This window comes from Actinoplanes sp. NPDC049668 (assembly GCF_044465445.1).
Classification (GTDB): domain Bacteria; phylum Actinomycetota; class Actinomycetes; order Mycobacteriales; family Micromonosporaceae; genus Actinoplanes.
Genome location: NZ_JBITLR010000003.1, coordinates 57672 through 112160 on the forward strand (window position 1 = coordinate 57672; position 54489 = coordinate 112160).

Here is a 54489-nt window from a genome sequence, read left to right on the forward strand (position 1 = left end):
GGGCGCCAGCACGCGTACGCGGTCGGGCGGGCGACCGCCCCGCTGGTGCGCTGGCTCGGCCGCGCGCTGAACCCGCTCGCGTCGCTGCTGATCCTGATCGGTAACGCGGTGACGCCCGGCAAGGGCTTCCCCGAGGGGCCGTTCGGCAGCCAGGTGGAGCTGCGGGAGCTCGTCGACCTGGCCGAGCAGCGCGGCGTCGTGGAGCACGGCGAGCGCGAAATGATCCACTCGGTCTTCGCGCTCGGCGACACCATCGCCCGCGAGGTGATGGTGCCGCGCACCGAGATGGTGTGGATAGAGGCGGCCAAGACGCTGCAGCAGGCGCTCTACCTCTTCCTGCGTTCCGGCTTCTCCCGCATCCCGGTGATCGGCGAGAGCGTCGACGACGTGCTGGGCGTGCTCTACCTCAAGGACGTGGTGCGCAGCACCCAGAACGGCGACCCGGCGGCCTCGGCCTCCCCGGTCGCCGAGCTGATGCGCCCGGCGACCTTCGTGCCGGAGTCCAAGCCGGTCGACGACCTGCTGTCGGAGATGCAGGCGGCGCGCACCCACCTGGTCATCGTCGTCGACGAGTACGGCGGAACGGCCGGGCTGGTCACCATCGAGGACATCCTCGAGGAGATCGTCGGCGAGATCACCGACGAGTACGACGTCGAGCACCCGCCCATCGAACATCTCGAGGACGGGTCGGTGCGGGTGACCGCGCGGCTGCCGATCGAGGACCTCGGCGACCTGTTCGGCGTCGAGCTGCCGGCCGACGAGGTCGAGACGGTCGGCGGCCTGCTCGCGCAGACGCTCGGCCGGGTGCCGATCCCGGGGGCGTCGGTCGACGTGTGCGGCCTGCACCTGATCGCGGAGGGCACGGTCGGCCGCCGCAACCGGATCGACTCGGTGCTGGTGCGCCGCGGCGGTCCGGACAACAGTGACAAAGAAGCGAAAGCCCCCGAGAACGAGGAAAGACAGCACGCCGATGCCTGACCAGACCATCCCCGCCGGATCCGCCGTCAACCCCGCCGAGGGCGAGCTCAGCGCCGAGGACGCGAAGCTGGTCACCCTGGCCCGCGGCGCCCGCGCCCGGGTGGGCGCGGCCGAGGGCGCATCCGTACGCGACCAGGACGGCCGCACCTACGCGGCCGCGAGCGTCGCCCTGCCCAGCCTGTCGATCACGGCCCTGCAGCTCGCGGTCGCCTCGGCGGTGGCGGCGGGCGCGACGACGTTGGAGGCGGCCGCGGTGGTGACCGAGGCGCCGACGCTCGACGGCGCCGGGCAGGCGGCGGTCCGGGACCTGGCCATGGACGCGCCGATCCACGTGGCGGCCCCGACCGGCGCCCTGCTGGGCACGGTGACGGCGTGACGCCGGAGAAGCGCGAGGGGCGTCCGGCGCGGGCGCAGGCCGCGGGCCGCGGCGGCGACGCCCGGCCGAAGAAGGTCGGCAAGGACGGCGAGGCTCGGCCGAAGAGGGTCGGCAAGGACGGCGAGGCGCGGCCGGTTCGCCAGGGCACGGGGCGCGGCGACGCCCGGCCGAAGAGGGTCGGCAAGGACGGTGAGGCGCGGCCGGTCCGGTCCGGGCGTGACCAGGGTGCGGGGCGGGGCGGGGACGCCCGGTCGGAGCGGCCTGGGCGTGCGCAGGGTGCCGGCGGCGAGGCTCGGCCGGTGCGGGCCGGCGAGGCCGCGGCGGGGGAGCGGCGGCCGACGGCCGGCGAGCGTAACGAGCTGCGGCGCCAGGAGCGCCGGGCCGCGCGCCGCGAGCAGGTTGACGCGGCCGCGGGCGGCGCGGCAGCTGGTGGCGCGGGCCGGGGCGGCGCGGCGAAGCCCGCGGCCGCGGGCCGGTCCGGTGGTCCGGCCGCGGGCCGGTCCGGTGGCGGGAAACCGCGCGCGGCCGGCGCCCGGACGCCGGGCGGGAGTGGCTCACCCCGGGGGGAGCTGAGCCAGGGGCCACGGGCTTCCGACGGTGCGCCGAGCGCGCGTACGGAAGAGAGAAAGAAGCACCGGCACAAGGCCGCAAGCCGGGCCGAGACCGTCGATACCACCTACCGTGCCGGATTTGCGTGTTTTGTCGGACGGCCCAACGCCGGCAAATCCACCCTGACGAATGCGATCATCGGTCAGAAGATCGCTATTACGTCGAACAAGCCGCAGACCACCCGGCACATCATCCGCGGCATTCTGCACCAGGAGCACGCACAGCTCGTCCTGGTCGACACCCCCGGCCTGCACCGGCCGAAGACGCTGCTCGGCGAGCGCCTCAACGACCTGGTCCGGGAGACCTGGAGCGAGGTCGACGTCATCGGGGTCTGCTTCCCCGCGGACGAGCCCGTCGGCGCCGGTGACCGGTTCATCTCGTCCGAGATCGCCGAGCTCAAGGCCACCGTCATCGCCGTCGTGACCAAGGTGGACCTGGTCGATCCGGCGACGCTGGCGAAGCGGCTGATCGACGTCAGCAAGCTCTACGACTTCGCCGACATCGTGCCGGTCAGCGCCGTCTCCGGGCACCAGGTGGAGACGCTGGTCGACGTGATCGTCAAGCGCCTGCCCGAGTCGCCGCCGCTCTATCCGGACGACGTGCTCACCGAGGAGCCCGAGCAGGTGCTCATCGGCGAGCTGGTCCGCGAGGCCGCGCTCGAGGGCGTGCGGGAGGAGCTGCCGCACTCGATCGCCGTCCTGGTCGAGGAGATGATCGTCGAGGGCCGGACCACCAAGATCTACGCCAACCTCTTCGTCGAGCGGGACAGCCAGAAGTCGATCGTGATCGGCACCAGGGGCGCCCGGCTCAAGGACGTCGGCACCCGGGCGCGGGCCGAGATCGAGAAGCTGCTCGGCCGCAAGGTCTACCTGGACTTGCACGTCCGGATCGCCAAGGAATGGCAGCGGGATCCCAAGCAGCTCCGAAAGTTGGGATTTTAATCCATATTGTGTGTCATCTCACGCTGTGACCGTTTGGTTTGCTTTGTCGAGGTTATTTCGATAGCCCTTTAGGCTATGCGGAATCGGTATCTGGACCTGCTGCGGGCGATCGCGATCGCCCGGGTGGTCGTGTACCACTCGACCGGCTGGGTCGCGCTCACCATCGCCTTCCCCGCGATGACGGTGATGTTCGCGCTGGCCGGCTCGCTGATGGCCGCCTCGATCGACCGCTGCGGGCCGCTCGCCGTCGAGCGCCGCCTGCGCCGGCTGCTGCCCTCGCTCTGGGCCATGTCGGCGATCGCCGTGCCCGCGATGCTGTTCACCGGGCTGGCCTGGGACTGGAAGGTCCTCTACTGGGCCTTCCCGATCCAGGACCCGCCCGCGAACGGCTGGGGCTCGATGGCGCTGAGCGCCACCTGGTACCTGCGCGACTTCCTCTGGTTCGTGCTGCTGTCGCCGCTCGCCCTGCCGGTCTTCCGCCGCTTCCCGAAGCTGACCGTCGCGGTGCCCTACACCGCGCTGGCCGTCATCACGTTCGCCGGGCTGACGCCGCACGCGATCGTGCGCGACATGGCCCTCTACGGCGGCGCGTGGCTGCTCGGCTTCGCGCACCACGACGGCATGCTGCGCCGGATACCGCGACGGCGCCTGGTCGGCCTCGCGGCGGGGCTGGCCACGCTCGGCGCGGCCTGGGTCGCCACCCATCCCGGGCCGCGCGGGTACGACCTCAACGACATCCCGCTGGGCAACGCGCTGTGGTCCGCCGCGTTCGTGCTGATCGTGCTCGGCTTCGCGCCGGCCGCGACCGCGGCGCGCCCCCGGCGGCTGGTCACGATCCTCAACGCCCGGGCGCTGACGATCTACCTCTGGCACGTACCGATCATCGTGGCCGTCACCAAGATCGGGGAGGCGCACGGCCTGCCGGTGCGCGGCGCGGTCGGCATCGGCTGGCGGTTCGTGGTGATCGTCGCGCTCGTCAGCCTGGCCGTGCTGCTCTTCGGCTGGGTCGAGGACTTCGCCGCCGGGCGCGTGCCGGTGCTCGTGCCGGGCGGGCGTACCCGCCGGCCGGCCGAGGCGCCGGTCTCCCCGGCGATTCCCCCGATCCAGGCGGGCCAACGGGCCGCGGTGGGTGAGACCGTGCGTACATGACGTTCACGGCCGCGCTGGTCCGGCGTACGTATTACGGGCTCAGCCTCGGCAACACCCTGGCCGCCTCGCTCATCTGGGGCGTCAACACGCTGTTCCTGCTCGACGCCGGGCTGAACAATTTCGAGGCGTTCGCCGCGAACGCGTTCTTCACCGCCGGCATGGTGATCTTCGAGGTGCCGACCGGGGTCGTCGCGGACTGGTGGGGCCGCCGGGCGTCCTACCTGCTCGGCACGGTGACGCTCGCACTTACCACGGTGCTGTACCTGTGGCTCTGGAACCTCGACGGGCCGTTCTGGGCCTGGGCGGTGTCGTCCGCCCTGATCGGCCTCGGCTTCACGTTCTTCTCCGGCGCCACCGAGGCCTGGCTGGTCGACGCCCTGCGCGCCACCGGGTACTCCGGCGGCCTCGACGCGGTCTTCGCGCGCGGGCAGGTGTTCACCGGCGCCGGCATGCTGGTCGGCGCGGCCGGCGGCGGCTACCTCGCGCAGTTCGCCGGGCTCGGCGCGCCCTACCTGCTGCGCGCATGCGTGCTGGCGGTGATGTTCGTGGTGGCCGCGCTGCTGATGCGCGACCTCGGATTCACCCGAGCGCGCGGCGCCGGCTTCCGCGGGGAGATCCGCGGCATCGCCGGCGACTCGGTGCGCTTCGGGCTGCGGGTCCGGCCGGTGCGCTGGCTCATGCTCGCCGCGCCCTTCACCGGCGGCGTCACGATCTACGTCTGGTACGCGCTCCAGCCGTACCTGCTCGAGCTGTGGGGCGACGACACCGCGTACGGGATCGTCGGCATGACGGCGGCGCTGCTCGCGGCCGCGCAGATCGTCGGCGGGCTGGTCGCGCCGTTCCTGCGGCGGGTCTTCGTCCGGCGCACCTCGGTGCTGCTGGTCACCCTCGGCCTGAACGTCGTCGTGGTGCTGCTGGTCGGGCTGATCCCGAACTTCTGGGTGGTGCTGGTGCTGGTGGTGCTCTGGGGGCTGGTCGGCGCGTCGGCGCAGCCCGTGCGGCAGGCTTACCTGAACGGCATGATCCCGTCGCGGCAGCGCGCGACCGTCCTGTCCCTCGACTCGCTGATGGCGTCGGTCGGCGGGGTGGTGAGCCAGCCGGTGCTCGGCCGCTCCGCCGACGTCTGGGGCTACCCGTTCTCGTACCTGCTGTCGGCCGGGCTGTCCGCGCTCGCGCTGCCGTTCGTCTGGCTGTCGCGGCGCGAGCGGGACCCGGCCGACTTCCGCTCGGAGCCGGCGCCTACGCCCCCGGGATAGTCGTGATCGTCACGTCGCCGCTGCCGGTCTGCACGTCCAGCAGGATCTTCGCGCTCGGGTCGTCGGTCACGCCGATCAGCTCTTCGTCGCCCGACCCGGTCTGCGCCTTCACCTGGTACTTGCCGTCCGGCACCACCAGCTCCACGTTTCCGCTGCCCGCCCGCGCCGTCACCGGGCCGGCCTCGGCCAGCTCGACCTCGACGTCGCCGGACGAGGCCTGCGCCCGGACCGCCGCGCCGCCCGCGAGCCCGCGCGCCTCGACGTTGCCGGAGCCGGCCACCAGCGTGACCGCGCCGTGCAGGTCGGTGACGGCGATGTCGCCGGAGCCGGACTTGACCGACACCGCGCCGCTCGCCCCGTCGATCTCGACGTTGCCCGAGCCGACGGTGACCTCCGCGGTGCCGACGTCGGTCAGGCTGATGTCGCCGTCGCCGAGCTTGCCGTGCACGCGCACCCCGGCCGGCGCCTGGATCTCGTACGAGACGTTGCAGCGGTCGCCGCAGCGCGTGTCGATGCTCAGCACCGTGCCGTCCAGCCGGTACGAGGCCTGCGGGTCGGCGGAGCCGCCGGTGCGCACGACCCGCTTGATCCGGGTCTCGTTGATCGGGGCCGTCGACACGGTGACGTTCCCGCTGCCGCCGCTCAGGACGATCTCGGAGACCTTCACCTTCTCGGTGTCGTCGTAGGTCAGCCGCGCACCCACCCCGGCGCCGCACCCGGCCAGGGCGGCCGCGGTCGCGGAGATCAGGGCGATGGCGCCGGTGCGCCGGGCGAGAGTCGGGGTCATGCCCCTGACGCTAGGGCGCGCCACCGTACGGGCGCTATCGGTCCTCCCACTGAGGCAGCCCCGAGAAGACCCTGAGATCCGGGTCAGGGTCGGTCGTACCCAGGGGGCAGAATGGCGTCCGTGCCCGCCGGATACCGCCGCCAGCTCTACCGCGACGACGCGGTGGTCCTGCGCGTGCAGAAACTGGGCGAAAGCGACCGGATCATCACCCTGCTGACCCGCCGGCACGGCCGGCTGCGCGCGGTGGCCCGCGGCGTGCGCCGCACGACGTCGCGCTTCGGCGCCCGGCTCGAGCCGTTCGGCCACATCGACCTGCAGCTCGCCGGCTCGCCGGAAGGGCTGGGCAGCGGCCTGCACTCGGTCAGCCAGGTCGAGGCCGTGACGCTCTTCGGCAAGCGGTTCCTCGGCGACTACCCCCGCTACACCGCGGCCAGCGCCATCGCCGAGACCGCCGAGCGGCTCTCCCCGGTCGAGCGGGAGCCGGCCCTGCGGCTGTTCCAGCTCACCCTCGGCGCGATCAAGGCCCTCGCGGCGGGCGAGCACGCGACCAGCCTGGTCCTGGACGCCTACCTGCTGCGCGGGATGAACTTCGCGGGCTGGGCGCCCGCGCTGGCCGAGTGCGCGGTCTGCGGCACGCCCGGGCGGCACGGCGCGTTCTCGGTGCCCGCGGGCGGCTCGGTCTGCCCCGACTGCCGCCCGCCCGGCGCGGCACACCCGGCACCGGCGACGATAGCCCTGATGGCGGCCCTGACCAGCGGCGACTGGGAGGTCGCCGACGCCACCGAGCCACCGGTACGCCGCGAGTGCAGCGGGCTGGTGGCAGCACACCTGCAGTGGCACATGGAGCGCAACCTGCGCGCGCTGCCACTGGTCGATCGACGGGAGAGCACCTCGTGACGCGTCCGCCAACTCCGCACACCTCCGGAGCCCGCCCGCCGGCCCTGCCGGCCGGCGCGATCCCGAAGCACGTCGCGGTCGTGATGGACGGCAACGGCCGCTGGGCCAAGGAGCGCGGCCTGTCCCGCACCAAGGGCCACGAGCAGGGCGAGTATTCGCTCTTCGACACCATCGAGGGCGCGATCGAGCTCGGCATCCCCTACCTCTCGGCGTACGCGTTCTCCACGGAGAACTGGAAGCGTTCGCCGGAGGAGGTCCGCTTCCTGATGGGCTTCAACCGCGACGTGATCCGGCGGCGCCGTGACCAGCTGGTCGACCTGGGCGTCCGGGTGGTGTGGTCGGGCCGCGCGGGCCGGCTGTGGAAGAGCGTGATCTCGGAGCTGCAGACGGCGGAGGAGATGTCGAAGGGCAACTCCAAGCTGACCCTGCAGTTCTGCGTGAACTACGGCGGCCAGGCGGAGATCGCGGACGCGGCGGCGGCGATCGCCCGCGACGTGGTGGCGGGCCGGCTCAAGGCCGACAAGATCAACGAGAAGACGATCGCGCGGTACCTGTACCACCCGGAGATCCCCGAGGTGGACATGTTCCTGCGCCCCTCCGGCGAGGAGCGCACCTCGAACTTCCTGCTCTGGCAGTCGGCGTACGCGGAGCTGGTCTTCCTCGACACGCTCTGGCCGGACTTCGACCGCCGCCACCTCTGGTACGCCTGCGAGCTCTACGCCAAGCGCGACCGCCGCTTCGGCGGGGCGATCCCCAACCCGGTGGCCCCGCCTAGCCTGTGATGACCGCGACCGCGGCGTCCACGTCGGACAGGTCCGGTAGCACGGCGTGCGCGCCGGCCAGCGCCAGCTCGGCCATGCTGGCCGAGCCGGTGGCGACCCCGATGGCCAGCGCGTCGTTGGCCAGCGCCGCCGTCACGTCGTGGGGGGTGTCGCCGATCACCACGGCCCGGAAGCGCTCGCCGTACTTGGCCTCGGCCCGCTGCCGGCACCGCCGCACCAGCGTGGCCCGCACGCTGTCGTCGGTGCCGTAGCCGCCGATCTCCGTATCGAAGTCCGCGGCGAGGCCGAACGCGGCGACCTTGGCGGCGGCCACCTGCGGCACGTTGCCGGTGACCAGCGTCTGCACCACGTCGCCGCGCGCGCCGAGCTCGTCGAGCGCGGCCCGCACGCCCGGCATCAGCGCGCCCTGCTCGGCGAAGAGGTGCCGCGAGACGTGCACCTCCTCGACGTAGCGGGCGAAGAACCGCTCCGGCGTGCAGTCGGTGACGCCGTGCGTGGCGAAGACCTCGGCGCAGATGTCGAGGTCGGTCCGCCCGCCGAAGTTCGGCGTGGCCCGCCACTCGACGCCGGTGACCGCGGTGAACGCGGCACGCCAGGCCTGGGCCGCGACCCCGCCGCCGCGCAGCAACGTGTTGTCGATGTCCCACATGACCAGGCGTCTCACCGCTCCGCCAGCCGGCGCTCGACGTGCTCGACCTTGGCGTGCAGCGCGTCGGTGACGCCGGGCCGGATGTCGGCCTTGAGCGAGACCGACACCCGCGGCGCGTGCGCGGCGACGGCGTCGACCGCCTGCTTGACCACGGCCATCACCTCGTCCCACTCGCCCTCGACGGTGGTGAACATGGCGTCGGTGCGGTTGGGCAGCCCGGAGGCCCGCACGACCCGGACGGCCTCGGCCACCAGGTCACCGACGGACTCGCCCGCGCCGAGCGGGGTGACGGAGAAGGCAACAAGCATGCCCTCATCCTGACAGGGTCGCTCCGCGGCCAAGGCAATGACCAAGCTCACCTTCGGCAGCACGAATCGTTTGTCGTCGAGCGCGAGGTTCGTCGGGAGCTGGCCCGGTAGTGGCCCTGAATCGGCCGCGGAAACCCAGAAACGGCGTTCAGGTACCTCCCTGAACACCTTCCCAGTTTGCGGCGCAATCTGGACCGTGGACCCCTTAATGCGAATTCGCCGCTCTGGTCGGGTGCTGGCTACCGTCGCCGCATGCCTGAACTGACCGAGCCGACCGTTCTCCTGCACGCCGCCTTCCTGGAATGCCGCGACGAATGGGGCCCCGGGCTGCACGAGGACGGCTTCGGCCTGAACGCCGCCGACGACGTGGACTCACCGGAGGGCTTCGCCGGCTGGGTGCGCCGACGCCTCCACCTGACCCACCGGGCCGGGGAACCCTGCCCGGAGGAGAAGCACGGCTCACCGCGCTGGATCGTCGAGGACGGCCGCGTCCTCGGCGGGATCGACCTGCGGCACAGGTTCGACGACGGCATCGGCCACGTCGGCTACGGCGTACGGCCATCGGCGCGCCGTCGCGGCCTGGCCGGCTGGGCGCTGGCCGAGATGCTCGGCGAGGCCCGCGCTCTCGGCCTGGAGCGGGTCCTCATCCCGTGCCTGGCGGACAACGTCGCCTCGGCCCGGACGATCGAACGCAACGGCGGCGTCCTGGAGGGCATCCGCCATCTCGAGCACGTGTCGGTGCGGCGCTATTGGATCGCGCTGAACCGGTGATGGTCCGACCGTCAGCGATAGGCGGCCGCCTGCAGGGTGAACAGCTCCGCGTAGAGACCGTTTCTCGCCATCAGGTCCTGGTGGGTGCCGGCCTCGGCGATGCCGCCGTCCGCCACCATCAGGATCAGGTCGGCCATGCGGACGGTGGAGAAGCGGTGGGACACCAGCACCGTGATGGCGCCCGTGCGCGCGCCGACCTCGCGGGCCGATTGTGCGTAGCGCTCGAAGAGGGCGTGTTCGGTCAGTGGGTCCAGCGCCGCCGTCGGCTCGTCGAGGAGCAGGAGCAGCGGCTCCTCGCGCATCATCGCCCGGCTCAGCGCGACTCGTTGCCATTGGCCGCCGGAGAGCTCCTCGCCGTCCTCATAGGCCTTGCCCAGGTGGGTATCCAGGCCCTGGGGCAGGCGGTCGATAACCAGTTCCGCATCCGCGCGGTGCACCGCCTCGAGGACCGCGCCGGTGTCGCCGGCCCGGTGCAGGTCGCCGACGCCGATGCTCTCCCGGGCCGGCGCGTCGAGCTTGACGAAGTCCTGGAAGCTCGCGGCGATGCGCTCCCGCCACCGGTCCGGATCGATGCGGCGGAGGTCCACGCCGTCTACGGTGATCTCGCCCGAGGTCGGCCGGTAGAAGCGGGACAGGAGCTTGACCAGGGTGGACTTTCCCGCGCCGTTGTCGCCGACGATCGCCACCGTGGTGCCGGCCGGAATGTGCACGGTCACGTCGCGCAGCACGTCGGCTTCGGTGCCCGGGTAGCGGAATGCCACGCGGTCGAAGCGGATCCCCGCACGGAGCGCCGGCGGCACCGGCTGGTCCGCCACGACGGGGTCGGCTGCCAGCTCGGTCTCCCTGCGCAGCCAGCGCACCCGCGCCAGGGCCCGGGCGTTGCGCTGCAGGGCGCCCGCTACCGCGACGACGCCGGCCGCCTGTGCGTTTGTCTGCACGGCGAGGGTGATCACCAGGACCACGTCGCCGACCGAGCGCTCACCCGCGATCGCCGAGCGGACCACGATCACCACCGCGGCGACGTACCCGATAGCGAAGATCATCTGGCCGATCAGCCGCAGGCCCAGCCCGGCCAGCTCGGCCCGGCGTAGCGGAACCTCCTCATCCCGGCGTGCGGCGGTCTGGCGCTGGCGCAGCACCCCCTGCAGCCCGAAGAGGCGGATCTCCTTGGCGGCGGCCGGGCTGACCGCCAGCTCGAGCAGATGCCAGCCGAGCCGCCGGGACTCGGCCGTCGCGAGCTCGGCGCGTTCCAGCCGGGCCTCGCCGATCCTTCCCGCGATCAGCGGCGGCACCGCGAACAGGGGCAACAGCAGCAGCCACGGCTCGACCCCGGCGAGCAGTACGGCGGTCAGCACGATCTGAGCGGAGAGCGTGACAGCGGTGAGCACGCTCTGTACGCCGTTGGCTATCTCCCAGCTCTCCTTGCGCAGCAACTCCATCCGGTCGGCATAGTCCCGCCGCTCGTGCTGATCGACCCCGGCCGTGCCGTGTGCGAGGTCGCCGATCTCCCGCTCGACGCGCAGGTGATGCAGGTCGGCCAGCTCGAAGAAGAAGATGTGGGCGAAGTGCTCCATCGTGAGGCTCAGCAGCGCGACCAGCGCCACCGCGACCGCCGCCCAGACCGCCGCATCGGTGTCCCCGGCGAGGGTCGCGTCGGTGGCCACGGCGAGGAAGACGGCGATGAGTGGCGCGCTCACGTTGCCGAGCAGCATCAGGAAGCCGGAGATCAGCAGCCGTCCCCGGCTCGCCTTCCAGGAGGAGCCGAGCACGCCGGTGATGCCGAGCCACAGGTCACGCATCGGCGGTCTCCTCGACCAGATCGTCGTCGCCGGACGGTTCGTCCTCGGCGAAACGGGCGGCTTGCAGCATGAACAGCTCCGCGTAACGGCCGCCGGCGGCGAGCAGCCCGTCGTGGGTGCCGGTCTCGGTCACCCTGCCGTGCTCCAGGACCGCGATCCGGTCCGCCCGGCGTACGGTGGAGAACCGGTGCGAGATCACCAGGCTGGTCGCCCCGCTGGTCAGGTCGAGGAACCGCTCGAAGAAGGCCACCTCGGCGCGCGCGTCCAGGCTCGCCGTCGGTTCGTCGAGGACGAGCACCCTGGCGCCGCTCTCGACCGCGATCAGCGCCCGCGCGATGGCGATGCGCTGCCACTGGCCGCCCGAGAGTTCGGCACCGTCCGTGTACTGCCGGGACAGCGGGGTGTCGAGCCCGGCGGGAAGCTCTGCCACGAACTCGAGCGCGCCGGCCCGGCGCAGCGCCTCCTCGATGGGCTCGTCGTCTTGCAGGCCGCCGGCGCCGAAGCCGACGTTGTCGCGGACCGGAAGTTCGAAGTGGACGAAGTCCTGGAAGATCGCGGCGACCTTGCGCTGCCAGGCCGCGCCGTCGAAGGTGCGGATGTCGACGCCGTCGGCGGTGATCCGCCCCGACTCGGGCTCGTAGAGGCGGGCGAGCAGCTTGACCAGCGTCGTCTTGCCGGCACCGTTGAGGCCGACGATCGCCAGCGAGGCACCAGCGGGAATGACGAGGTCCAGCCCGTCGAGCACGGGTGGCGCGTCCGGGGCGTACCGGAAGGTCACCCGCTCGAACCGGATCTCCCGGATCGGCAGCTCGGCCGGCGGCGTCTCGCTGCCGCCCGGGTCGGCGGCCGCCAGGGTCAGCTCGCCGAGCCGGGTCAGCGCCTGCTGCGCGTTCATGCCGTACTCGGTCTGCACGTCGGACTCCGCGATGAACGCACCGATCCGGATCGAGGAGAGCGCCGCCTGCATCACGATCATGAACGCGCCGACGCCGAGCACGCCGGTGGCCGACGCCCGCGCCACGGCGGCCAGCACGCCGCCGAGCAGCACGAACGCCGTGAGGGTGTAGAGCACGTACGGCCCGTAGAAGATGCGGCGACGCTGCTGCCAGACCGGCACCGAGCTGGCCATGAACGCGTCCGAGTAGCGCTCGCCCACCCAGCCGAGGAGGCCGAAGACGCGGATCTCCTTGGCCGCGTCGGCGGTGAAGAGCAGATCGCGGAAGTAGAAGCGACGCCGCCGGACCCGCTGGTGCGTCATGAAGATCCGGCCGAAGACGGAGAGGCCGACCCGGTACCCGAACCGGATGACCAGCCCGGCCAGCAGCACGGCCGCGCCGGCCCACCACTCGTACACGACGGCGACGACGACCGCGGCCGCGACGGTCTGCAGATAGCGTGAGAGCAGCGCGATGAAGCCCGCGCAGGCGGCGCCGGGTGTCCAGGCCGTCATGCGCAGCATGTTGACGCCGTCGGCGGCCTGGTCGAGCACCTCCGGATCCTCGAGTACGGCGACACTCGGCCCGGCGAACGAGTCGGCCATCAGCCGGTCGCGGACCCGGTCGTCGAGCCGCCGGCGCAGCACCTCGCCGAGGAACGCCTGCACCGGCAGCAACAGCTGGATGGCGAAGAACAGCGCCGCGGCGGTGATCAGGTGGTCGCGCAGTTGCTGCCAGGCCGACGAGTCGACGCCGCCCTCCACCGCGGCGGGGACGCCGGCGATGACCCCGGCGGTGGCGAGCACGAAGCCGATGGGCAGCAGGCCCGCGATGATCTGCAGGAGGACGGCGCCGCCGACCAGGGCCGGCCCTCCGCCGAGCAGTAACCGGAGGATGGCCCGGCGCTGGTCCCAACGGCCCCGCATCCCGCCGGTGAACTCGCCCCACACCGACCTGCTGACGGCGTCGCCCGCGCTCTGGTCGACCATCACCACCCCCGAGGCATCGATCAGGAGCATTAACCTACCGGTGACCGCCGACGGAAATCGCCCCCGTTTCCACCGGCCAATGTGCGGCGCAGCACGGTGTCGGGGTGTGTCAGGCTCACCCCGATCACCGGCAGGTCGTCGATCATCACCTGGGCAGGACCCAGATCGGGTTGGTGTAGAACCACAGGTCGCCCCAGGGGTCGGCGTCGCCGATCACGTCGAGCTTCGGGCCGGCCGGGTCGATCGCCGCGCCCAGCGGGCCCGGCTGCGTGCGCTTGCCGTCCGTGCCGCGCAGGCGCAGGTAGAACGGCTTGTCCAGGCGGCCGAGCGGGTACGTCACCGACAGCCTCGCCGAGTCGCGCGACACCTCGAAGGACTTGACCACCCGGGTGTCCGGCGCCGTGAAGGCGTCGCGGGACGCCACCGGGCCGGTGACGGTGCCGACGATCACGTCGACGCGGGACAGGACGGGCACGAACTGGGCCCAGTTCGGCCGGTCCTGCAGGTCGATCTCCAGCGTCAGCTCCGTCGCCGTGCCGCGCCGCACGTGCACGACGCCGCCGAGCGGCGTACCGGATGAGCGCCGGCGGTCGCCCGCGACCCGGACCCGCGCGTCGACGGTCTTGACGAGGCGGCCGTGGTCGACCCAGACCCGGCCGGCGCGCAGGCCGTCCATGACCGCCCGGTACGAGAACGAGGTCGCGCCCACGTTGGTGCGCCCGTAGAAGCCCGGCCAGAAGTCGCCCGCGCCGGTGTTGACCGTCGGCGTGTACACCGGGTCGTTGTAGCGGCCGTTGGCCTCGAAGTCGCTGCCCGGGCCGCGCTCCGACTGGTCCAGGTAGTTCACGTGGCTGTCCGAGTTCACCGTCACCCACCATGCCCGGCCCTCGGCGAGCAGGCTGTCCCAGAGGCCGCCGACCGTCGCCGTCATCCAGTCGAAGCCGCCCCAGGTGCGGTACGCCTCCAGCGGGTAGCCCGGGAACGAGGCCGCCGACGGGCTGTTGTCGTAGAGGCCGCGCGCGCCGCCCCGGCCGTTCGGCGCCTTGATGCCGGCGGCCTGGTGGCCGGGCGCGCCCTCCATGCCGATCGCGACGCTCGGGTCGGCGTCGCGCCAGTTGCGGATCTCGTGCGGCGAGTCGATGCCGCGCCGGGCCGGGTGGTTCGCCAGGAACAGCGCGCCGCCGACCTTGCGGTCCCGGACCTGTTCGCCGAGGAACTTGATGCCGGCGATCGCCATGGCCTCGTTCTGTTCCGGCGTGTTGGTCGCCGGCAGCTGCGAGCCGTCGTAGGTCTGCTCGAACCGCTTGAGCACCGCGACCTCGTTGCGGCTCGGCTCCACGAAGACCGTGGCGTGCTCGGCGGCGGGGATGTTCCACTCCAGGCCCTGGAACGTGAGCAGTTCGGGCAGCGCGGAGCGGGTCGCCAGGATGTCCGGGTTGACCTTCTCGACGCCGATCCTGGCGTGCGCGTTGCTGCCGTGGTCGGTGATGACCAGCCAGTCCAGGCCGTACGCGTGGCCGTGCCCGGCCTGGTCGATGACCCGGTACTGGCCGTCGGAGCTGTGCTGGGTGTGAATGTGGTGGTCGCCCGCCAGCCAGCGGAAGCCGCCCTTCGCGGTGCCGCCGCCGGCCGGCCCGTGTGCGTGCGGCAGCCCGGCCGCGGCCGACGGTGTGGCCAGCACCGACGCGGCCGCGCCGGCGCCGAGCAGGCCGGCGCCGCGCAGGAAGCCGCGGCGGGAGACGTCCGACGGCGACAGCTCGCTGTCGGGCACGCTCAGGTCGTGCGCGGCGGGCGTGCCGGCTCCGGCGGCGTCGTGCGGGTGATCGTGGTGGTGGCCGTGACCCATGTCCGTGGCTCCCAAAGATCGACAGGGATGTCCGCGTCAATCTCGTGGCGACGTTCCAACACGGGGTGTCAGCCGGATGACCCCGCGGCGAACATGAGCGCAAGTCGCAGATCGACGCCGGTCAGCCGATGATCGGGCGGAAGAGGCCGGTCTGGATGCTGATGGTGAGGATCGTTGCCGAGAGGACGGCGGCGCCGATCAGCAGGGCCGTGTCCGCGCGGCCGAAGACCTGGCGGCGGGCGCAGGTGCGGGGCAGGCCGGAGTCGAAGCCGCGGGCGTCCATCGCCAGCGCCAGCCGGGCGCCGCGCCGCAGGGCGCCGACCAGCAGGGCGAACGCGGTGGACCCGAACAGTCGCAGCCGCGCGGCCGGGTTGCGGCCGGCGTCGATGCCGCGCGCCCGGCGGGCCAGGCTGAGCATCTGCCACTCCTCGCCGAGCAGCGGGACCATCCGGAAGGCCGCGAGCGCGCCGATCGCGAAACGGGCGGGCGCCCTCGCGTTCTGCACCAGGGCGTCCGCGAGGTCGGTCGGGTCGGTGGTGGCGAAGACGATGATGCCGGGCAGGGCGACCGCGAAGAGCCGCAGCACGAGGCCGAGCGCGCCCATGACGACGCCGGTGGTGATGTCGAACGGGCCGAGCGAGAACAGCTGCGCGCCGGTGCGGTCGGCCGCGAACAGCACCATCGTCACCAGGATGCCCGCGGCCGCCAGCGCGAGCGGCCAGGCCCGCCGGGCCAGCACCCGGTAGCGGACGCCGAAGAGCGGCAGCAGCGCCAGCTCGATCGCGAGCGCGAGGCCGGGTGTCAGCGGGTCGAGGGTCGCCACCAGCGGCAACGAGAACAGCAGCGCCGCGCCCAGCTTGGCGACCGGGTTGCGCCGGGCCAGGACAGCGGTGGCGTCGGCGACCGGTTCCAGCACGAGGGTCATCCGGCGCCGCCCAGGACGACAGTGCGGTCGGCGAGCGCGGTCACGAAGTCGTCGTCGTGGGTGACCGCGACGATGCCGCAGCCGTCGTCGCGCAGCCGGGCCAGCAGCTCGACCAGCTCGATCCAGGTGCGCCGGTCCTGGCCGAAGGTCGGCTCGTCGAGTACGAGCAGCCGGGGCGCGGCGGCCAGCGCCGTCGCGACGCTCAGCCGCCGGGCCTCGCCGCCGGAGAGGGTGTACGGGTTGGCGCCCGCCAGCCGGGTCAGCCGCAGCCGGTCGAGCAGCTCGTCCACGATGGCGGCGACGTCCGGGCGGCCGAGCCGGCGGGGCCCGAGGGCGAGCTCGTCGGCCACTCGGGACGTGACGAACTGGTGTTCCGGTGACTGGAAGACCGAGCCGATGCGCTGGGTGAGCGCGGCGGCCCGCCACTTGTGCGGCGCGCCGCCCGGCGCCGCGTCGACCGAGCCGGAGGTCGGCGCGAGCAGCCCGCCGAGCAGCAGGGCCAGCGTGGACTTGCCGGCGCCGTTCGGGCCGGTCACGGCGAGCGCCTCGCCGGCCCGTACGAGCAGGCTGGTCTCCGCCAGGCGGTGCCGGACGGTGACCCGCTCCGCGCGTACCAGGGGATCGCCCGGGGGAGCGACGGCCCGGTGCGCGGGCAGCGGCCGGCCCGGCACCCAGACGCCCTGCTCGGCGAGCTCGTCGCCGAGCTGCGAGAAGACCGCCGCGGGCGCGCCGTCGGCGCGGACGCCGCCGCCCGGCTCGAGGACGACCACCCGGTCGACCAGGGTGAGCGCGTCGGCGACCCGGTGCTCGACCAGGATCAGCGTGGTGTCCGGGTCGTGCGCGCGGGCGATCGCCGAGCGGATCAGCGCGCCGCCCGCCGGGTCGAGGTTCGCGGTCGGCTCGTCGAGCAGCAGCAGGTCCGGCCGCGGCGCCAGGACCCCGGCGAGGGCCAGGCGCTGCTGCTCGCCGCCGGACAGGGCGGCGGTCCGGCGGCCGATCGGGTACGGGAATCCGACCCGGTCGAGCGCGGCGGACACCCGCGGCCAGATCTCCTCGGCGGGTACGCCCCGGTTCTCCAGGCCGAACGCCACGTCGTCGCCGCTGCGGGCCATCACGAGCTGGGTCTGCGGGTCCTGGAAGACGATGCCGACCCGCTCGCGGGCCTTGACCGGCTCGAGGCCGTCGATCTCGACGGTGCCCTCGGACTCGCCGGAGTCCTCGGGCAGCAGCCCGGCCAGCGCGGCGAGCAGGGTGCTCTTGCCGGCACCGGAGGGTCCCAGCAGGAGCACCCGCTCGCCGTGCGAGATGCGCAGGTCGACGCCGCGCACGGCCCAGGCCCGGCGCCCGGCGTGGCGCCAGCCGAATCCGCGCAGCACGACCTCGGGCATGTCAGACCAGGGCTCGGTCTCGGCCCGCGGCGAAGCGGTCCAGCACGCCGGTCGGCGCCAGCGCCCGGGTCAGTGCCCAGGAACCGACGCCCGCGATGATCGTGCTGCTGACGATGGTGAGCAGCGCGTACGGGATCCGGTAGTCCCACAGGTCGTAGGCGGCGTTCCAGGCGAAGAAGTCGAAGACCGCCGCGCTGAACCCGGTCAGCAGGCCGGCGAGCAGGGCCGCCGGCAGCTTCCACGAGCGGTACAGCAGCAGCGCGAACGCCAGCTCCGCGCCGAGGCCCTGTACCAGGCCCTGCGGGATGACGGTGGCGCCCCAGGCCGCGCCGAGCAGCGCGGAGATGACGGCCGCGACCGTCTCGGTGTACAGCGCGGCGCCCGGCTTGCGGATGATCAGCCCGGCCAGCACGGCCGGCATCAGCCAGACGCCGTAGAGCAGCGCCTGCGCGGGCGGGAAGAAGGCGAACAGGCCGTCGGTGGCGCTCCAGACCAGGTTCCAGGCCCAGAAGATGACGCCGAAGGTGACGGCGATGATCGATGCGACGATGATGTCGATCGTGCGCCAGCGGAAATTCATTCGTGCCTCCCAGCTCATACCGGGAGGAGACGCTGCGCCGGTCCGGGTGTCGCCCGGACGCGGCGCGGCTGGAGAAAGACCGAGCTCCCTGCGCTGGCATTACCCAGATCAGGTTCGAGGGTCTGCGGTGTCACCCGCACTCTCAGCGCTGTGCGCTCCCCTGTCGGTGAAGTCGGTCCGCGCCGCGTCTGCGCGTCGCGAACAGGCTCCATTGCATGTGTTTCGATGACGCTAACACCGTGCGTACGGAACAGCGTAGGAGGCGTCACATGGAGATCAAGGCGAGAGGGCTGACCTTCGACGTGTACGAGGGCGGCCCGGTCGACGGCCCGCCGGTGCTCCTGCTGCACGGCTTCCCGCAGGACCACCGCGAGTTCGATCTCATCCTGCCCCGGCTGCACGCCGCCGGGCTGCGCACGTACGCGCTGGACCAGCGCGGCTACTCGCCCGGCGCCCGGCCCGCCGCGGTCGCCGAGTACCGCCTCGACGAGCCGACGGCCGACGCGATCGCGGTGCTCGACGCGCTGGGCGTGGAGAAGGCGCACGTCGTCGGCCACGACTGGGGCGCGCACGTCGGCTGGCTGCTGGCCGACCGGCACCCCGAGCGGGTCAGCACGCTCACGGCGGTCTCGGTGCCGCACCCGCGCGGTCTCGGCGTCGCCCTGCACAACCAGCCCTCGCAGAAGCTGCGGTTCGCCTACATGGGCCTGTTCCGCTCCCGGATCGCCGAGCGGCTGCTGCTCGCCGCCGACGCGAGAGTGCTGCGCTCGATGCTGCGCCCGATCGGCACCCGCGCCGACCTGTACACCACCGCGATGCGCGAGCCCGGCAGGCTGACCGGCGCCTTGAACTGGTACCGCGCGATCACCGCGGGTAGGCTCGCCAAGGTCGGCAAGATCACAGTTCCCACCACATACGTTTGGAGCGACGGCGACCCGGTCGTCGGCCGGTCGGCGGCGCTGTCGACCGCCACCTGGGTCGAGGCGGATTACCGGTTTGTCACCCTGCGCGGGATCGGCCACTGGGTGCCGGAGGAGGCGCCCCAGGCGCTGGCCGACGTGACTCTCGACCGCATCGGCGTCTGACGCCGCTCGGGCCGCCGGTCGCCGCGCCGTCACGAGGAGGCGCGATGGCCGTTCACGAGTCCGAGCGACAGCGCTGGAACCGCAACTTCGCGGACCTGCTGCAGGAGCTGCGGGTCACCCAGACGGGCGTGCAGGTCCTCTTCGCGTTCCTGCTGACGCTGCCGTTCAGCAGCGGCTTCCCGGAGACCACGCAGTTCCAGCAGGACACCTACATCGTCGCGCTGATGTCGGCCGCGTTCGCCGCCGCGATGATCATTTCGCCGGTGGCGTTCCACCGCGCGCTGTTCCGCAAGGGGCGCAAGCCGGAGCTGGTCCGCTACGCGCACCGGATGGCCACCGGCGGCCTGGCCTTCCTGCTGATCTCGATGGTCAGCAGCGTGCTGCTGATCGCCGACTACCTGCTGAACATCTGGGCCGCGAGCGTCCTGGCGGCGATCACCGCCGCCTGGTTCCTGACGTTCTGGGCGGCCATCCCGTTCGCCCGGCGCGCCTGGATGGACGAGGAGTACGAGGAGACCGAGGCTAGCGGGCCTTAGCGGGCTTGAGCCCCATGTCCTTGAGCTCGAGCGCCGCCAGCGCCTGGACCGCCGCCGCGTCGCCGTTGCGCCAGGACTGCGCGATGTCCGGGCCCAGCTTCGTCAGCTCGTTCAGCGGCCGCCCGGCCAGGGCACGCAGCGCAAGCAGGTCCTGCCCGGCCGGCTCGGCGCGGACCTTGCAGGCCACCCCGGCCCGGCGCATCCAGCGCAGCCGCAGCGGCAGCCAGACGAAGAGCACCAGCGCCAGCGGCCCCACGACGATCGCCAGCGAGACGACCAGCGCCAGGTTGTCCGCCATCTCCTGCTGCTGGCGGCCGGCCTCGGCGAGCCGGTCGGCGGCGCCGGCGGCCTTGGTGAACGGCGCGGTCAGCTCGTCGCCGACCAGCGGGACCCGGCCGACCTTGCCGGAGATGTCGTTCATGTTGCCGGCGATGCCGACGCCGGCCTCCTGCAGCTTCTGGCCCGGGACGCCGAGCTTCTCGACGAGGTCGTTGATCCACATGCCGGCCCGGATCCAGGCGTAGATCCAGAGCACGACGAAGAGGTCGGTGAATACCTGGCGTACGGCGGTTGGCAGCCGATCGGCGTACATCTTCACGCGCGTCAGCGTGCCATGACACGGCTAGGAACGCTTGTCGGCGCACTCCGGACAGGTACCGAAGATCTCCATAGTATGCGAGACGTCGACGAAGCCGTGGTTGCCGGCGACCTTCTCGGCCCAGGTCTCCACGGCCGGGCCCTCCACCTCGACGGCCCGCCCGCACGAGCGGCAGACCAGATGGTGGTGGTGGCCCTGGCTGCACCGGCGGTAGAGGTGCTCGCCGCCCGGCGGGCGCATCACGTCGATCTCGCCGGCGTCGGCGAGGCCCTGCAGGGTCCGGTAGACGGTGGTCAGGCCGACCCGCTCGCCCCGGTTGCGCAGCATCGCGTGCAGGTCCTGCGCGCTGTTGAAGCCCTCGGCCTCGGCGAGGGCCGCGCTCACCGCGGTCCGCTGCTTCGTGTTCCTGACAACGGTGCCCTCGTCCCCGCTGCCCTCACCCTGTCCGGTCATTTGCCCTCCCTCGCATGGCTCACGGCGTCGGCGACGATGTGTGCGACGTGTTCGTCCACGAGTGAGTATGCGATCTCCCGCCCCCGGCGCGCACTGCGCACCACGCCGGCGCCGCGCAGAACCCGCAGGTGCTGCGAGACCAGCGGCTGGGGCGCGCCGAGCTTCTCGACCAGTTCGTGCACGCAGCGTTCCCCGGCGCCGAGCTCCGCGACGATCGCGACGCGGATCGGCGCGGAGAGCGCCCGGAGCAGCTCGCCGGCCGCCTCGTACGCCTCGTAGCCGCTCGTCACCGGGGCAACGTTACTGCTCATCGGGCATCCGCCTGAAGAACGACATCCGGCGGCTCCGCCTCGACCCCCGTCCAGGGATAGCCGGTGCCGGCCCGCCGGCGCAGCGCGCGCCAGGTGGCGCTGCCGACGGTCAGCGCGACGAAGACCGCGATGGCCAGGATCACGATGGTGGCGCCGGGCGCGGTGTTCACCTCGCCGGCCAGCGTGATGCCGGCGGCGGCCGCGCCGACCCCGATCAGCATGGCCAGCGCCATCGTGCCGCGGAAGCCGCGGGTGACCTGCTGCGCCGCGGCGACCGGGACCACCATCAGGGCGCTGACCAGCAGCAGCCCGACGGTGCGCATGGCGATCGTGACGGTCACGGCCGTGGTCACGGCCATCAGGAGATTGAGGGTACGCACGGGAAGCCCGGAGACGCGGGCGTACTCCTCGTCGTTGCAGACCGCGAAGAGCGCCTGCCGCAGCCCGAGCATCGCGATCAGCACGGCGACGCCGAGCACCGCGATGACCGCCAGGTCCTGCCGCGACGTGGTGGTCAGCGAGCCGAAGAGGAACTGCATCAGGCTGGCGTTGCCGCTGCTGTCGGAGAGCCCGACCAGCACGACGCCGCCCGCGATGCCGCCGTAGAAGAGCAGGGCGAGGGCCAGGTCGCCGGAGGTGCGGCCGCGCTCGCGCACCAGCTCGACGCCGATCGCGCCGACGACCGACACGATCACGGCGGTGAGCACGGGCGACTGGTGCAGCAGCAGGCCGACGCCGACGCCGGTCAGCGCGACGTGCCCGATGCCGTCACCGATCAGCGACAGCCGCCGCTGCACCAGGTAGATGCCGAGTGCGGGCGCGGCCAGGCCGATGATCAGCGCGCTCACCAGCGCCCGGATCATGAATTCGTACTGATAGAGGTCGATGGGTCATCCCCTGTCTGTGGGCGACACGCAGATCGCGGGGCGTTCGGCGGCGGCGTGCGGGTGTACGTGGTCGTGGCCGGGCTGCGCGTGGTGCCCGGCGGGCTCGGGGACCGCGCCCTCGTACGCGATCCGCCCGTCGTGCACCACGACGGCCCGGTCGACCAGCGGCTCGATCGGGCCGAGCTCGTGCGCGACGAGCAGGATCGTGCCGCCGGCGCCGCCGAAGTGGCGCAGCGCGGCGGCGAACGCGTCCTGGCTGGCCGCGTCGACGCCGGCCGTCGGCTCGTCGAGCACGAGCAGGTCGGGGCGCCCGGCCAGGGCGCGGGCGATGAGGGTGCGCTGCTGCTGGCCGCCCGAGAGGGTGCTCACCGGGTCGCCGATGCGGTCCAGCAGGCCGACGTCCTCGAGCGCCGCGCGGACGGCGGCCCGGTCGGCGGCGCCGGACGGCCGGAAGATGCCCCGGCGCGCGAGCCGGCCGGAGGCGACGACCTCGCCGACCGTCGCCGGCACGCCGCTGCCGGCGCCCATCCGCTGCGGGACGTAGCCGATCCGGGCCCACTGCCGGAACCGGCGCTGCGGCGTGCCGAAGAGTGCGACAGTGCCCGAGGCCAGCGGCACCAGGCCGAGGATCGTGCGGACCAGGGTGGACTTGCCGGAGCCGTTGGCGCCCAGGATCGCGACGACCTGGCCGGCGGGCACGTCCAGGGTGACGTCGTGCAGGACCGCGCGGCCGCCGTAGGAGACCGCCGCGTGCTGTACGGAGACGACGCTCATGAGGTGCACTCCAGGGCCGCGGTGAGCGCGCTCAGGTTGCCGCGCATGACGGAGAAGTAGTCCGCGCCGGGCTCGGTGAGCCCTTCGAGGGGGTCGAGGACGGCGGTCCGGGCGCCGACCTCGCGGGCGATGGTGTCGGCGACCCTCGGGCTCACCAGCGTCTCGAAGAAGATCGTGGTGGCGCCGGTCGCCCGGGCCTGCTCCGCGACGTGCGCCAGGTGCCGCGGCGTCGGCTCCGACTCGGGGGAGACGCCGGTGATGCCGACCTCGGTCAGGCCGTACCGGTCGGCGAGGTAGCGGAACGCGGTGTGGCTGGTGATGAACTCGCGGCGCTCGCAGGTCCGCAGCCGGTCCGCGAACTCGGCGTCGAGGGCGTCGAGCTGGGCGTGCAGCGCCGCGGCCCGGGCCCGGTAGGCGTCCGCGTGGGCCGGGTCGGCCTGTGCGAGGCGCTCGGCGAGCCGGTCGGCGACGGCGGCGAAGCGCACCGGGTCCAGCCAGACGTGCGGGTCGGTGCCGCCCTCGGCGTGCTCGTGCTCGCCCGGCGCGTGCTCGGGCTCCTCCCCGTGCTCGGGCTCCTCCCCGTGCTCGTCCTCGTCCTCGTGCGCGTCGGCGCCGAGCAGCTCGACCACCGAGCCGGCGTCCAGGGCCCGGTCGGCCGCCTCCTGCGCGACGGCCTGGTCGATCGCGGGCTGGAAGCCCTTGAGGTAGAGGACCAGCCCGGCGTCGCTGATCTCGCCGACCTGGCGCGGGTAGAGCTCGACGTCGTGCGGCTCGGCGCCCGGCTTGGTCAGGTCGGTGACCGCGACCGCGTCGCCGCCGACCCGCTCGCCGAGGAAACGCAGCGGATAGAACGCGGTCACCACGTCGAGCCGGCCGTCGGCGGCGAAGCCGCTCGCCCGGTCGCCGCACGCCGCGCTCGTGCCGATCAGCAGCGCGACGGCGGCTGCCACGAGCAGGCGACGGGGCGGCATCATGCCATCAACTGTGCGCCCTATTGGTAATGATTGTCAAAAGCGCATGTATCAGATCAGCTTCGCGACGACCGCCGCCAGCAGCACGACCAGCAGCGTGGCCCGGACCGCGCGCACCGGCGTGGCCTGCACCGGCCAGGTCGTGACGGTGAGCGCCACCAGCGCCGCCCACAGCACGAACAGCAGTGCGGCGCCGATGATGCCGGGCAGGAAGAGGCCCGCCAGCAGCAGCGCGAGGGCCACGATGAACGCCACCGTCGGGTTGACCCCCGCCAGCCGGCGCAGCAGGTTCTCGGACTTGGGTGTGGTCACGTCGGCCTTCCCTGGTGTGCGTACGCTCACGTCATGCTGGTGCTCAACCGCTTCGTCGTCCAGCCGGACGCGCAGGACTCCTTTACGCAGCGGGCGCACGCCGCCCTCGCCGCCCTGGCGGAGCGGCCCGGCTACCTGTCCGGCCGGCTCACCCGCGCGCTGGACGACCCCGCCTACTGGACCCTGGTCACCGAGTGGGAGTCCGTGGGAGCGTACCGGCGCGCGCTCGGCGGGTTCGACGTGAAGGTGCACGCCACCCCGCTGCTCTCCGAGTCGCTCGACGAGCCCTCGGCGTTCGAGACCCTCGCGGCCGCCGAGCCCGGCGGCGAGGTCGTGGCCACCGCCAGCGACCGGGCCGCCGAACCCTGGCGCTGAGCCGTAGGCTTGGTCACATGACCCTCATCGGGGAGCAGCTGCCTCCGCCACCGCCGCAAGGCCCCGGCGTGTTCCCGCCGTTCCCCGCCCCGCCGGTCGAGGGCCGCGGCCGGCGCCTCGGCATGGGGCTCGGCATCGGCGTGACAGTGCTCGTGCTGGCGTGCGGCGGCGGCGTCGCCGCGGTGGCCGGGCTGATCACCGTCATGGGCAGCGCCCTGAGCGAGCAGGCCGAGGTCGTCGTCGGCGACTACTTCGACGCCCTGCAGGACCGCGAGTGGGCGCAGGCCTACGACATGCTCTGCGACCGGGCCAAGGACGACGAGACCGAGTCGCAGTTCATCAGCCGGGTCTCCGCCGACGAGCCGATCGCCAGCTACGACGTCGGCGACGTGGAGCTGGTGCAGCTCTCCACGCCGGTGAGCGTCACATACACCAACGGTGACACCGCCGAACTGCGCGCCTTCCTGGGGCAGAACCGCGAGACGGGCGGCTTCGAGGTGTGCAGCGTCGAGGAGTAATCTCCTGATTTTGTCCAGCCTCACTCAATCCCCGCCGACAACCCAGCCGGCGTAGGAGGAACATGCCCGCCGATCGCATCGACGCCGTAGTCAGCCTGGCCAAGCGCAGGGGCCTGGTCTTCGGATCCAGCGAGATCTACGGAGGAAGCCGCTCGGCGTGGGACTACGGTCCGCTGGGCGTCGAGCTGAAGGAGAACGTCCGCCGGCAGTGGTGGCGCACCATGGTCCAGCAGCGCGACGACATCGTCGGCCTGGACTCCGCCGTCATCCTGGCCCGCGACGTCTGGGCCGCCTCCGGCCACCTCGACGCGTTCGTCGACCCGTTGACCGAGTGCCAGTCGTGCCACAAGCGGTTCCGCGCCGACCACCTGGAGGAGGCGTTCGAGCAGAAGCACGGCGCCCCGCCGGCGTCGCTGAGCGAGCTGAACTGCCCCAACTGCGGTAACAAGGGCACCTTCACCGAGCCGAAGATGTTCAACGGCCTGATGAAGACCTACCTCGGCCCGACCGAGAGCGCCGAGGGGCTGCACTACCTGCGGCCCGAGACCGCGCAGGGCATCTTCGTCAACTTCAACAACGTGGCGACCGCCGCGCGCAAGAAGCCGCCGTTCGGCATCGCGCAGGTCGGCAAGTCGTTCCGCAACGAGATCACCCCCGGCAACTTCATCTTCCGGACCCGCGAGTTCGAGCAGATGGAGATGGAGTTCTTCGTCGAGCCGGGCACCGACGAGACGTGGCACGAGTACTGGCTCGAGCAGCGCTGGAACTGGTACCGCGACCTCGGCCTCTCCGAGAGCAACCTGCGCTTCTTCGAGCACCCCAAGGAGAAGCTCTCGCACTACTCGAAGCGCACCGTCGACATCGAGTACCGCTTCCAGTTCGGCGGCACCGAGTTCGCCGAGCTCGAGGGCATCGCCAACCGCACCGACTTCGACCTGAACACCCACTCCAAGCACTCCGGCGTCGACCTGTCGTACTTCGACCAGGAGAAGCAGGAGCGCTGGGTGCCGTACGTGATCGAGCCCGCGGCCGGCCTGACCCGGGCCGTGCTGGCGTTCCTGCTCGAGGCGTTCGACGAGGACGAGGCGCCGAACACCAAGGGCGGCGTCGACAAGCGCACGGTGCTGCGCTTCGACCCGCGGCTCGCGCCGATCAAGGTCGCGGTGCTGCCGCTCTCGCGCAACCCGGAGCTCTCGCCGAAGGCCCGCGGCCTGGCCGACCTGCTGCGCAAGCGCTGGATGGTGGAGTTCGACGACTCGCAGGCGATCGGGCGCCGCTACCGCCGCCAGGACGAGATCGGCACGCCGTTCTGCGTCACCGTCGACTTCGACACCCTCACCGACGACGCGGTGACCGTCCGCGACCGCGACACCATGAAGCAGGAGCGAGTCAGCCTCGACCAGATCGAGGACTACCTGATCAAGCGCCTGCCCGGCTGCTGATCTCGCCTTCGGCTCGATGGGATTGCGCCCTTTAAGTCGGTGTCGAGGGCACCGAAAATGACCACGGCAAAGAGCGCCTAGTCATTTTCGGCACCCTCGACACCGACGGCGCAATCCGACTCTGGTTACAGGCCGGGCTCGCCTGCGGCTTCGCGTCGGATGGGTGGATTTTGGATGTGCCATGCTCGATGACGTGACCCTTGCTCTCTCCACGCCGCTGACCCTCGGGCAGCACGAGGTGTGGCCGCCGGTGGTGCTGGCGCCGATGGCCGGCATCACCAATGTCGCGTTTCGGCGGCTCTGTCGGGAGCAGGGTGGTGGCGTCTACGTGTGCGAGATGATCACCACGCGCGCGCTCGTCGAGCGGATACCCAAGACGCTCAAGATGATCGAGTTCGGGCCGGACGAGAAGTTCCGCAGCCTGCAGCTGTACGGCGTCGACCCCGACGTGACCGCCGCCGCCGTGCGGATGGTCGCGGAGGAGGGCTGGGCGGACCACATCGACCTGAACTTCGGGTGCCCGGTGCCCAAGGTCACCCGCCGCGGCGGCGGCAGCGCCCTGCCGTGGCGGCGCCGGCTGTTCGGCCGGATCGTGCGGCAGGCCGTGCAGGCGGCGGCGCCGGCCGGCATTCCGCTGACCATCAAGATGCGCAAGGGCATCGACGACGACCACCTGACCTACGTCGAGGCCGGCCTGATCGCGCAGGAGGCCGGGGTCGCGGCGGTCGCGCTGCACGCCCGTACGGCGGAGCAGCGCTACTCGGGCACCGCGGACTGGGACGCGATCGCGACCCTCAAGCAGGCCCTCGACGTGCCGGTGCTCGGCAACGGCGACATCTGGGAGGCCTCGGACGCGCTGCGCATGGTCGAGCACACCGGCGTCGACGGCGTGGTCGTCGGCCGCGGCTGCCTGGGCCGGCCCTGGCTGTTCAAGGACCTCGAGGCGGCGTTCGCCGGCCGGTCGTCGCAGGAACTGCCGAACCTGGGCCAGGTCGCGGAGATCATGTCCCGGCACGCGCACCTGCTGGTCGACGCGCTGGGCGACGAGCGGCACGGCTGCGCGGACTTCCGCAAGCACGTGGCGTGGTACCTGAAGGGCTTCCCGGTCGGCGGCGAGCTGCGCCGGGAGCTGGCGATGGTGACCTCGCTGGCGAACCTGGACGACCTGCTGGCCCGGCTCGACGGCGCCGAGCCGTTCCCGCGCGAGTCGCTCGGCCAGCCCCGCGGGCGGATCAACGCGCCCGGCAAGGTGTCGCTGCCGTACGGCTGGCTGGAGAGCCGCGACGACGACACCGTTCCGGAGGGCGCCGAGATGGAGAACAGCGGCGGCTGAGCCGGTCATGCAGATGGGGAGGGCGCGAAGCCCTCCCCATCCGAAGTGTCCGACCGGATCAGACGTCCAGGTCGTTCTCGATGCGCTTCAGGTTGTGGCGGGCCATGGCGAGGTTCGAGCGGTCCCGGCGCAGCGCGACGTACAGGAACAGGCCCTTGCCGGAGCGGCTCGTGAGCGGCCGGATCATGTGGTACTGGGTGTCCAGCGTGATGAGGATGTCCTCGATCTTCTCCGTGATGTTCAGCATCTCCATCGCCCGGAGCTTGGCGCGGACCACATCCGTGTTGCCGGCCGCGGCGACCGTCAGGTCGAGTTCCTTGCCGCCGCCGGCGGTGCCGAGGGCCATGCCGCTCGTGTGGTCGACCAGTGCGACGCCGATGGCGCCGTCGAGGTCCATGATTTCCTTGAGCGCGGTGTCCATGTCAGCCATGGGATGGTTCCTCCGTCTTTCGGGATGGTGGGTGAGGCGCTTGGGTGGTGCAGTACTCAGCCGGCCTGCCGGCCGCGGAACGTGTTCTGCAGGGTGGCCATCGGCGTACGCCGTGCCAGCGGCGTACTCGGCCCCATCTGTGTCGGTATCTCCGTGCGGTTCGGGGCCTGTGCCTCGAGGACGAGCATCTTCACGAGCCGCCTGACGGTTCGGCGGGCCTCGAGGTGCACCATGGCCAGGTTGGCGTCGCCGGACGTGACGAGGGTCAGCAGGGCGTTCGGGCCCGCGGTGTACGAGGTGATGTATCCGCGGTCGCACTCCACCACCGACTCGCGCAGATCGCCGTGATCGACGGCGTGCGCGAATCGACGGGCGAGGGCGAGGTGGGCGGCGGCGAGGGCCGCAAGACTGTCCGGCTCGATGCCGTGCGCGTCGTGCGCGACCACCATGCCGTCGGCGGTGGCGAGGACACTGCCGGAGAGCTCGGGCACCCTCTTGCGAAGGTTGCCGAGTTCCGTCAGCACCTCCGGATCCACCGTCATCCTCGGTCTCTCCTTTCTGGTCAGGCCCGGGTCAGCGGGTCGGTGGGGCGCGGGTCACCGCAGCGCTCTCAGCGCGGTACGTATGCGTTTGAGCAGGACTTCATCGGTGCCGGGATGGGTGTGCTCGGTGTCCGCGGCGATCTCTTTCGGCAGCTTGGCGCCCGGCTTGCGCCGGGCCAGCCGCGGCGGGCGGTAGGCGGTGCCGTTCGCCGTGGCCGGGTCGGGTTCGAGCACGGCCGCCGGCGGGTCGCCCGAGGACGGGCGCGCGCCGGTGATGATGGGCACGGTCGGGCCGTCGGTCACGCCGATCGGCGGCCGTTGTACGTCCACCGACGTGCCACGCGCGCGCGGTAGGCGTACGAAATCGGGTTTGACGTCCGGGTGCTCGCGCGGCGCGGGCCGCTCGATCAGGCCGAGTGCCGCCAGCCGGCGCAGCTCCTGGATCGTCGCGTAGCCGGCCCGGCCCAGTAGCTGGGCCAGGTCCGCCGGGGTGCGCTGGCCGTCGGCGCTGACCAGCAGTTCCCACTGCGGTGCGGTGAGCGTGATCCGCTCGACCGGGGGCCGCGGCACCGGGATCACCGGCTCGGTGTCGAGCTCCGGGTGCGGGAAGATCTCGTCGAGCAGCCGGGACCGGCGGCGGGCCTCGCGGGTGACCGCCGCCGGGTCGACGCGGATCACCTGGCCGAGCCAGTGGCTGGCGCCGTCCAGGAAGTCGACCGGCGCGGAGGCGGGGGAGAGGGCGAAGTACGCGGCGTCGTAGGTCGCGCCGAGCACGCACAGCTCCAGCTCCCCCTGCGTCAGGTGACCCTGTTCGAGCAGCAGCCGCCCGACCTGGGCCCGTGAGGTCCCGGCGTCGAGCGCCGCCTGCCAGGTCCGGGCGGCCAGCCGGCCGGACGCCGTCAGCAGCTCGCCGACGCCCGGTGCGGCCGGCGACTCCGCGTACGCCACCTGCCCCTCGATGAGGTAGACCGTGCCGCCGGGCTGGCCGCCGACGATCAGGGCGCCCGTCCGCCGCTCGCCCGCGACCTGCGTCAGCAGGCGCCCGGGCGTAGCGGTCTTCGAGGGCTTCACCTTGACTCCTCACTGCTAGGTCGCTACGAGTTCATCGGCCAGGGTCTGCATGCGGCGCCGGGCGACGGCGAGGTTGCCGTGGATCCGGTCGAGCCAGACGTAGAGCACCAGCCGGCTGTCGAAGTCGGTACGGACGAGCCGCAACAGGTGATAGCCCCCCGCGGTCGTGATGATCAGGTCCTCGAGCAGGTCGTGTGGAACCGCCGAGACGAACAGTGACCGGCTCTGCGCGGCCTGCACGACATCCGCCGTGCCCGCCGCCGCGGCCTGGTGGTCCTCATTGGGCGCGGCACCCGTCGTGGCGACCGGGAACCCCGTGGTGTAGTCGACGATGCTGGCCCCCACCGCGCCAGGAATCGCCATGGCCTCTTGCAGACAGTTCTCAACCCCGGGCACATCTCTCCTCAGCCGAGCGATGCTCCCGCCAAACGCCTCGCCCGGCCGCTGGCGGGACGGCGAGTTCCTCGTGCCGGCGCGCGTGGATCGGGTCCTGCGCGCCGTCACAATGAGCCATCCTGCGGCCACGCTGCGATCTCGGGTCGCACCCGGTGTGCGTCATCTTTTCCGTGCTCATTTCGTTGCCTGCGCGGGCTTCCTGGCCCGCGAAACGGCGCGCGGCCGATGCGGCGCCGGGCAGTTCAGCAGCCGCTTCGCGGTCTCGTGCACGAGGCCGCCGAGCTCCACCTGTGCGACCGTGCCGAACCAGTGCCGCTCGCCCGGCACGAACCGCACGGGTGCGTCGCACTGCAGCAGCTCGTGGGTCGCCGCGGTGATGGCGGCCACGACCCGGCAGGCCAGCTCGTGGTGGCCCAGGTGTCCCTCGCGCAGCAGCACCCGGCCGACGGACCGGCTGTCCACCCCCGACTCGTACGCCGAGCGCCAGGCCGCCTCCGACAGCCGCCCGCAGGCGACCAGCCGCTCGCCGATGCCGGGGCAGGCCGGCGACTCGGCGTAGGTCAGCCGCCCGGCGACCAGGTAGAGCACGCCGCCGGGCGGGCCGTCGATGCGCAGCGCGCCGGTGCGCCCGGACTCGGCCAGGTTGATGAGCAGGCGGCGCAGTGCATTCACGGTGGCTCCTCGACGGAACGGGCATCGACCTACCGTTGAGTCTCGAACCCCGCGCCGCCGGAGGTCGCACGGTTGGTGCGTCGCCGACACCATGGCCGGCAGGCGTCCTGCGCGTAACATGATCGCCACGTTTCGATGGCGCTTCGTGGAGGTTTGCCGATGCCGAGCAATTGGGAGCAGATCGTCGTCGACGCGGAGGACCCCGCTCGGCTGGCCCGCTGGTGGGCGGCGGCGCTCGGCTACCAGATCGTGCACGAGGCGCCGGACGAGGTGGAGATCCGGCGGGCCCCGGACGCCCTGCCCGGCCTGCTGTTCGGCGCGGCGCCGGATCCGAAGACGGCGAAGAACCGGCTGCACATCGACCTGCGCCCGGACGACCAGGAGGCCGAGGTCGAGCGGCTCGTCGACATGGGCGCCCGGCCGGTCGACATCGGCCAGCACGACGTGGGCTGGGTGGTGCTCGCCGACCCGGAGGGCAACGAGTTCTGCGTGCTGTCGTCCGGTCAGTAGGTGAACTGACCGATCAACCCCTGTATCTCGCCGGCGGCCGTGCTGACCCGCTCGGCCGAGACCCGGGTGGTGTTCGCACCGTCGGCGGTGGACTCGGTGGATGCCGTGATGTGGGTGAGCGTGCCGCTGATCTCGGTGGCCGCGGTCGACACCTCGCCGACGTTGCGGGCCATCAGCTCGGTGGTGGCCGACTGCTCCTCGACGGCCGCGGCGATCGTGCGCTGACCGTCGTCGATCCGGGTGATCACCGCGGAGACGGCGTCGATCGCCTCGGCCGTGCGGGAGGTGATGTCCTGGATCGCGGCGATCCGGGCGGTGATGTCGCTGGTCGCCTGGGCGGTCTCCTGAGCGAGGTCCTTGACCTCCGAGGCGACGACCGCGAAGCCCTTGCCGGCGTCCCCGGCGCGGGCCGCCTCGATCGTCGCGTTGAGCGCCAGCAGGTTCGTCTGCTCGGCGATGGTGGTGATCAGCTGGACGATGGTGCCGATCTCCCGGCTCGCCTCGCTGAGCGTGCCGACCAGCGTGGTGGTGGAGGCCGCCCGCTCGCCGGCCGCGGCCGTGGTGATCGCGGCGTCGCTGGTCTGCCGGGCGATCTCGCGGCTGGACGCGGAGAGCTCCTCGGTCGCGGTCATCATGTCGATCACGGAGTGTGACACCTGCTGGGCCGCGGTGTCCGCGCTGCGCGCCTGCGTCGAGGTCTGCTCCGCGGCCGTGTCCAGGGCGCCGGCCAGCCCGCGGAGGTCGCCGCTGGCGGCGGTGAGGTCGCCGACTCTGGCGGCGGTGGCCGCCACCGTGGTCCGGATCGAGGTCAGAGCCGCGTTCAGGGCCCGGGCCATCTCGCCGAGCTCGTCACCGCGGACCACCTCGGCCTCCACGGTCAGGTCGCGGTCGGCGGCGGCGCGCAGGGCCGCGACCATCTGGCGCAGCGGCCGGCGGACGGCGCGGATGGTGAAGAAGGCCGCCGCGGCGGTCAGCGCGGCGCCGGCGAGGCCGGCCAGCAGGATGAGCACGTCGCTGGTGCGGCTCGAGTCGCTTCCCGCGCCCTCGGCGTCCTTCACCGCCTGGAGCATCGCGTCGTCGATCGCGCCCATCTGCTCCTCCAGCGCGCCGAAGGACTCGAGGAACTCCGGCAGCTTCGCCACCGCGGCCGCGTGGTCGGTTCCGGCCAGCGCGACCAGGCCCTTCGCGGCCTCCCCGTACGCGACGACGGCCGGGCGTACCTGCTCGTACTCGTCGGCGAGCGAGTCGGGCGCGTCCTGCGCGGCGGCGTCGTACTTGCCGACCAGCGTCTCGGCGTGCTCGGACACCTCCGCGACGCCGTACGCCTCGCGCTGCTGCGGCGTCACGGCGAACATCGCCGCCATCACGTCGCCGCGCAGGGCGTCGTGCATCATGTCGGCGTTCCACTGGCTGCTCATGCCGTCGCTGGTCGAGGCCATGTCCCGGGCGGCGGCGGACTGGTTCGCCGACCCCCAGTACGCCGCCGCCATGACCAGTGCCACGGCTGCGACGCCGACGCTGGCCATCAGGACCAGGCGCGCGACGATGGTGAGACGGGATCGGGTGTACGAGTCGGACGTCACACCAATCGCATCGGCGGTCCGGGCCGACGCCTTAGGGTGTGGACATGACGGACGGCGATGCGCTGCGCTGGGCGCACGAGCCCGCCAAGGACAGCGGCTACGGTCGCACCCAGTTCGAGCGCGACCGGGCCCGGGTGCTGCACTCGGCCGGCTTCCGCCGGCTCGCCGCCAAGACCCAGGTGCACACGGCCGGGTCGGACGACTTCCTGCGTACCCGGCTGACGCACTCGCTCGAGGTCGCCCAGATCTCCCGCGAGATGGGCACCCGGCTGGGCTGCGACCCCGACGTGGTGGACGTGGCGGGCCTCGCGCACGACATCGGCCACCCGCCGTTCGGGCACAACGGCGAGGCGGCCCTGAACGAGGCCGCACAGCCCTGCGGCGGCTTCGAGGGCAACGCGCAGACCCTGCGGGTGCTCACCCGGCTGGAGGCCAAGGTCGACGGCGCCGGCCTCAACCTGACCCGCGCCTCGCTCGACGCGAGCTGCAAGTACCCCTGGCCGCGCCGCCCCGGCCAGCGCAAGTTCGGGGTGTACGACGACGACCGCCCGGTCTTCGACTGGATCCGCGAGACGGCGCCGCCCGGCGAGCGGCAGTGCCTCGAGGCCCAGGTCATGGACTGGGCCGACGACGTGGCCTACTCCGTGCACGACGTCGAGGACGGCGTGCACGGCGGCTACCTCTCGCTGCGGCCGCTGCTGCACGACGCCGACGAGCGCGCCGAGCTCTGCGCGGACGTGGCGGGCGCCTATTCGCAGGAGAGCACCGAGGCGCTCGGCGAGGCGCTGCGGCTGCTGCTGGCCGACGAGGTGGTGATCGCCGCGGCGGGCTACGACGGCGGGCGCCGCTCGCAGGTCGCACTCAAACGCATGACGAGCGTGCTGACCGGCCGGTTCGTCTCCTCGGCGGTCGGCGCGACAAACAGCCGGCACGGCTCGGCGCCGGTGCGCCGGTACGACGTCGACCTCATCGTCCCGCGTACCGTCCGTAACCAGTGCGCCCTGCTGAAGGGCATGGCGTTGCGCTACGTGATGCGCGCCCGGGCCGCCGAGGAGTGGTACGAGCGGCAGCGCGCGATCCTCGCCGACCTGGTCGCGGTGCTCAGCGAGCGCGCGCCGGAGCACCTCGACCCGATCTTCGCGGAGCTGTGGAAGGCCGCGGAGAATGACGCCGCGCGACTGCGAGTAGTGATCGACCAGGTCGCCTCGCTGACCGATCCGGCGGCGGTGGCCTGGCACCGGACCCTCATGGCGGACGATCGCTAGCGCGAGGCAGTATGTAGCGGTGGCGGGCAGGGTCAAGGACGAGGACATCGCGCTGGTCCGCGACCGGACCTCGATCGCGGAAGTGATCAACGAGACCGTGACGCTGCGCTCGGCGGGCGGCGGCAACCTCAAGGGCCTGTGCCCGTTCCACGACGAGAAGACGCCGTCGTTCACCGTGTCGCCCGCCCGAAATGTGTATTTCTGTCACGGTTGCGGTGCCGGTGGCGACGCCATCAAGTTCCTCATGGACGCCGAGCACCTGACGTTCCTGGAGTCGGTCGAGCGGCTGGCCGGCAAGGCCGGCATCCAGCTGCGCTACGACGAGTCCGGTCTGCGCAACGACGGCCCGCGCCAGCAGCCCGGTCAGAAGCAGCGGCTGATCGCCGCGCACGCGGCCGCGGCCGAGTTCTACTCCGACCAGCTGACCACGGCGGGCGCGCGCATCGCCCGCGAGTTCCTCGCGCAGCGCGGCTTCGGCCGGGCCGCCGCCGAGCGCTACGGCTGCGGCTTCGCGCCCGACGGCTGGGACCAGCTCACCAAGCACCTGCGGCAGAAGGGCTTCACGGCCGAGGAGCTGACCGCCGGCGGCCTGGCCAAGCCGGCCCGCTCCGGCTCGCTCATCGACCGTTTCCGCCGCCGGCTGCTCTGGCCGATCCGCGATCTCACCGGCGACGTCATCGGCTTCGGCGCGCGCAAGCTGTTCGAGGACGACGACGGCCCGAAGTACCTGAACACCCCCGAGTCGCCGCTCTACAAGAAGTCGCACGTGCTCTACGGCATCGATCACGCCAAGCGGGAGATGGCCAAGCAGGGCCGGGCGGTCATCGTCGAGGGCTACACCGACGTGATGGCCTGCCACGAGGCCGGCGAGCCGACGGCCGTCGCGACCTGCGGCACCTCGTTCGGCATCGACCACATCGGCGTGCTGCGCCGGCTGCTGATGGACAGCGACAGCTTCACCGGCGAGATCATCTACACCTTCGACGGCGACGCGGCCGGCCAGAAGGCCGCCCTGCGCGCCTTCGAGGAGGACCAGCGCTTCGTCGGGCGCACCTTCATCGCGGTCAGCCCGGACAACATGGACCCCTGCGAGCTGCGGCTGGCCAAGGGCGACCTGGCGGTCCGCGACATGATCGCGAGCCGCGAGCCGCTGGTCGACTTCGCGCTGCGGCAGACCCTGTCCCGCTTCGACCTGGACACCGTCGAGGGCCGGGTCGAGGCCATGCGCCGCGCGGCGCCGCTGGTCGCCAAGATCAAAGACCGGGAGAAGCGCCCCGAGTACGCCCGCAAGCTCGCCGGCGACCTCGGCATGGACCTCGAGCCGGTGCAGCGGGCCGTGGCGTCGGCGTCCTCGCCCGAGTCCAGGCCCGGTTCGCCCGCGCCGCGCCGGGCCGCCGACAGCCCGCAGCGCCTGGTCGAGCGCGAGGCGCTGAAGCTGGCCCTGCAGCACCCGGTGCTGGCCGGCCCGATGTTCGACGCGCTCGGCCCGGAGACCTACGGCGACCCGGTGCTGCAGGGCATCCGCAAGGCCGTCGCGGCCGCCGGCGGCACCGCCGCCGCGACCGGCGGCGCGAGCTGGATCGAGGCCGTCCGCGACGCCTGCGACGACCTGGGCGGCAAGGCGCTGGTCGGCGAGCTCGCGGTCGTGCCGCTGCACGTCGACGGCGAGGCCGACCTGCGGTACGTCCAGGTGACGCTCGCCCGGCTGCAGGTCGGCGCGGTCACCACCCGGATCAAGGAACTGAAGTCCAAGGTGCAGCGGATCAACCCCGTCGCGCACAAGGACGAGTACCTGGCACTGGCCGGGGAGCTCTTCTCTCTCGAACAGCACGCTCGCGCACTGCGCGACCAGGCGGCAGGTGGACTGTGAGAATCTTTCGTCGGAGCCCGAAGCTGCCCGCGGCGCTCAGCCCCGCCCTGGAGGCCGAGGAGCGGATCCTGGCCTGGTCGTACGTCGGCGAGCCGGGCGAGCGGGTGCTGGTGGCCACCAACCGGGGCCTCTGGCTGCCGGAGGGCCGGCGGCTCGGCTGGCACGAGATCCACAAGGTCACCTGGTCCGGCCGCGAGCTGCTGGTCACGCCCGCCGAGACGGCCGGGGAACGGGACGGCTACACGGTCCAGGTCGACGCGCCCGCCGTCGGCTTCCTGCTCCTGGAGCCCGGCGAGCTGCCCGATCAGGTACGCACGCGGGTGACCCGCTCGGTCGCGTACACCTCGCACCACCCGCTGCCGCCGCACGGTGGCGTCCGGGTCGTCGGCCGCCGGGTCAGCGGCGCCGACGGCCTGATCTGGGCGGTCCGCTACGACGCGCGAACGGCCGTCGACGCGGACCCGATCGTCGAGGCCACGGACCAGCTGGTCGAGTCGGCCCGGGAAGCGAACACGCCGCCAGCGTAATTTTGTCGGACCCTTTCACTAGGGTCGGCCGGGTGACTCTTATTCACGCCCGGGGGCTGGTCAAGCGCTTCGACGGTTTCACCGCGGTCGACGGCATCGACGTCGACGTGGAGCGCGGCGAGGCGTTCGGCTTCCTCGGCCCCAACGGGGCCGGCAAGAGCTCCACGATGCGGATGATCGGCTGCGTCTCCCCGCCGACCGCCGGCACGCTGAGCATCCTCGGCATGGACCCGCGGCGCGACGGGCCGGCGATCCGGGCGAGACTCGGCGTCTGCCCGCAGCTCGACAACCTCGACCTCGAGCTGACCGTCCGGGAGAACCTCACCACCTACGCGCGCTTCTTCGGCATCGCCCGCAAGGTGGCCCGGGCCCGCGCCGCGGAGCTGCTCGACTTCGTCCAGCTCACCGAGCGGGCCGACAGCAAGGTCGAGCCGCTCTCCGGCGGCATGAAGCGCCGGCTCACCATCGCCCGCGCCCTGGTCAACGAGCCCGAGATCGTGCTGCTCGACGAGCCGACGACCGGCCTCGACCCGCAGGCCCGGCACCTGGTCTGGGAGCGGCTGTTCCGGCTCAAGCGCCAGGGCGTGACGCTCGTGCTCACCACCCACTACATGGACGAGGCCGAGCAGCTCTGCGACCGCCTCGTGGTGATGGACGGCGGCAAGATCGTCGCGGAGGGCTCGCCCCGCGCCCTGATCGAGCGGCACTCGACCCGCGAGGTGGTCGAGCTGCGCTTCAACGCGGAGTCGCAGGACCCCTTCGCCGGCAAGCTGGACGGCGTGGGCGAGCGGATCGAGGTGCTGCCCGACCGGATCCTGCTCTACGTCGCCGACGGCGACGACGCGGTGGCCGAGGTGCACCGCCGCTCGCTCACCCCGGACAGCGTGCTGGTACGCCGCAGCAGCCTCGAGGACGTCTTCCTGCACCTCACCGGCCGGACCCTGGTGGACTGAGATGACGCGCTACGTCCTGGAATACCACCTGGTCAGCTACCGGCGGATCTGGCGAGCCAGCGTGCTCTCGTCGTTCGTGCTGCCGCTGCTGACCATGCTCGGCTTCGGTGTCGGCGTCGGCGCCTATGTCACCGGCGGCGTCGACGGCGTGCCCTACCTGGACTGGCTGGTGCCGGGCCTGATCGCCTCGACCGCCACGCAGGTCGCGATGAGCGACTCCACCTGGCCGGTGCTGGGCGGCTTCGAGTGGCAGCGGCTCTACCACGGTCAGGCGGCCGCGCCGCTGCGCGTCGCCGACATCCTCGACGGGCACCTGGCCTTCATCGTCTTCCGCACGCTGACCAGCTGCGCCGCGTTCCTGCTGATCGCCACGGCGTTCGGCACCGCGCACTCGTGGTGGGCGCTCGCGACGCTGCCGATCGCGGCGCTGGTCGGCCTGTCGGTGGCCACCGGGACGTTCGCGTACTCGGCGACGGTGCGCACCGACAGCTACCTGGCGGTGCTCTTCCGGCTCGGGATGATCCCGATGTCGCTCTTCTCCGGCGTCTTCTTCCCGGTCGAGTCGCTGCCGGCGCTGCTGCGCTGGATCGCGTACGCGCTGCCGCTCTGGCACGGCGTCGACCTGAGCCGGGCCGCGATGCTGGGCGTGGCGCCGGCGTGGTCGGCGACCGGGCACCTGCTCTACCTGGCACTCTGGGCCGGCCTCGGCTGGCTCCTCGCCCTGCGGCAGTTCCGCCGCCGGCTCGTGGTGTGAGAGGACTCCGCACATGGTGACCCTGCTCCTGCCGCGGCTGCTCTCGGTCGGTGGCACCGCCCGCCGCTCGGCGTCCATGGTCGAGCGCAACGTGGCGACCCTGCGCTCGGCGTACTGGCTGGTGATGGCGTCGGGCTTTCTCGAGCCGGTGCTCTACCTGCTCTCGATCGGGGTCGGCGTCGGCGCGCTGGTCGGCGACCTGACGCTGCCGGACGGCCGGGTCATCGATTACGCGACGTTCGTGGCGCCGGCGATGCTGGCCGCGTCGGCCATGGCGGGCGCGCTGTCGGAGACCACCTTCAACTTCTTCAGCAAGATGAAGTTCATGAAGCTGTACGACGGGATCCTGGCGACCCCGGTGCGGCCGTTCGAGATCGCCCTCGGCGAGCTGGCCTGGGCGATGATCCGCGGCAACATCTACGCGGCCGCCTTCCTGGCGATCATGGTGGCGATGGGCCTGACCACGGCGGGCCTGGCGGTCGGCGCGTTCGCGGCGGCGGTCCTGGTCGGCTTCGCGTTCGGCGGCCTCGGCATGGCGCTGTCGACGTTCATGCGCAGCTGGCAGGACTTCGACCTGATCGGGTCGGCCCAGTTCGCGCTCTTCCTGTTCTCGGGCACGTTCGTGCCGGCGCAGGCATATCCGACGGCGCTGCGCTGGGTGGTGGAGGTGACGCCGCTGTACCGCTCGGTCGACCTGATCCGGGCGATCACGACGGGCTCGGTCGGCTGGCTCCAGCTGCTCGACGTGCTCTACCTGCTCGCCCTGATGGCGATCGGTCTGACCGTCGCGGGCCGCCGGATGGGCCGGCTCCTCTGCCGGTGACCCCCGGCCCGTCCCCGGCGGCCGAGAAGCGGTCCGCAGGCGGCGGCTCTACCGAGGTGCCCGGCGGAGGTTAGGACCGCCGCCTGGTGGGCAAACACTGCTTAACCGCCCTTCGCGCGGGCCGCCCGGGGGCGGCGCGGCGGCGGCAGAGCGGCAGAGCCTGGAGGTTTACCCGCGATGAGGCTTCTCCCCAGTTCCAGCCACTCGGCCGACGATGCCGAGCACCCGGCGGACGACAGCGCCGGCCGGCCGGCCGATGCTCCGCCGGCCGCCGCGCCCGCCGAAACCAGTGGCGTGCACCGGGCTCCCGAGAGTCCCGCCGAGGCGCGCGCCGCCGGGGCTCGCGACACCGACCTCTCGCGCACCGGCACGGACGCCGGCGGTGCCCGCCCGGCGCCCGGCCCCGACGCGGGCCCGAGTGGCCCGGCCAAGCTCGGGCGCAAGGGCATCCTCGAGGCGCTCAAGCGCACGTTCAAGCAGTTCTCGGAGGACAACGTCACGGACTGGGCGGCGGCGTTGACCTACTACGGCGTGCTGTCGATCTTCCCGGGTGTCCTGGTGCTCGTGTCGGTCCTCGGCATGCTGAGCGACAACGGTCAGAAGGTCGTGCAGGACACCGTGCAGGAAATCGCTCCCCGCGAGATCCAGACCCTGCTTGATCAGGTGCTCTCCCAGGTCTCGGATCCGGGCACGGCCGGGCTGGCCGCCATCGTCGGTATCGTCGTGGCCTTCTGGTCGGCGTCCGGGTACACCGGCGCCTTCATGCGCGCCTCGAACTCCATCTACGACGTGCCGGAGGGCCGGCCGGTCTGGAAGACCCTGCCGATCCGGCTCGCCGTCACCGCGGTCATCGGCCTGATGCTGATCGCCTCGGTCTTCATCCTCGTGTTCACCGGCAAGGTCGCCGAGGCGACCGGCCGCAGGATCGGCCTGGGCGACGCCGCGTTGGACACGTGGAGCATCGCGAAGTGGCCCGTCCTGATACTGATCGTCAGCCTGATGTTCGCGATCCTCTACTGGGCCTCGCCGAACGCGAAGACCGGCGGTTTCCGCTGGGTCAGCCCGGGCGGCATCTTCGCGGTGGTGCTCTGGATCGCCGCCTCTGGCGCGTTCACCGTCTACCTGGCCAACTTCGACAGCTACGACAAGACCTACGGCACCGTCGCCGGCCTGATCGCCTTCCTGGTCTGGCTGTGGATCTCGAACATCGCCATCCTGCTCGGCGCCGAACTCGACGCGGAGCTGGAGCGCGGCCGGGCCATCGCGGCCGGCCACCCCGCCGACGGCGAGCCGTTCCTCCAGCTTCGCGACGACCGCAAGCTCAAGAAGGGCAGCGAGAAGGGCCTGAGCGCCACCTAGTCGTTCCTCCCCCGCCCGCCGGCGGCCGCGCACCTGGCTCGGTGTGCGGCCGTCGGCCTGTTTTCCGGCCTTTGTCTCGTGAGCCGGGTCACCCTCGCCACATACTTTTGAATCAGGCGACAAAAGTTTGCCAGAATCAACGAGAAGGTATGGACGTGCCGGGCGGAAGAGCCCTAGTGTGACGGGCGTGACACCGCACTGTTTCAGCGGTGTGAACGGCCCGGAGGTGCCCGTGCATGTCATCGACGCTCCCCATCTGCGCCTGCTGCGCCTGCTGCGGGACGAGGGGCCGATCTCGCGTGCCGAGCTCGGTGATCGGCTCGATCTGACCCGTCCCCGGCTGCTCGCGGAGGTCGAGCGGCTCGTCGCCGCCGGCTACATCGCCGAGGCCGGCATGGCCGCGTCCCGGGGCGGCCGGCGCTCCACCCTGGTCGAGTTGCAGCCGCAGCTGCGCTTCGCCGCCGTCGATCTCGGCGCCAGCTCCATCGACATCGAGGTCACCAACGGCCGGCTCGAGCCCGTCGCGACGTACCAGGAGGCCGCCGACATCCGGTCCGGGCCCAAGGCGATCCTGCACCGGGTCAACGAGCTGCTCGCCAAGGCCCGCACCGACGGCGCATACGAGCGGCTCGACGCCGTCGGCATCGGGGTGCCCGGCCCGGTCAGCTTCCGCGACGGCGTGCCGGTCTCCCCGCCGATCATGCCGGGCTGGGACCGCTATCCGGTCCGGGAGTCGCTGGCCCGCGAGCACGGCTGCCCGGCGGTCGTGGACAACGACGTCAACATCATGGCGATCGGCGAGCGGCACGGCGGGGTCGCGCACTCGGTCGACGACTTCCTCTTCGTCAAGATCGGCACGGGTATCGGCTGCGGCATCCACCTCGGCGGCGACGTGTATCGCGGGGTGGACGGCTGCGCCGGCGACATCGGCCACATCCAGGTCGACGCGCACGGTCCGATGTGCTCGTGCGGCAACGCCGGCTGCCTCGAGGCGCTCTTCAGCGGCGCGGCGCTGGCCCGCGACGCGCTCGCCGCCGCCCGCAGCGGCGAGTCGCCGGCGCTGGCCGAGCGCCTCGCCGCGGGCGGCGGGATCGGCGCCCGCGACGTCGCCGACGGCGCCGCGGAGGGCGACGTCACCTGCATCCGGCTGATCCGCGACGGCGGCCGCCGGCTCGGCGCGACCCTGGCCACGCTGGTGAGCTTCGCGAACCCGTCGATGATCGTCATCGGGGGCGGGCTCGCCCAGCTCGGCCACATCCTGCTCGCGGAGATCCGCAGCGTGGTCTACCGCAGGTCGCTCCCGCTCGCCACCGGCAACCTGCCGGTGGTGCTCAGCGAGCTGGGCGCCCGCGCGGGCGTCAGCGGCGCGGCGGTCCTGGCCAGCGACACGGCCTTCGAGCAGGCGTCATGACGGCCCCGGAGGCAACGGCCGGCAGGCCTGCCGCCGAGCCCGCCGGCGAGGTCGTGCTCCGGCTCGAGGGCGTGGTCAAGACCTTCCCCGGCGTGCGGGCACTCGACGGCGTCGAGCTGGAGGTCCGGGCCGGCGAGGTGCACTGCCTGCTCGGCCAGAACGGCGCCGGCAAGTCCACCCTCATCAAGGTGCTCGCCGGCGTGCACCACGCGGACGAGGGCAGCGTCACCTGGCTGGGCGAGTCCTTCGCGCCGGCCAGCCCGCAGGCCGCCATGCGCGCCGGCATCGCCACCATCTACCAGGAGCTCGACCTCGTCGACGACCTCTCCGTCGCCGAGAACGCCTTCCTCGGCCACGAGGAGAGCCGGGGCGGGTTCCTGCGCCGGCGCTCCACCGCCGCCAAGACCAGGGAGATCCTCGGCCGGCTCGGGCACGCGCACATCTCACCGCGCAGCCTGGTCCGGTCGCTGCCGGCGGCCGGCAAGCAGATCGTCAGCATGGCCCGCGCGCTCTCGCACGACGCCCGGCTGATCGTCATGGACGAGCCCAGCGCCGTGCTCGCCCACGACGAGGTCGAGAACCTCTTCCGGATCATCCGCGACCTGACCTCGCACGGCATCGCGGTCATCTACATCTCGCACCGGCTCGAGGAGATCCGCGACATCGGCGACCGGGTCACCGTGCTCAAGGACGGCCGGACCACGGCGGCGAACCTGCCGGCGCGCGGCACGCCGACCCGGGAGCTGGTCAGCCGGATGACCGGCCGCACCATCGAGTACGTCTTCCCGCCACGGGTCGAGGCCCGGCCGCGGGAGCCGCTGCTCGTCGTCGACGGGCTCACCCGCGAGGGCGAGTTCGCGGACGCGTCGCTGACCGTCGGCGCGGGGGAGATCGTCGGCATCGCCGGGCTGGTCGGCTCGGGCCGCTCCGAGCTGCTCGAGACGATCTTCGGGGCGCGGCGTGCCGACAGCGGCACGGTCACTCTCGACGGCAAGCGGATCCACACCATCGGCGCCGCGGTCAAGCACGGCATGGGCATGGCGCCCGAGGAGCGCAAGAGCCAGGCGCTGCTGCTGGACCTGCCGATCTACCGGAACATGACTCTCTCGTCCTTCGCCGGGTACGCCCGCGGTGGCTTCACCAACACCGGCAAGGAACGGGTCGCCGCGGCGCAGACCGCCGACCTGCTGGAGCTGCGCCCGCGCGACGTGGGCCGCGCGGTGCGCACCCTCTCCGGCGGAAACCAGCAGAAGGTCGTCGTCGGCCGGTGGCTGCTCGGCGGCACGAAGCTGCTGCTGCTCGACGAGCCGACCCGGGGCGTGGACGTCGGCGCCCGGGCCGAGCTCTACCAGGTCATCCACGACCTCGCCGCGCGCGGCGTCGGCGTGCTGCTGGTCTCCAGCGAGGTACCCGAGGTCCTCGGCCTCGCGGACCGGGTGCTGGTCATGCGGGAGGGGCACCTGATCCACGAGGCGCCCGCCGACGAAATCGATGAAGCAACGGTCCTGGACCTCGTGATGGCGGGGTCTCTGATGGAAGGGGAGCCGGCATGACGGATCAGAGCACCAAGCCGAGCCTGCCGGCGCAGAATCCGCCGGAACAGGGCGCACCGGCCGAGGCGCACAAGACCAGCGCGGGCCTGCTGCGGGCCGACTGGCTCAAGGGCGACAACGCGGAGCCGCTGCGGCGCAACCTGGGCCTGGTCGGCGTGCTCGTCATTCTGGTGGTCATCGGGATCATCACCAGGCCCGAGCTCTACGGCGACCCGACCTGGGTCAAGAACAACGTCTTCACGATCCTGCAGCAGGCCTCGGCGATCGGCGTCGTGACCGTCGGGATGACCTTCGTGATCATCGGCGGCGGCATCGACCTCTCGGTCGGTGCGATCATCGCGCTCGCCGGCGTCTGGTCGACGACGCTCGCCACGCAGAGCTACGGCGCGGCCGGCATGATTTTCACCGCGCTCGTCGTCGGCGTCGCGGTCGGCCTGGTCAACGGCGTGCTCATCTCGTACGGCCGGCTGGTCCCGTTCATCGCGACGCTGGCCATGATGGTCGCGGCCCGCGGCCTGGCGGCGCAGATCTCCGGCAAGCAGACGCAGGTCTCGACGAACCAGACGATCAACGCCATCGCCACCACGAAGATCTTCGGCATCCCGCTGCTGGTCATCATCCTGGGCGTGGTGGTGGCGGCGGGCTGGGTCCTGCTCAACCGCACCACCTTCGGGCGGCGCACCGTCGCGGTCGGCGGCAACACCGAGGCGGCCCGGCTGGCCGGCATCAACGTGCGCTGGCACACCGTGCTGCTCTACGCCCTCTCGGGCCTGTGCTGCGGCATCGCCGCCATCATGCTCACCTCGCAGGCGACCAGCGCGCAGGCCGCGATGGCGAACCTCTACGAGCTCGACGCGATCGCCGCGGCGATCATCGGTGGCACGCTGCTCAGCGGCGGCCGCGGCACCATCATCGGCGCCCTCTTCGGGGTGCTGGTCTTCTCCACCATCACCAACCTCTTTGCGATCAACAATCTCTCCACCGAGGTCCAGAACATGGTCAAGGGCGGCATCATCGTCGCGGCCGTGCTCATCCAGCAGTTCCGTTTCCGCTCAGTGACACAACTCCTCGGGCGCAAGCCCACCACCTGAGTAAACCCCCACATAACAAGGCGACCGGCAACGGCCGCCCGGTCACCCCTGGGAGAAATCCGATGAAAGACCTGTCTCGTCGCCGCATCCTCTTCGGTGGCGCCGCCCTCGGCGCCGGAGCCCTGCTCACCGCCTGCACCAGCAACGACCCGGGTGAGAACACCCAGATCAAGGACGAGGACACCGACAGCAACCCGAACGCCGCGCCCGGCACCAAGGTCGTCATCGGGTTCTCCGCGCCGGCCGCCGACCACGGCTGGATCGCCGCCATCACGAACAACGCCAAGGCGCAGGCCCAGGCGTACTCGGACGTGGAGCTGCGCTCGGTCGAGGCGGGCTCGGACGCGGCCGCCCAGCGCGCCGCGATCTCCACGCTCATCGCCCAGAAGCCGACCGTGATCGTGCTGCTGCCGCACGACGGCAAGGAGCTCAACGCGGTCGGCCTGGAGGCGATGAAGGCCGGCATCCCGGTGGTCAACCTGGACCGGGCGTTCCCCGACCAGGCCGCCTACCGCCTGCAGATCAAGGGCGACAACTTCGGCATGGGCCTGGCCGCGGGCAACTACGTCAGCGCGCAGCTCAAGCTCAAGGGCGTCACCAGCCCGATCATCGGCGAGATCCCCGGCATCGACTCGCTGGAGCTGACCCAGGAGCGCTCCGCGGGCTTCAACGCGGCGCTCGCCCAGAACGGGTTCAAGGTCGCCAACCGGCGCCCGGCGGAGTTCACCGCCGACAGCGGGCAGCGGGCGGCCACCGAGCTGCTGCAGGCGCTGCCGAAGATGGACGCGCTCTGGAACCACGACGACGACCAGGGCATCGGCGTGCTCGCGGCGATCAACCAGGCCGGCCGCAAGGAGTTCTTCATGGTCGGCGGCGCCGGTTCCAAGGCGGCCATCGACCAGATCGCGGCCGACAACAGCGTGCTCAAGGCGACGGTCACCTACAGCCCGTCGATGGCCTCCTCGGCGATCTCGCTGGCCCGCCTGATCGGCCAGGGCAAGGGCATGTCCGACCTGGTCGAGCTGCAGGTACCCAAGGAGATCACCCTCGCCTCCGAGACGATCACCAAGGAGAACGCGGCCAAGTACGCCAAGCTCGGCTTCTGAGCGGTCCTCTGCTATTTCATCGTAAAAGGAGATCTGATGGGGCAGCTGCGGGTCGGCATGGTCGGCTACGCGTTCATGGGCGCGGCGCACTCACAGGCGTGGCGCACCGTCAACCGCGCGTTCGACCTGCCGCTGTCGGCACGGATGTCGGTGGTCTGCGGCCGCGACGAGCAGAAGGTCGCGGCCGCGGCGGCCAAGTTCGGCTGGGAGGGGCACTCCACCGACTGGCGTGAGGTGATCGAGCGCGACGACATCGACCTGGTGGACATCTGCACGCCGGGTGACACCCACCGGGAGATCGCGCTCGCCGCGCTCGCCGCGGGCAAGCACGTGCTCTGCGAGAAACCCCTGGCCAACTCGGTGGCCGAGGCCCGCGAGATGGCCGAGGCCGCGGCGCAGGCCGCGACGCGCGGGGTGCGGGCCATGTGCGGCTTCAACTATCGCCGCGTACCGGCGGTCGCGCTGATGCGTCAGCTGGTCGCCGACGGCCGGATCGGGAAGATCCGCCATGTGCGGGCCGTCTACCTGCAGGACTGGATCGTCGATCCGGAGTTCCCGCTGGTCTGGCGGCTGCGCAAGGAGGTGGCGGGATCGGGGGCACTGGGCGACATCGGCGCGCACATCGTCGATCTCACCCAGTACGTCACCGGCCAGGCGATCACCGAGGTCAGCGCCCTGACCGAGACGTTCGTCCGCGAGCGTCCACTGCCGAGCGCGGCCGCCGGGCTGTCGGCCGCCGGCGATCGGAGCTCGGGCCTGGGGCAGGTGACCGTCGACGACGCCGCGCTGTTCCTGGCCCGGCTCGACGGGGGAGCGGTCGCCACCTACGAGGCGACCCGCTTCGCCACCGGCCGCAAGAACGGGCTGCGGGTCGAGCTGAACGGCTCGCTGGGCTCGGTGGCGTTCAACTTCGAGCGGATGAACGAGCTCGAGTTCTACGACGCCACGCTGCCCGCCACCGAGCAGGGGTTCAGCCGGATCCTGGTGACCGAGCCGGACCACCCGTACCTGGCGGCGTGGTGGCCGCCGGGGCATCCGATCGGCTACGAGCACTCCTTCACCCACCAGGTGCGGGACCTGATCGAGTCGGTCGCGGCGGGCGAGGACCCGACGCCGTCGTTCGCCGACGCGCTGCAGGTTCAGCTCGTGCTCGGCGCGGTCGAGCGGTCGGCCGCGGCGTCGGCCTGGGTACCCGTGCAGGACGCCCTCGCGGTCGTCTGAGCGGGCAGACCTCCGCCGTACGCGGTGAGGGACGGCACGGTTGCGCCCCGTGCCGTCCGGCGTACGACGGAGCGGCTGTCCGGCATCGACCGACCGGGTTCCCGATCGGTGCCGGGCAGCCGCGGACAGCCGCACGAGTGATCGTCACGTGTGATCGTTCCGTGCGTGTCCAAGTGTGCAATTGATGAACGGATAACGCTCTCTTCGTGGGTGTGTCGACTTGCCTCGAAGAGAAAGCATGGCCAGCTCACCGGGGCGGGTTCATCGGCGAAAGCCGATGGGCCCGCCCTTTGTGGATCATGTCTGCGCCGGTCAGCGCGTCGCACGGCGCGTACGCCGCTGATCCGGCGGGCGGTCGAGTCTCGTATCCGAGGGCAGACAAACCACGGATGGAGGCGTCATGGCACCCCGTCGGTCCGCCACGACAGCGTCGGAAACCCGCGGCCAAATGATCCATACTGGACGCAGCACGAACCGATGCACGTGCGAATGCACGAGTGACGCTCCGCTCCAGGAGGGATTCTGATGCGTCTGCGCCACCGATCGGGCCGGGTCGTCCACTTGAGCCACGGCGCGAACGTGCGGCCCGCCCGGGATCTCCCGGCCGTCGTCGAACAGCTCGACGCGTACGCCGCAGTCCGTGATCGCCTCTCCGTGGAGGCCCTCGGGGTGAGCCTCTGGCTCCCGCCCACCCTCGCCGCCGCCCTCGCGATCGACGGCCGCTCCCGTACCCGGCTGCGTGCCGAACTCGACGCCCGCGGGCTCGAGGTCGTCACGCTGAGCGGAGCGCCCTACTCCGAGGGCGGCGACGAGGACCCCGACTGGAGCCACCCGGCCCGGCTGGAATACACCCTCGACCTCGCCCGCATCCTCACCGACCTGCTGCCGGAGGACGCCGTCCGCGGCGCGGTCACCACGATCGGCCTCGGCAGCCGGGCCGGCTGGGACGAGGCACGCCAGAAGTCCGCCGACCGGATCCTCTCCCGGCTCTCCGGCGGCCTCGCCGAGGTCGCCTGGCACCAGGGCCGGGCCGTCCGCGTCGGCTTCCAGCCCGGCCCCGGCCAACTGCTCGACGGCGTCGAGTCGATCGTCGCCGCGTTCGCCCGGCTCGACCGCGAACGCCTCGGCGTCTGCCTGGACCTGGCCGCCCTCGCCTGCACCTGGGAGAAGCCCACCGAGGTACTCGACCGGCTCGCCACCGCCGGCATCTCGATCATCCGGGTCCAGGTCGCCGCGGCACTCGAGGCCGCCGATCCGGTCGCCGCGGCCGAGCGGCTCCGCGCGTACGCGGGGAACCCCGTCACCAACCCCGAGGGCGGCTACGCCGGCGACGTGGCCGAGGCGCTCGAGACCGGTCTGCCCGGCCCGTGGCGGGTGCGCGGCCCCGTACCGTTGCACACCCCGCCCGCACCGCCGCTGAGGGCGACCGCCGAGGTCTGGCGCGCGGCGCTGCGGCACCTGACGGTCGCCGGCTCCGCCGGCACCGAACACCTGGACGTGGAGACCTCGGGCCGCGACGACGCCGCCGCGCAGATCGCGTACGCGCTGAGCGCCCTGGGTGAGCTCGGCCTCTCGCCCCCCGCAGAGGCCGTCGCGGTGCACTGACCCGGGTCTTTCGCGGCCGGGGCCGCGGCTTTAGAGTCGGTGCAGGCACCGCCGCGACGGGCGGGCCGGCCGGGAGGCGCAAACCCGGCCCGGCCGCGACGTCCCTGCGGCGTGCCGCCCGGCCCGCAGCCCTCACGCGGGCCAGCGGAACCCCTTTGTGCGGCCGCGAGGATGCGGCCGCGGACAGGGAGATGACATGGCCCGACCCATTACGCTCTTCACCGGCCAGTGGGCCGACCTGCCGTTCGAGGAGGTCTGCCGGCTCGCGTCCGAGTGGGGCTACGACGGCCTGGAGATCGCCTGCTGGGGCGACCACTTCGAGGTCGACCGGGCGCTGGCCGAGAGCGACTACCTCGACCGCAAGCGCGAGCAGCTCGCCAAGCACAACCTGCAGGTCTTCGCGATCTCCAACCACCTGGTCGGCCAGGCCGTCTGCGACCACCCGATCGACGAGCGCCACCAGGGCATCCTGCCCGCCGCGATCTGGGGCGACGGCGACGCCGAGCAGGTACGCCAGCGGGCCGCCGAGCGGATGAAGGACACCGCGCGGGCCGCCGCCCGCTTCGGCGTCGACACCGTGATCGGCTTCACCGGTTCCTCGATCTGGCACACCGTCGCGATGTTCCCGCCGGTACCCGACTCGATGATCGACCGCGGCTACCAGGACTTCGCCGACCGGTGGAACCCGATCCTGGACGTCTTCGACGCCGAGGGCGTCCGCTTCGCCCACGAGGTGCACCCCAGCGAGATCGCCTACGACTACTGGACCACCCGCCGCACGCTCGACGCGATCGGGCACCGGCCGGCGTTCGGGCTCAACTGGGACCCGTCACACTTCGTCTGGCAGGACCTCGACCCGGTCAACTTCATCCTCGAGTTCGCCGACCGCATCTACCACGTCGACTGCAAGGACGCGAAGGTCCGCACCGGCGACGGCCGCCGCGGCCGGATGTCGTCGCACCTGCCCTGGGCCGACCTGCGCCGGGGCTGGGACTTCGTCTCGACCGGGCACGGGGACGTGCCCTGGGAGGACTGCTTCCGGGCGCTCAACGCGATCGGGTACGCCGGGCCGCTCTCCATCGAGTGGGAGGACGCCGGCATGGACCGGCTGGTCGGGGCGCCCGAGGCGCTGCAGTTCGTCCGCCGGCTGGCGTTCGACCCACCGTCGGCGGCGTTCGACGCCGCCTTCTCGTCCTCGTCCTGATCCGCGCTCGTCGTTCTCGTAGCGTGCAAAGGCCCGGCCCTTCCTGGGCCGGGCCTTGAACTGCGTCATGTCAGTACTTGGCGCCGGTGCCGTTCGACAGTGAGCCGGCGCCGGTGCTCGAGAGGCTGCTGTCCGACGTGCCGCCGGCCGTGTGCAGCTTCTCACCGAGCTTGGACTGGTTCAGCTTGTCCTTGCCCTCGGTGTAGAGCTTGTTGGCCTGTGCCTGGGCGACCCCTGCGGCCTCCTGGACCGTGGGGTGCTCCCACACCTTCTTGGCACTCGCCGCGATCTCCTCGTACTTCTCCCGGCCTGCCCGGCTGCCCAGGACGAAGCCCGCCGCGAGACCCGTGATGAACATGAGCTTTCCGCGCATGGCGGCTCCTTCCGTTCGATGACGCTCGTGCGTCTGACCCGCTGCATACCCATCCTGCCGCTCCGTCATTCACCGGGAGCAGTTTCATCACCTGTTACGCACCACGCGGCGCGCCAGGGTCACCCGGCTCCCGTGTCGGCGGCGCGGTCATGTATTGTCGTTCCGGTCGCCACGACAACCGCTGACGCGGGGGTCGGGGTGCAGCAATCCCCTGTAGCTCAATTGGCAGAGCAGCCGGCTGTTAACCGGCAGGTTATTGGTTCGAGTCCAATCGGGGGAGCTCTTCCACAGCTCAAAGGCATGATCACGTACGCAGTGATCGTGCCTTTCGACTTTTCGACCTCCCCGCGGGCCGGCGATCCGGACACTCTTCGCGAATCGCTCGATTCCTGGTGCCGGTCTGTGCCTGCCTGACCCGCGCTGCTGTCGTCAGGTGTTGGCCCGGCCGTCCGTGCTTTCGTCAGGTGTCGGCGTTGCGGTCCGGGTTGCGGCCTGGCGGGTGGTTCGGCGCGCATCGCGCCAGGCGACGAGGGCCGTTCGCAGCCGGGGCGACCGGACGTTGCCGCCGCGTCGCCGGGCGCGCAGCTGGTCCCGCAGCCACGCCGGTGCGTCGGCGCGCTCGACGGCCGCGCTCTTGGTGAGCAGCTCGCCGTCGCGCAGGGCATGGCGGCCGCGGGCCATCGACGTGAGACCGAGGTCGGCCAGCTCGGGATCCCACCAGATCCAGGGCCGCCGGGCCGCCCAGGCCCAGTAGCCGGTCAGCTCGGCGCGGGCGGCCTCCCGAACGGCGTCGTCGCTCATCGCGGGCAGCACCTCCCGCGGCGGGCGGCCGAACACCGCGAACCCGTGCCGCACGAGCTCCGCCCGCGAGATCCCCGAGAGGATGCGCTGGACGAGCAGCCCGTGGGTCCACGTCGGATGCTTCGCGTCGACGTCGGCGAGCCGGCCGGCGTCTACGTACACGCAGCCGAGCTTCGCCTCCCGGCCGGCGTCGGCGTCGAGCTGCCGGTGCAGCGCCGCGAGCGCGGCCCGGCGGCCGTTGTCCACCGGGCCGTCGACGAGGGCGACCAGGTCGAGGTCGCTGACGCCGGGAAGATAGTCACCGGTCGCCAGAGACCCCGCCACCAGCAGATCACTGACCCAGCCCAGCCCTTCCAGCCGCCCGCCGAACTCAGCGACGACCGGCGGCGAACTGACCATGACGGCAGTCTAGGAATCCGGGGCAATCATGTCGCCGTGGGTTGTGGGGCCGAGCATCGCGTGACTGTCGTCCGGCCTCCACCATGGGCCGGGTCCCGGCGTCGGAGACCCCCGTGAATGTCACAGCCGGGCGATACGGTCCCGACATGCCGTCCAACCGCGCCGCCGCTGCTTCAACACCCCCGACACCCGTCCACGACCAGGACGCGCTCGCCCGGGCCCGCGGCGACCGCTGGCTGCCGGACCCACCGCTCACCACCGCCGCCGAGGCGGGCACATTCATAGACCGGGTCGGCTTCACGGTGCTGTTCCCCGCCGACAAGGTCATCGCCCCGTCGTTGTGGGAGGCGGTGGCCGGCCCGGACGCCACCCCGTTCGCCGAGGGCATGGGAGTCCTCGAGGCCCGGGTCTGGGGCTGGAAGGACGAACTGCCGACCACCGGCGCGGCGTGGTACGGCAAGTTCATCCACAAACGGGCCTCGCTGCTCTCGCCGGCCCTGCTGACCGCGCTGTACCCCGGCGACGGCGACCCGACCGATCACGCCGCGCTCGACCTGCCCGACCAGGCCCACCGCATTGCCGAGGCCCTGCTGACCGGCCCGCTGCCCACCGCCGCGCTACGCGAACTCGTCGGCGACCGCGGCCGCTACGACCGGGCGATGTCCGCCCTGCAGCGACACCTGCTGGTCACCTCGGCCGGCGTCGAGGAGCGCCGGGCCGGCTGGCCCGCCACCGTCATGGACCTGACCTGCCGGCTCTTCGACGTAGGCGGCGCCGCGGACCCCGGATACGCCACCGCCCGCTTCGCGGAAACCATGATCGAGGCAACGCCCGCCGACCTGTCCCGCGCCTTCGGCTGGCCGATCGCCACCGCCCGCGAACGACTGAATGCACTTCCCTGACCTGCGCCTTCCTCCCTCTTTCACCCGCCGGCCGCCGACTCCGCCGCTAGGCTGAGCCTGCGTTGTCCGTCCTCCTGTGAGGTGCCTGTGTCGCATCCCGTCTCGGTGGACGTCGTCATCGTCGGCGGCGGCCTCGCCGGCCTCGCCGCCGCCCGGCGCCTGGACCGTGCCGGCGTCGACTGGCTGCTCGTGGAGGCCGCCGACCGCCTCGGCGGCCGCGTCACCACCGACATCGTCGACGGCTGGCGGCTGGACCGCGGCTTCCAGGTAGTCAACACGGCGTACCCGAGGCTCTCCGCGCTGGTCGACATCGACGTCCTGGACATGCGCTACTTCACTCCCGGCGTACTGGTGCGCCGCGGCTCGTCCCTGCACCGCCTGGAAAACCCGCTACGCGACCCGAAGGCGGCGGCCCAGGCGCTGAACTCGGGCATCGGCTCCCTCGCCGACCGCCTGAAACTCGCGACACTGGCGACCCGCTGCGCCACCTACCCGCCGAGCCGGCTGCTGGACGCCCCGGAAATGACGACCCAGGAGGCCCTACGCCGCGCGGGCCTCTCACACCGCATGATCGAGGAACTGCTCCGCCCGTTCCTGTCGGGCGTCTTCGCCGACCGCGCCCTGGACACCTCGAGCCACCTGCTCGCGATGGTGCTGCGCTCATTCGCCCGCGGCCGCATCGGCGTCCCGGCGGCCGGCATGGCGGCCCTCCCCGCGGCGGTCGCCGGCCCCCTCCCGTACCCACAACTCCTGGTAGGCGCCCACGCCCTGCTGGTAGCACCGGGCAAGGTGATTACCAACGGCGGCGACATCCACTGCCGCGCCGCCATCGTCGCCACCGACCCCTCAACCGCCGCGACCCTGCTACCCCAACTACCAAAGCCGGACATGCGCGGCCTGACAACGTTCTATTTCGGCGCCGACCACGCCCCGATAGACGAGCCGACCCTCCTCCTGGACGGCGACCGCCGCGAAATCGTGGCGAACACGACGGTGGTGTCAAACGCCGCACCGGAGTACGCCCCGGCAGGAAAGTCCCTGATAGCGGCCTCCTCGGTAGGCGTCGCGGCCCCCTCGGGCGCCTCGGAGGCGGTCATCCGGGTCGAACTGGCCCGAATCTACGGCACCCCCACCGACGACTGGGAGTTACTCAGCGTGGTCTCGATACCGGAAGCCCTCCCCGCAGCGACCGTCCCACAATCCCGCTTGCGCAAACCGGTGGCCCTGGGAGACGGTCTCTTCGTAGCCGGCGACCACCGCGACAGCCCATCAATCCAGGGCGCCCTGGCCGGCGGCTGGCGCACGGCAGGCGCGGTCCTAGCATCCCTCGACGCCCTGACCGGCGCAGGTTTGTAGATCACTGGCCCGCCCCCGGCGGGTCGGGATAGGATCGCCGCCGGTACGGGGCGGTAGCTCAGTGGGTTAGAGCAGGGGACTCATAATCCCTCGGTCGCGGGTTCGAGTCCCGCCCGCCCCACCACCAGCACAAAAGCAAGGTACTCAGTCGCCTGGACGACTGCACAACGTTCGTACACCGAGGTACAGTACGCCTCCATGAGGCCAGAAACCAGCGCCCCACCCCAAGACCTCGACGACATTCGAACCCTGCTGCCGGACTGGGCGCGCCACCTCAAGGCGCGCAACCGGTCGCCGCAGACCATCTCCAGCTATCTCCGGTGCGGCCAGAACCTCGCCGATTTCCTTGTGGCGCAGGGGATGCCCACCACCGTCACCGGCGTGACCCGCGAGCACATCGAGGCGTTCCTCGGCGACATGCTCGACCGGCTGTCTCCGTCGACCACCGCCAAGCACTACCGGTCGCTGCAGCAGTTCTGGCGCTGGCTGCTCGACGACGGCGAGATCACCCGCTCCCCGATGGAGCGCATGAGCCCGCCCTCGGTGCCCGAGGTGCCAGTGCCGGTTCTGAGCGACGACGAGCTGCGCCGTCTACTGGAAGCGGCCAAGGGCACCGACTTCGAGGCCCGGCGCGACACCGCCATCCTGCGCGTGCTCATCGAGACCGGCGTGCGCCTGGGCGAGATCAGCGGACTGTCCGTCGAGGACGTCGACTGGGAGCTCGACGTCCTCCGCGTGGTCGGCAAGGGCCGCCGGCCGCGTGCGGCGCCGTTCGGAGCGAAGACCGCCGACGCGCTGCGCCGCTACCTGCGCGCGCGGGTCAAGCACCCGAAGGCGAAGATCACCGAGGCGCTGTGGCTCGGCCGGCAGGGTCGGATGACGCCGAGCGGCCTGGCGCAGATGCTCGAGCGCCGCGGCGACCAGGCGGGCGTGCCCGACGTCAACCCGCACCGATTCCGGCACAGCTTCGCCAATGACTGGCTGGCGTCCGGCGGCCAGGAGACCGACCTGATGCGCCTGGCCGGCTGGCGGTCTCGGCAGATGGTCGGCCGGTACGCGGCGTCGGCGGCCGACGGGCGGGCGCGTGAGGCCCACCGCCGCGCGGCCCGTGGCGACCGACTGTAGGTCACCTAGCGTTACGGCCTTGCCTCT

56 protein-coding genes, 2 tRNA genes and 1 riboswitch (1 of these 59 cut by a window edge) are annotated in these 54489 nt (G+C 72.1%); of the genes, 34 read left to right on the top strand and 24 right to left on the bottom strand.

Annotation, left to right across the window (positions count from 1 at the left end; all coding sequences use genetic code 11):
* The 5 genes from ACIBSW_RS12810 to ACIBSW_RS12830 form a co-directional block, all read left to right on the top strand.
* Positions 1-978, top strand: partial view of a hemolysin family protein gene (locus ACIBSW_RS12810; RefSeq protein ID WP_354720595.1) — the 3' portion only. 384 nt of this gene lie to the left of the window's left edge; the window shows 978 of its 1362 coding nt (coding positions 385-1362); the start codon falls outside the window, past its left edge; the stop codon is at positions 976-978.
* Positions 971-1354: a cytidine deaminase gene (locus ACIBSW_RS12815; RefSeq protein ID WP_354720593.1), complete on the top strand. Its 384-nt coding sequence runs from the start codon at positions 971-973 to the stop codon at positions 1352-1354. The genes ACIBSW_RS12810 and ACIBSW_RS12815 overlap by 8 nt, the downstream gene beginning before the upstream one ends.
* A gap of 569 nt (positions 1355-1923) precedes the next feature.
* Entirely contained in the window at positions 1924-2904 is a 981-nt protein-coding gene (gene era / locus ACIBSW_RS12820) for a GTPase Era (protein ID WP_404799356.1), read from the top strand.
* 75 nt (positions 2905-2979) lie between these two features.
* Positions 2980-4053 carry an acyltransferase gene (locus ACIBSW_RS12825; protein ID WP_354720591.1) on the top strand — a complete coding sequence of 358 codons (1074 nt, stop codon included), beginning with the start codon at positions 2980-2982 and terminating at the stop codon, positions 4051-4053.
* The gene (locus ACIBSW_RS12830) at positions 4050-5309 is read left to right on the top strand and encodes an MFS transporter (protein WP_354720589.1); all 1260 of its coding nucleotides are present in this window, start codon (positions 4050-4052) and stop codon (positions 5307-5309) included. Before ACIBSW_RS12825 ends, ACIBSW_RS12830 begins: the two co-directional genes overlap by 4 nt.
* Here ACIBSW_RS12830 and ACIBSW_RS12835 read toward each other — a convergent pair.
* On the bottom strand, positions 5293-6096 hold the full coding sequence (locus ACIBSW_RS12835) for a DUF4097 family beta strand repeat-containing protein (RefSeq protein WP_354720587.1): 804 nt from the start codon (positions 6094-6096) through the stop codon (positions 5293-5295). The genes ACIBSW_RS12830 and ACIBSW_RS12835 overlap by 17 nt on opposite strands.
* Before the next feature lie 111 nt (positions 6097-6207).
* Between ACIBSW_RS12835 and recO the strand changes: the two genes are divergently transcribed.
* Positions 6208-6993: a DNA repair protein RecO gene (gene recO, locus ACIBSW_RS12840; RefSeq protein ID WP_354720585.1), complete on the top strand. Its 786-nt coding sequence runs from the start codon at positions 6208-6210 to the stop codon at positions 6991-6993.
* Positions 6990-7775 carry an isoprenyl transferase gene (locus ACIBSW_RS12845; RefSeq protein WP_354720583.1) on the top strand — a complete coding sequence of 262 codons (786 nt, stop codon included), beginning with the start codon at positions 6990-6992 and terminating at the stop codon, positions 7773-7775. The genes recO and ACIBSW_RS12845 overlap by 4 nt, the downstream gene beginning before the upstream one ends.
* On the opposite strand, the gene ACIBSW_RS12850 is transcribed toward ACIBSW_RS12845, so the two are convergent.
* Both ACIBSW_RS12850 and ACIBSW_RS12855 read right to left on the bottom strand, forming a co-directional pair.
* Positions 7765-8439 carry an HAD family hydrolase gene (locus ACIBSW_RS12850; protein ID WP_354720581.1) on the bottom strand — a complete coding sequence of 225 codons (675 nt, stop codon included), beginning with the start codon at positions 8437-8439 and terminating at the stop codon, positions 7765-7767. The genes ACIBSW_RS12845 and ACIBSW_RS12850 overlap by 11 nt on opposite strands.
* A complete protein-coding gene (locus ACIBSW_RS12855) occupies positions 8436-8732 on the bottom strand; it encodes an MTH1187 family thiamine-binding protein (RefSeq protein ID WP_354720579.1) in 297 nt (98 codons plus the stop codon). The genes ACIBSW_RS12850 and ACIBSW_RS12855 overlap by 4 nt, the downstream gene beginning before the upstream one ends.
* Before the next feature lie 252 nt (positions 8733-8984).
* On the opposite strand from ACIBSW_RS12855, the gene ACIBSW_RS12860 reads away from it, so the two are divergent.
* The gene (locus tag ACIBSW_RS12860; protein WP_354720577.1) at positions 8985-9503 is read left to right on the top strand and encodes a GNAT family N-acetyltransferase; all 519 of its coding nucleotides are present in this window, start codon (positions 8985-8987) and stop codon (positions 9501-9503) included.
* Positions 9504-9514: 11 nt separating this feature from the next.
* On the opposite strand, the gene ACIBSW_RS12865 is transcribed toward ACIBSW_RS12860, so the two are convergent.
* From ACIBSW_RS12865 to ACIBSW_RS12890, 6 genes are all read right to left on the bottom strand, one after another.
* Positions 9515-11302: an ABC transporter ATP-binding protein gene (locus tag ACIBSW_RS12865; RefSeq protein ID WP_354720575.1), complete on the bottom strand. Its 1788-nt coding sequence runs from the start codon at positions 11300-11302 to the stop codon at positions 9515-9517.
* Positions 11295-13256, bottom strand: coding sequence for an ABC transporter ATP-binding protein (locus tag ACIBSW_RS12870; protein WP_354720573.1), 1962 nt, complete (start codon positions 13254-13256; stop codon positions 11295-11297). Before ACIBSW_RS12870 ends, ACIBSW_RS12865 begins: the two co-directional genes overlap by 8 nt.
* A 115-nt stretch (positions 13257-13371) precedes the next feature.
* Positions 13372-15072: a histidinol-phosphatase gene (locus tag ACIBSW_RS12875; RefSeq protein WP_354720571.1), complete on the bottom strand. Its 1701-nt coding sequence runs from the start codon at positions 15070-15072 to the stop codon at positions 13372-13374.
* A 121-nt stretch (positions 15073-15193) separates the two neighbouring features.
* Positions 15194-15997 (bottom strand): energy-coupling factor transporter transmembrane component T, encoded by an 804-nt coding sequence (locus ACIBSW_RS12880; protein ID WP_354720569.1) that lies wholly within the window; start codon positions 15995-15997, stop codon positions 15194-15196.
* Positions 15994-17385 carry an ATP-binding cassette domain-containing protein gene (locus ACIBSW_RS12885; RefSeq protein ID WP_354720567.1) on the bottom strand — a complete coding sequence of 464 codons (1392 nt, stop codon included), beginning with the start codon at positions 17383-17385 and terminating at the stop codon, positions 15994-15996. Before ACIBSW_RS12885 ends, ACIBSW_RS12880 begins: the two co-directional genes overlap by 4 nt.
* A gap of 1 nt (position 17386) precedes the next feature.
* Positions 17387-17965 (bottom strand): ECF transporter S component, encoded by a 579-nt coding sequence (locus tag ACIBSW_RS12890; RefSeq protein WP_354720565.1) that lies wholly within the window; start codon positions 17963-17965, stop codon positions 17387-17389.
* A gap of 67 nt (positions 17966-18032) precedes the next feature.
* A riboswitch (TPP riboswitch) is annotated at positions 18033-18137 on the bottom strand.
* A 97-nt stretch (positions 18138-18234) separates the two neighbouring features.
* Between ACIBSW_RS12890 and ACIBSW_RS12895 the strand changes: the two genes are divergently transcribed.
* The gene (locus ACIBSW_RS12895; protein ID WP_354720563.1) at positions 18235-19050 is read left to right on the top strand and encodes an alpha/beta fold hydrolase; all 816 of its coding nucleotides are present in this window, start codon (positions 18235-18237) and stop codon (positions 19048-19050) included.
* A 44-nt stretch (positions 19051-19094) separates the two neighbouring features.
* The gene (locus ACIBSW_RS12900; RefSeq protein ID WP_354720561.1) at positions 19095-19586 is read left to right on the top strand and encodes a DUF6328 family protein; all 492 of its coding nucleotides are present in this window, start codon (positions 19095-19097) and stop codon (positions 19584-19586) included.
* On the opposite strand, the gene ACIBSW_RS12905 is transcribed toward ACIBSW_RS12900, so the two are convergent.
* From ACIBSW_RS12905 to ACIBSW_RS12935, 7 genes are read right to left on the bottom strand one after another with little or no spacing between them, the layout of a single operon-like run.
* A complete protein-coding gene (locus ACIBSW_RS12905) occupies positions 19573-20178 on the bottom strand; it encodes a hypothetical protein (protein ID WP_354720661.1) in 606 nt (201 codons plus the stop codon). The genes ACIBSW_RS12900 and ACIBSW_RS12905 overlap by 14 nt on opposite strands.
* A gap of 30 nt (positions 20179-20208) precedes the next feature.
* Complete coding sequence (locus ACIBSW_RS12910) at positions 20209-20637, bottom strand: Fur family transcriptional regulator (RefSeq protein ID WP_354720559.1); 429 nt, start codon at positions 20635-20637, stop codon at positions 20209-20211.
* Positions 20634-20948, bottom strand: a complete 315-nt coding sequence (locus ACIBSW_RS12915; protein WP_354720557.1) for a metalloregulator ArsR/SmtB family transcription factor — start codon at positions 20946-20948, stop codon at positions 20634-20636. The genes ACIBSW_RS12910 and ACIBSW_RS12915 overlap by 4 nt, the downstream gene beginning before the upstream one ends.
* Complete coding sequence (locus ACIBSW_RS12920; protein WP_354720659.1) at positions 20945-21835, bottom strand: metal ABC transporter permease; 891 nt, start codon at positions 21833-21835, stop codon at positions 20945-20947. The genes ACIBSW_RS12915 and ACIBSW_RS12920 overlap by 4 nt, the downstream gene beginning before the upstream one ends.
* A 3-nt stretch (positions 21836-21838) precedes the next feature.
* The gene (locus ACIBSW_RS12925; RefSeq protein WP_354720555.1) at positions 21839-22609 is read right to left on the bottom strand and encodes a metal ABC transporter ATP-binding protein; all 771 of its coding nucleotides are present in this window, start codon (positions 22607-22609) and stop codon (positions 21839-21841) included.
* Complete coding sequence (locus ACIBSW_RS12930; RefSeq protein ID WP_354720553.1) at positions 22606-23583, bottom strand: metal ABC transporter substrate-binding protein; 978 nt, start codon at positions 23581-23583, stop codon at positions 22606-22608. Before ACIBSW_RS12930 ends, ACIBSW_RS12925 begins: the two co-directional genes overlap by 4 nt.
* Before the next feature lie 48 nt (positions 23584-23631).
* The gene (locus ACIBSW_RS12935; protein WP_354720551.1) at positions 23632-23892 is read right to left on the bottom strand and encodes a hypothetical protein; all 261 of its coding nucleotides are present in this window, start codon (positions 23890-23892) and stop codon (positions 23632-23634) included.
* Positions 23893-23925: 33 nt separating this feature from the next.
* Here ACIBSW_RS12935 and ACIBSW_RS12940 point away from each other — a divergent pair, with 33 nt between their 5' ends.
* The 4 genes from ACIBSW_RS12940 to dusB all read left to right on the top strand — a co-directional run bounded on the left by ACIBSW_RS12940 (position 23926) and on the right by dusB (position 27560).
* The gene (locus tag ACIBSW_RS12940) at positions 23926-24267 is read left to right on the top strand and encodes an antibiotic biosynthesis monooxygenase (RefSeq protein ID WP_354720549.1); all 342 of its coding nucleotides are present in this window, start codon (positions 23926-23928) and stop codon (positions 24265-24267) included.
* A 17-nt stretch (positions 24268-24284) separates the two neighbouring features.
* A complete protein-coding gene (locus ACIBSW_RS12945) occupies positions 24285-24785 on the top strand; it encodes a hypothetical protein (RefSeq protein ID WP_354720548.1) in 501 nt (166 codons plus the stop codon).
* A 62-nt stretch (positions 24786-24847) separates the two neighbouring features.
* Complete coding sequence (locus ACIBSW_RS12950) at positions 24848-26227, top strand: glycine--tRNA ligase (RefSeq protein ID WP_354720547.1); 1380 nt, start codon at positions 24848-24850, stop codon at positions 26225-26227.
* Between the two features lie 181 nt (positions 26228-26408).
* The gene (gene dusB, locus ACIBSW_RS12955; RefSeq protein ID WP_354720545.1) at positions 26409-27560 is read left to right on the top strand and encodes a tRNA dihydrouridine synthase DusB; all 1152 of its coding nucleotides are present in this window, start codon (positions 26409-26411) and stop codon (positions 27558-27560) included.
* Between the two features lie 58 nt (positions 27561-27618).
* Here the strand turns inward: dusB and ACIBSW_RS12960 are convergent, their stop codons facing one another.
* The 5 genes from ACIBSW_RS12960 to ACIBSW_RS12980 form a co-directional block, all read right to left on the bottom strand.
* Positions 27619-27990, bottom strand: coding sequence for a hypothetical protein (locus ACIBSW_RS12960; RefSeq protein ID WP_354720543.1), 372 nt, complete (start codon positions 27988-27990; stop codon positions 27619-27621).
* A 56-nt stretch (positions 27991-28046) separates the two neighbouring features.
* On the bottom strand, positions 28047-28532 hold the full coding sequence (locus ACIBSW_RS12965; protein WP_354720541.1) for a roadblock/LC7 domain-containing protein: 486 nt from the start codon (positions 28530-28532) through the stop codon (positions 28047-28049).
* A gap of 54 nt (positions 28533-28586) precedes the next feature.
* Positions 28587-29603, bottom strand: a complete 1017-nt coding sequence (locus tag ACIBSW_RS12970) for a helix-turn-helix domain-containing protein (RefSeq protein WP_354720539.1) — start codon at positions 29601-29603, stop codon at positions 28587-28589.
* Positions 29604-29618: 15 nt separating this feature from the next.
* Positions 29619-29966: a hypothetical protein gene (locus ACIBSW_RS12975; RefSeq protein WP_354720537.1), complete on the bottom strand. Its 348-nt coding sequence runs from the start codon at positions 29964-29966 to the stop codon at positions 29619-29621.
* 207 nt (positions 29967-30173) lie between these two features.
* Positions 30174-30671: a DUF4388 domain-containing protein gene (locus ACIBSW_RS12980; RefSeq protein WP_354720536.1), complete on the bottom strand. Its 498-nt coding sequence runs from the start codon at positions 30669-30671 to the stop codon at positions 30174-30176.
* Between the two features lie 159 nt (positions 30672-30830).
* Here ACIBSW_RS12980 and ACIBSW_RS12985 point away from each other — a divergent pair, with 159 nt between their 5' ends.
* Entirely contained in the window at positions 30831-31181 is a 351-nt protein-coding gene (locus ACIBSW_RS12985) for a VOC family protein (protein WP_354720534.1), read from the top strand.
* Here the strand turns inward: ACIBSW_RS12985 and ACIBSW_RS12990 are convergent.
* Complete coding sequence (locus ACIBSW_RS12990; protein WP_354720533.1) at positions 31175-32764, bottom strand: HAMP domain-containing methyl-accepting chemotaxis protein; 1590 nt, start codon at positions 32762-32764, stop codon at positions 31175-31177. The genes ACIBSW_RS12985 and ACIBSW_RS12990 overlap by 7 nt on opposite strands.
* A gap of 44 nt (positions 32765-32808) precedes the next feature.
* Here ACIBSW_RS12990 and ACIBSW_RS12995 point away from each other — a divergent pair, with 44 nt between their 5' ends.
* The 14 genes from ACIBSW_RS12995 (at position 32809) to ACIBSW_RS13060 (ending at position 49506) form a co-directional block, all read left to right on the top strand.
* Positions 32809-34029, top strand: coding sequence for a deoxyguanosinetriphosphate triphosphohydrolase (locus ACIBSW_RS12995; protein WP_354720531.1), 1221 nt, complete (start codon positions 32809-32811; stop codon positions 34027-34029).
* 19 nt (positions 34030-34048) lie between these two features.
* Positions 34049-35899 carry a DNA primase gene (gene dnaG, locus ACIBSW_RS13000; protein WP_354720529.1) on the top strand — a complete coding sequence of 617 codons (1851 nt, stop codon included), beginning with the start codon at positions 34049-34051 and terminating at the stop codon, positions 35897-35899.
* Entirely contained in the window at positions 35896-36426 is a 531-nt protein-coding gene (locus ACIBSW_RS13005; protein WP_354720527.1) for a hypothetical protein, read from the top strand. Before dnaG ends, ACIBSW_RS13005 begins: the two co-directional genes overlap by 4 nt.
* A gap of 32 nt (positions 36427-36458) precedes the next feature.
* On the top strand, positions 36459-37379 hold the full coding sequence (locus ACIBSW_RS13010; protein ID WP_354720525.1) for an ABC transporter ATP-binding protein: 921 nt from the start codon (positions 36459-36461) through the stop codon (positions 37377-37379).
* Position 37380: 1 nt separating this feature from the next.
* On the top strand, positions 37381-38133 hold the full coding sequence (locus tag ACIBSW_RS13015; RefSeq protein ID WP_354720523.1) for an ABC transporter permease: 753 nt from the start codon (positions 37381-37383) through the stop codon (positions 38131-38133).
* A gap of 13 nt (positions 38134-38146) precedes the next feature.
* A complete protein-coding gene (locus tag ACIBSW_RS13020; RefSeq protein ID WP_354720521.1) occupies positions 38147-38956 on the top strand; it encodes an ABC transporter permease in 810 nt (269 codons plus the stop codon).
* Positions 38957-39133: 177 nt separating this feature from the next.
* Positions 39134-40315 carry a YihY/virulence factor BrkB family protein gene (locus ACIBSW_RS13025; RefSeq protein WP_354720519.1) on the top strand — a complete coding sequence of 394 codons (1182 nt, stop codon included), beginning with the start codon at positions 39134-39136 and terminating at the stop codon, positions 40313-40315.
* Positions 40316-40547: 232 nt separating this feature from the next.
* Entirely contained in the window at positions 40548-41726 is a 1179-nt protein-coding gene (locus ACIBSW_RS13030) for an ROK family transcriptional regulator (protein WP_184996844.1), read from the top strand.
* A complete protein-coding gene (locus ACIBSW_RS13035) occupies positions 41723-43279 on the top strand; it encodes a sugar ABC transporter ATP-binding protein (protein WP_354722519.1) in 1557 nt (518 codons plus the stop codon). The genes ACIBSW_RS13030 and ACIBSW_RS13035 overlap by 4 nt, the downstream gene beginning before the upstream one ends.
* Entirely contained in the window at positions 43276-44370 is a 1095-nt protein-coding gene (locus ACIBSW_RS13040) for an ABC transporter permease (RefSeq protein WP_354722520.1), read from the top strand. Before ACIBSW_RS13035 ends, ACIBSW_RS13040 begins: the two co-directional genes overlap by 4 nt.
* A gap of 62 nt (positions 44371-44432) precedes the next feature.
* Positions 44433-45476, top strand: a complete 1044-nt coding sequence (locus ACIBSW_RS13045) for a substrate-binding domain-containing protein (protein WP_354722521.1) — start codon at positions 44433-44435, stop codon at positions 45474-45476.
* A 36-nt stretch (positions 45477-45512) separates the two neighbouring features.
* Complete coding sequence (locus ACIBSW_RS13050) at positions 45513-46697, top strand: Gfo/Idh/MocA family oxidoreductase (RefSeq protein ID WP_354722522.1); 1185 nt, start codon at positions 45513-45515, stop codon at positions 46695-46697.
* 525 nt (positions 46698-47222) lie between these two features.
* Positions 47223-48302: a xylose isomerase gene (locus tag ACIBSW_RS13055; RefSeq protein WP_354722523.1), complete on the top strand. Its 1080-nt coding sequence runs from the start codon at positions 47223-47225 to the stop codon at positions 48300-48302.
* A gap of 196 nt (positions 48303-48498) precedes the next feature.
* Positions 48499-49506 (top strand): sugar phosphate isomerase/epimerase family protein, encoded by a 1008-nt coding sequence (locus tag ACIBSW_RS13060; RefSeq protein ID WP_354722524.1) that lies wholly within the window; start codon positions 48499-48501, stop codon positions 49504-49506.
* Between the two features lie 70 nt (positions 49507-49576).
* Here the strand turns inward: ACIBSW_RS13060 and ACIBSW_RS13065 are convergent, their stop codons facing one another.
* Positions 49577-49879 carry a hypothetical protein gene (locus ACIBSW_RS13065; RefSeq protein WP_354722525.1) on the bottom strand — a complete coding sequence of 101 codons (303 nt, stop codon included), beginning with the start codon at positions 49877-49879 and terminating at the stop codon, positions 49577-49579.
* A gap of 207 nt (positions 49880-50086) precedes the next feature.
* Here ACIBSW_RS13065 and ACIBSW_RS13070 point away from each other — a divergent pair.
* Positions 50087-50159, top strand: a tRNA-Asn gene (locus tag ACIBSW_RS13070).
* A 149-nt stretch (positions 50160-50308) separates the two neighbouring features.
* Here the strand turns inward: ACIBSW_RS13070 and ACIBSW_RS13075 are convergent.
* Positions 50309-51079: a nucleotidyltransferase domain-containing protein gene (locus tag ACIBSW_RS13075; RefSeq protein ID WP_354722526.1), complete on the bottom strand. Its 771-nt coding sequence runs from the start codon at positions 51077-51079 to the stop codon at positions 50309-50311.
* 146 nt (positions 51080-51225) lie between these two features.
* Between ACIBSW_RS13075 and ACIBSW_RS13080 the strand changes: the two genes are divergently transcribed.
* The 4 genes from ACIBSW_RS13080 to ACIBSW_RS13095 all read left to right on the top strand — a co-directional run bounded on the left by ACIBSW_RS13080 (position 51226) and on the right by ACIBSW_RS13095 (position 54462).
* Positions 51226-51981, top strand: a complete 756-nt coding sequence (locus ACIBSW_RS13080; protein ID WP_354722527.1) for a hypothetical protein — start codon at positions 51226-51228, stop codon at positions 51979-51981.
* An 87-nt stretch (positions 51982-52068) separates the two neighbouring features.
* A complete protein-coding gene (locus tag ACIBSW_RS13085; RefSeq protein ID WP_354722528.1) occupies positions 52069-53337 on the top strand; it encodes an FAD-dependent oxidoreductase in 1269 nt (422 codons plus the stop codon).
* A gap of 47 nt (positions 53338-53384) precedes the next feature.
* Positions 53385-53461 (top strand) — tRNA-Ile (locus ACIBSW_RS13090).
* A gap of 74 nt (positions 53462-53535) precedes the next feature.
* Positions 53536-54462: a tyrosine-type recombinase/integrase gene (locus tag ACIBSW_RS13095; RefSeq protein WP_354722529.1), complete on the top strand. Its 927-nt coding sequence runs from the start codon at positions 53536-53538 to the stop codon at positions 54460-54462.
* Positions 54463-54489: the final 27 nt, after the last annotated feature.

Excerpts from the sequence above, each read along its gene's own strand:
- ACIBSW_RS12855 (WP_354720579.1), bottom strand. The coding sequence starts at position 8,732 with ATGCTTGTTGCCTTCTCCGTCACCCCGCTCGGCGCGGGCGAGTCCGTC.
- ACIBSW_RS12880 (WP_354720569.1), bottom strand. The coding sequence starts at position 15,997 with ATGACCCTCGTGCTGGAACCGGTCGCCGACGCCACCGCTGTCCTGGCC.
- ACIBSW_RS12905 (WP_354720661.1), bottom strand. The coding sequence starts at position 20,178 with ATGTACGCCGATCGGCTGCCAACCGCCGTACGCCAGGTATTCACCGAC.
- ACIBSW_RS12915 (WP_354720557.1), bottom strand. The coding sequence starts at position 20,948 with ATGAGCAGTAACGTTGCCCCGGTGACGAGCGGCTACGAGGCGTACGAG.
- dusB (WP_354720545.1), top strand. The coding sequence starts at position 26,409 with ATGCTCGATGACGTGACCCTTGCTCTCTCCACGCCGCTGACCCTCGGG.
- ACIBSW_RS12900 (WP_354720561.1), top strand. The coding sequence starts at position 19,095 with ATGGCCGTTCACGAGTCCGAGCGACAGCGCTGGAACCGCAACTTCGCG.
- ACIBSW_RS13055 (WP_354722523.1), top strand. The coding sequence starts at position 47,223 with ATGCGTCTGCGCCACCGATCGGGCCGGGTCGTCCACTTGAGCCACGGC.
- ACIBSW_RS12860 (WP_354720577.1), top strand. The coding sequence starts at position 8,985 with ATGCCTGAACTGACCGAGCCGACCGTTCTCCTGCACGCCGCCTTCCTG.
- ACIBSW_RS12835 (WP_354720587.1), bottom strand. The coding sequence starts at position 6,096 with ATGACCCCGACTCTCGCCCGGCGCACCGGCGCCATCGCCCTGATCTCC.
- ACIBSW_RS12930 (WP_354720553.1), bottom strand. The coding sequence starts at position 23,583 with ATGATGCCGCCCCGTCGCCTGCTCGTGGCAGCCGCCGTCGCGCTGCTG.
- ACIBSW_RS12925 (WP_354720555.1), bottom strand. The coding sequence starts at position 22,609 with ATGAGCGTCGTCTCCGTACAGCACGCGGCGGTCTCCTACGGCGGCCGC.
- ACIBSW_RS12950 (WP_354720547.1), top strand. The coding sequence starts at position 24,848 with ATGCCCGCCGATCGCATCGACGCCGTAGTCAGCCTGGCCAAGCGCAGG.
- ACIBSW_RS13045 (WP_354722521.1), top strand. The coding sequence starts at position 44,433 with ATGAAAGACCTGTCTCGTCGCCGCATCCTCTTCGGTGGCGCCGCCCTC.
- ACIBSW_RS13050 (WP_354722522.1), top strand. The coding sequence starts at position 45,513 with ATGGGGCAGCTGCGGGTCGGCATGGTCGGCTACGCGTTCATGGGCGCG.
- recO (WP_354720585.1), top strand. The coding sequence starts at position 6,208 with ATGGCGTCCGTGCCCGCCGGATACCGCCGCCAGCTCTACCGCGACGAC.
- ACIBSW_RS13025 (WP_354720519.1), top strand. The coding sequence starts at position 39,134 with ATGAGGCTTCTCCCCAGTTCCAGCCACTCGGCCGACGATGCCGAGCAC.
- ACIBSW_RS13080 (WP_354722527.1), top strand. The coding sequence starts at position 51,226 with ATGCCGTCCAACCGCGCCGCCGCTGCTTCAACACCCCCGACACCCGTC.
- ACIBSW_RS12960 (WP_354720543.1), bottom strand. The coding sequence starts at position 27,990 with ATGGCTGACATGGACACCGCGCTCAAGGAAATCATGGACCTCGACGGC.
- ACIBSW_RS12975 (WP_354720537.1), bottom strand. The coding sequence starts at position 29,966 with ATGGCGATTCCTGGCGCGGTGGGGGCCAGCATCGTCGACTACACCACG.
- ACIBSW_RS12825 (WP_354720591.1), top strand. The coding sequence starts at position 2,980 with ATGCGGAATCGGTATCTGGACCTGCTGCGGGCGATCGCGATCGCCCGG.
- ACIBSW_RS12945 (WP_354720548.1), top strand. The coding sequence starts at position 24,285 with ATGACCCTCATCGGGGAGCAGCTGCCTCCGCCACCGCCGCAAGGCCCC.
- ACIBSW_RS12870 (WP_354720573.1), bottom strand. The coding sequence starts at position 13,256 with ATGCTCCTGATCGATGCCTCGGGGGTGGTGATGGTCGACCAGAGCGCG.
- ACIBSW_RS12940 (WP_354720549.1), top strand. The coding sequence starts at position 23,926 with ATGCTGGTGCTCAACCGCTTCGTCGTCCAGCCGGACGCGCAGGACTCC.
- ACIBSW_RS12910 (WP_354720559.1), bottom strand. The coding sequence starts at position 20,637 with ATGACCGGACAGGGTGAGGGCAGCGGGGACGAGGGCACCGTTGTCAGG.
- ACIBSW_RS12890 (WP_354720565.1), bottom strand. The coding sequence starts at position 17,965 with ATGAATTTCCGCTGGCGCACGATCGACATCATCGTCGCATCGATCATC.
- ACIBSW_RS12875 (WP_354720571.1), bottom strand. The coding sequence starts at position 15,072 with ATGGGTCACGGCCACCACCACGATCACCCGCACGACGCCGCCGGAGCC.
- ACIBSW_RS12995 (WP_354720531.1), top strand. The coding sequence starts at position 32,809 with ATGACGGACGGCGATGCGCTGCGCTGGGCGCACGAGCCCGCCAAGGAC.
- ACIBSW_RS12865 (WP_354720575.1), bottom strand. The coding sequence starts at position 11,302 with ATGCGTGACCTGTGGCTCGGCATCACCGGCGTGCTCGGCTCCTCCTGG.
- ACIBSW_RS13065 (WP_354722525.1), bottom strand. The coding sequence starts at position 49,879 with ATGCGCGGAAAGCTCATGTTCATCACGGGTCTCGCGGCGGGCTTCGTC.
- ACIBSW_RS13035 (WP_354722519.1), top strand. The coding sequence starts at position 41,723 with ATGACGGCCCCGGAGGCAACGGCCGGCAGGCCTGCCGCCGAGCCCGCC.
- ACIBSW_RS12895 (WP_354720563.1), top strand. The coding sequence starts at position 18,235 with ATGGAGATCAAGGCGAGAGGGCTGACCTTCGACGTGTACGAGGGCGGC.
- ACIBSW_RS13095 (WP_354722529.1), top strand. The coding sequence starts at position 53,536 with ATGAGGCCAGAAACCAGCGCCCCACCCCAAGACCTCGACGACATTCGA.
- ACIBSW_RS12985 (WP_354720534.1), top strand. The coding sequence starts at position 30,831 with ATGCCGAGCAATTGGGAGCAGATCGTCGTCGACGCGGAGGACCCCGCT.
- ACIBSW_RS12885 (WP_354720567.1), bottom strand. The coding sequence starts at position 17,385 with ATGCCCGAGGTCGTGCTGCGCGGATTCGGCTGGCGCCACGCCGGGCGC.
- ACIBSW_RS12965 (WP_354720541.1), bottom strand. The coding sequence starts at position 28,532 with ATGACGGTGGATCCGGAGGTGCTGACGGAACTCGGCAACCTTCGCAAG.
- ACIBSW_RS13060 (WP_354722524.1), top strand. The coding sequence starts at position 48,499 with ATGGCCCGACCCATTACGCTCTTCACCGGCCAGTGGGCCGACCTGCCG.
- ACIBSW_RS13015 (WP_354720523.1), top strand. The coding sequence starts at position 37,381 with ATGACGCGCTACGTCCTGGAATACCACCTGGTCAGCTACCGGCGGATC.
- ACIBSW_RS12830 (WP_354720589.1), top strand. The coding sequence starts at position 4,050 with ATGACGTTCACGGCCGCGCTGGTCCGGCGTACGTATTACGGGCTCAGC.
- ACIBSW_RS13040 (WP_354722520.1), top strand. The coding sequence starts at position 43,276 with ATGACGGATCAGAGCACCAAGCCGAGCCTGCCGGCGCAGAATCCGCCG.
- ACIBSW_RS13075 (WP_354722526.1), bottom strand. The coding sequence starts at position 51,079 with ATGGTCAGTTCGCCGCCGGTCGTCGCTGAGTTCGGCGGGCGGCTGGAA.
- ACIBSW_RS13020 (WP_354720521.1), top strand. The coding sequence starts at position 38,147 with ATGGTGACCCTGCTCCTGCCGCGGCTGCTCTCGGTCGGTGGCACCGCC.
- ACIBSW_RS12815 (WP_354720593.1), top strand. The coding sequence starts at position 971 with ATGCCTGACCAGACCATCCCCGCCGGATCCGCCGTCAACCCCGCCGAG.